Source organism: Pseudomonas sp. MT3, from assembly GCF_054720805.1.
Map to the genome: position 1 here is coordinate 1 of NZ_JBTVPY010000033.1, position 55,803 is coordinate 55,803.

The following is a 55,803-nucleotide window of genomic DNA, read 5'->3' on the forward strand; positions in this document are numbered from 1 at the left end:
CTGGTGCCAACCCTCAGAGGTGTAAACCTATTTCAGGACTAGACAAAGCTCGCTCCTACAGGCGATGCATCCGCGTAGGGACTGGTGAGAGCGCTACATTCGCCCGATGAATACGATTCAGGCTGCGCGCCAGGCACGGCATAGTTGAACCTGGCATTCAAGGAAGGTCGCGTCATGCACGAGTTCGAACACCAGTTGCTGGCGGTCAACGGCATCCAGCTCAGCCTGTACAGCTGCGGGCCGGCGGACGGCAAGCCCGTCTGGCTGCTGCACGGCTTCCCCGAGTGCTGGCATTCCTGGCGACACCAGATGCGCGCCCTCGCCGCCTCCGGTTACCGCGTGTTCGTCCCGGAGATGCGCGGCTATGGCCAGACCAGCGCGCCGGAGTCGGTGGACGCCTACGACGTGCTGACGCTCTGTGCGGATATCCAGGGCGCGATGGACGCCCTCGGCCACCAACGCGTGGCAATGGTCGGGCATGACTGGGGCGCGCCGGTGGCCTGGCATCTGGCGCTGCTGGAGCCACGGCGCGTGGAGGTGCTGGCGACCCTGTCGGTGCCCTTCGCCGGCCGCGCCAAGCGCCCCGCCGTGGAGATCATGCGCGAGGTGTTCGCCGGCAAATTCTTCTACATTCTCTACTTCCAGCAGCCCGGCCGCGCCGAAGCCGAGCTGGATGCGGACATCGCCACCAGCCTGCGCCACTTCCTCGGCGACAACGTGCGCCTGGCGCCGGATCAGTCGCCCGAGGGCCGCCTGTTCGACGGTCTGCCTCCCCCGCCGGAGCATCCCGCCTGGTGCAGCGCCGAAGACTTCCAGTGGTATGTGCGGACCTTTGCCGGGCGCGGCTTCCACGGCGCGCTGAACTGGTACCGCAACTTCGAGCGCACCTGGCGGCGCACCGAGCCGCTGGCCGGGCGCAAGGTCGAACAACCCACGCTGTTCCTGATCGGTGACCGCGACCCGGTGGGGCGCTTCGAGGCGTACACCGTGCAGCGCATGCCCGAGCACGTGCCGAAGCTCGAACAGCATGTGCTGGAGAACTGCGGCCACTGGATCCAGAACCAGCAGCCGGAGCGGGTCAACGCGCTATTGGGCGATTTCCTCGCCAGGCATTACCCGGCCTGAGTCAGGCGTTGCGGCGCATGCCGATGTGCGGGATGTCGTCTTCCAGGTAGACGTCGGTCACCGGCGTGAAGCCATAGCGGCCGTAGTAGCCCTGCAGGTGCGCCTGGGCCGAGAGATACACCGGCAGCCCCGGCCAGCGTTGGGCGATGGCCTGCAGTGCCTGTTCCATCAACTGGTGGCCGAGTCCGGTGCCGCGGCCCTGCGGGGCGATCACCACGCGGCCGATCACCACGTCGCCCTCGTGGCGCTGCGGGTCCAGCAGGCGCAGGTAGCCGAGCAACTGACCGTCCTCTTCCACCATCAGGTGGCAGGTGTCGCCGACCAGGTCCTGGCCGTCGACTTCCTGGTAGGGGCATCGTTGCTCCACCACGAAGACTTCGGTGCGCAGGCGCAGGATGGCGTACAGCTCGTCCTTGCTCAGGTCGCGGTGGTGCTTGCAGGTCCAGTTCAGGGCCATGTCGGAGTCGCTCCAGTCATCGAGGCGGTCATGGTAGCGCGCCTCACACCGGCGCGTGGAAGCGCAGCGGGGCCGAGCCCCCCAGGTGACGGCGCAGCGCCTCGATGGCCACCTTCACCTTGGCCGGTTGCGCATCGCGGCGCGGGGTGACGGCGTAGATGCCGAAGGGCGGCAGCCTCCACGCCGGCAGCAGCCGTACCAGCCTGCCCTCCTCCAGCGCCTCGCGGACTTCCGGCTCGGGCTGCGCGGAAACGCCGAGGCCGTCAAGGGTGAACTGGCGCAGGGCGATCATGCTGTTGGCGGCGACGCGCGGCTCCAGGCGGAGCTTGCAGACTTCCCCACCCGACCCACCCGGGCCGCTGAAGGTCAGGTAGCCCTGGTGCGCCACGGTATTGAGCGCCAGCCAGTCCACGTCCTGCAGTTGCTGCGGATGTTCGATGGCCGGCAGGCGCCGCAGGTAGGCAGGCGCTGCGCAGATGATGTTGTTCCATTCGGCCAGGTGGCGCGCGACCAGGCTGGAATCGGACAGGCTGCCGACGCGGATGGCCAGATCGATGCGCTGCTCGATCAGGTCGATCTGCTCGTCGTGGAAGAACAGTTGCAGGCGCAGTTGCCGGTGGTTCTCCAGCAGCGGGCGCAGGGCCTCGCTGATCAACTGGCCGGAGAAGCCCACCGGCGCGGCCAGGCGCAACTCGCCCACCGGCGCCTCGCGCCATTCGCCCAGGCGCTGCTCGGCCTCCTCGGCGATCGCCAGCATCTGCGCGCAACTGCGGTAGAAGGCTTCACCCGCTTCGGTCAGGGTGAGCTTGCGGGTGGTGCGGTGCAGCAGGGTCACCTGGGCGTGGGCTTCGAGCTTGCGGATCTGCTGGCTGACCGCCGAGGGTGTCATGCCCAGGCTCTCGGCGGCGGCGGCCATCGAGCCGCGGGCCACCACGGTGGCGAAGACCGCCATGCCCTTGAGGTTGTCCATTGTGAAGCTCCGCTTAAGAGTGAAAGGCAAAATAGTGGGTTTTTCCCTGGATTTCCCCCCTCTAGCATGGCAACTCCCGAAAAAGGAGAAGAGAACGATGCCGCTGAGCCGTGCCACTGTCGCCACCCCTGACGCCGCGCGTTACCTCAAGCGCCTGTGCAATCACTTCGCCCACAAGCTTCCGGTGGAGCTGACCGAGGATCGCGGCGTGCTGCGTTTCGATTTCGGCACCTGTCGCATGCAGGCCACGTCCGAAGCCTTACTGATGGACGCCGAAGCCGACGATGCCGAGGCCCTGCAGCGCTTGCAGGGCGTGGTGGTCAGCCATCTCGACCGTTTCGCCTGGAAAGAAGGGCAGTTGCCGGTCGATTGGCAGGCTGCCTGACGCGCTTTTCGAAAAAAGCCCGCAAAAACGAAAAAACCCGGCCTTGGCCGGGTTTTTTATTGCCTGGAGAAAGTCAGCCGTCGCTCAGCTCGAATGACCATAATCGAATTCTTCGTTCGTATTTTGTGCTTTGCAAAATACATAAGACGAAAAATGACCAATTACTTGATTTATATCTATTTGTACGATTTGTGATCAAACAGAAAAGTCAATACTTGGAAATATCTTGTAACCGTGTGGCCACTTTTACCCCGAGTTATCCACACGGTCGATGCGCAAAATCTGTACAGAACGCGCCTTTACCCGATAGGCGGCCTGGTAGGGCCAGCGCTCGACCGGCCATTCCCTGACGCCCGGCACTTCGCTGGGTACGCCGCTGCTGCTCTGGTCGAGGTTCGCCAGCGGACGAACCTGCTCGACGATGTCCTGGATGGCCCGCAGCGCCTTCTCCGGGCCGATCAGCACCACGTAGTGGTCGTAGATGGCGTCCAGGTCGGCCGCGGCCTTGTGCGTCCACACCAGGCTCATGCCAGCCCCCACTTGGATTCGATGACGACGTGCTCCAGCAGGTGGCCGGCATCGGCGTCCGCCACGCCTTCATCGATGGCCGCCACGTGCCAGCTCTGGCGCTCCAGGTACTGCGCCAGGGCCTGGCGCAGGTGGTAGGGCCTGTCCCGGTGGGTGGCGCGGGCCAATTGGTCCAGGGCCTGGGCGAGGGCGTCATCGGCGCGGAAGGAGATAACGGTGGTCACTTTTCGTACAGTTCCGTTTACGCTGTATACAGTGTTTACAACGATAACATACGTATACGAATCAAGCAGTTGGCGAGAGAGAAATCTTTCTGGAAAGCCGTCGGAGGAGGGCGCGGAAGGCCCGCCCGGCGCGGGCTGCGGCGCTACTTTTGCGCTAGCGAAAGTTGGCTTCAGGCTTTGGGGATTTGCCGGGGGAGGCTGGCGGATCAGGCTTGCGGAGCGACGGCCTGAATCCCACACAACAACAACAGGAGCCTCCCGCGATGCTGCTCGATTACCTGATCATGCTGGTCTACGCCCTGGGCATGCTCGCCCTGGGCTGGTACGGAATGCGCAAGGCGCGCAACCAGACCGACTTCCTCGTGGCGGGGCGCCGCCTCGGCCCCGGCCTATACCTGGGCACGATGGCCGCCGTGGTACTGGGTGGCGCGTCCACCATCGGCACGGTGAAGCTCGGCTACCTCTACGGGCTGTCCGGCCTGTGGCTGGTGTTCATGCTGGGCCTGGGGATCATCGTCCTCAGCCTGGTGTTCTCGCGGCAGATCGCCAGGCTGAAGGTCTACACCGTCACGCAGATCCTCGAGCAGCGCTACCAGGCGTCCTCGCGGCTGATCGGCGGCATCGTGATGGTCGCCTACGACCTGATGGTGGCGGTCACCGCGACCATCGCCATCGGCTCGGTGACCGAGGTGGTCTTCGAGATCCCGCGCATCCCGGCGGTCCTCTGCGGTGGCGGCATCGTCATCGTCTACTCGGTGATCGGCGGCATGTGGTCGCTGACCCTCACCGACATCATCCAGTTCGTGATCAAGACCCTTGGCATCTTCGCCGTGCTGCTGCCGTTGTCGATCAGCAAGGCGGGCGGCCTGTCGCACATGCAGGAAGTGCTGCCGGCGGGCTTCTTCGACCTCGGCCACATCGGCCTGGACACCATCCTCACCTACTTTCTGCTGTACTTCTTCGGCGCGCTGATCGGCCAGGACATCTGGCAGCGCGTGTTCACCGCGCGCAGCGAGAAGGTGGTGCGCTACGCCGGCCTCGGCGCGGGCGTGTACTGCATGCTCTACGGCCTGGCCTGCGCGCTGATCGGCGCCGCCGCCCATGTGCTGATCCCCAACCTGGCGGTGCCGGAGAACGCCTACGCCGAGATCACCCGCCAGGTGCTCGAACCCGGCCTGCGCGGGCTGGTGGTCGCGGCGGCGCTGTCGGCCATCATGTCCACTGCCTCGGGCTGCCTGCTGGCTGCCGCCACGGTGCTGCAGGAGGACGTCTATGCGCGCTTCCTGCGCCCCGGCGCGCCCAACGGCCTGCGCGAGAGCCGCCTGTTCACCCTGTTGATGGGCGTGGTGATGCTGGCCCTGGCGTGCCTGGTGAACGACGTCATCGGCGCCCTGAGCATCGCCTACAACCTGCTGGTCGGCGGCCTGCTGGTGCCGATCCTCGGCGCGCTGCTGTGGCGCCGCGCCTCGGCACGCGGAGCCATCGCCAGCATCGTCGTCGGCAGCCTGGTGGTGGTCCTGTTCATGGCCATCGACGGCGTCCTCGCCAATACCCCCATCGCCTACGGCCTGCTCGCCAGCCTGGTCACCTTCGTGGTGGTCAGCCTCGCCGGCGCACCCGCCGCCAGCCTGCAGGCGCAGGCCGACTGAACCTCAATCAGACAGGAGACGCCCCATGCCCCATGACTTCCCGCAACCCCTGGATGCCGCGCAGATCCCGCGTTTCGCCGGCATCCCCAGCTTCATGCGCCTGCCGATCTTCGAGGACCCGGCGCAGGTGGACATCGCCCTGCTCGGCGTGCCCTGGGACGGCGGCACCACCAATCGCGCCGGCGCCCGCCACGGCCCGCGCGAGGTGCGCAACCAGTCGAGCCTGATGCGCAAGGTGCACCACGTCAGCCACATCGCACCCTATGACCTGCTGCGCATCGGCGATATCGGCGACGCCCCGGTGAACCCCATCGACCTGCTCGATTCGCTCGCGCAGATCGAAGGCTTCTACCGGCGCATCCACGCCGCCGGAACCATCCCGCTGTCGGTCGGCGGCGACCACCTGGTGACCCTGCCGATCTTCCGTGCGCTGGCCGCCGAACGGCCCATCGGCATGGTGCATTTCGATGCCCACTCCGACACCAACGACCGCTACTTCGGCGACAACCCCTACACCCACGGCACGCCGTTCCGCCGTGCCATCGAGGAAGGCTTGCTGGACCCGAAGCGCACGGTGCAGATTGGCATTCGCGGCTCGATCTACGACGCCGACGATGAAGCGTTCGCCCGCGAGCAAGGCATTCGGGTGATCCACATGGAAGAGTTCGCCGACCTGGGCGTCGCCGCCACGCTGGCCGAAGTGCGCCGGGTGGTGGGGCAGGGGCCGACCTACGTGACCTTCGATGTCGACGTGCTCGACCCGGCCTTCGCGCCCGGCACCGGCACGCCGGAGATCGGCGGCATGACGACGCTGGAGGCGCAGCACATGATCCGCGGCCTGCAGGGGCTGAACCTGATCGGCGCCGACGTGGTGGAGGTCTCGCCGCCGTTCGACCAGGGCGGGGCGACCGCATTGGTGGGCGCCACCATGATGTTCGAGCTGCTCTGCGTGCTGGCCGATTCGGTCGCTGCACGCCGTTGACCGCCCTGGGGGTTCACGGGGCGGCGCCGTCGGCGCTATAACGAAGGGCCTGCGCCCGCCGCCGCGAGAACTCCCATGCTGGGCAATCTTTCCGATATCGACCTGCGCCTGCTGCGCACTTTCTGCACCATCGTCGAAGCGGGTGGCTTCACCGCCGCCCAGGTGCGCCTGAACACCAGCCTGTCGCGGCTGAGCGTACTGGTGCGCGACCTTGAAGTACGCCTGGGTTACTCGCTGTGCCGGCGGGGCAGCAGCGGCTTCCAGCTCACCGAGGAAGGGCAGCAGCTGTATGAGGCGGCGCAGGGATTGTTCGTCGACATCGAGCGCTTCCGCGAGCAGGTGACGGGCCTGGGTGGCCGCGACCGCGAGGTGCTGCACCTGGGCTGCGTCGACGGGGTGCTCGGCCAGCAGTGCTGGCCGCTGCCGCTGGCGATCCGGTTGTTCCGCGAGAGCCATCCGCGCGTGCGCCTGAACCTGCATACGCAGCGCCCGGACGAGCTGGAAAACGCCGTGCTCGAAGAGCGTCTGCAACTGGCCATCGGCGCCTTCCACCATCGCCTGTCCGGGCTCTGCTACCAACCGCTGTTCCGCGAGGAGCAGAACCTCTATTGCGCCCGCGAGCATCCGTTCTTCGACCGCGTGGACGACGAGCCGCCGCTGGAGCGGATCTGCGCCGCCGAGTACGTCGGGCGCGGCTACATGGCCGAGAGCCGGCGCCCCCACGGCCTGGTGTTCAGCCGCTCCACCAACGCCTACAGCATGGAAGCCATCGCCAACCTGGTGTTCAGCGGCACCTTCATCGGCTACCTGCCGACCCATTACGCCGGCGAGTGGGTGGCCGAGGGACGCCTGCGGGCGATCCGCCCGGCGCAGCTGGCCTACGTCTCCGAGTTCCATTGCGTGACGCGCCAGGGCGCGGAGCCGGGCGAGGTGCTGGGGGCGTTCCTCGATGCGCTGGCGCGCGCCCAGGTCGCACTGGGGAGCGGAGAACTCGCCCCGTGAGCCGCCTGCAGGCGCTGCACGAGGATGGCTTCGTCCTGCTGCGTGGCCTGCTGGATGCCGCGCAGGTGGCCGACGTGCGCGAGCTGATCGATGGCCTGCGGCCGTTCCATTGGGACTACGAAGGCCTGGTGGATCACTACAAGTGCGTGTTCAACCGCTCGCCGCGCTGGCTGCCGTATCTCGATCCGCCGGAGCTGATCGGGTTGGCCGAAGCGGCGCTGGGCGCGGACTGCCATGCGATCGGCCAGACCGCCTGGCGCTGCCATCCCGGTTTCATCGGTGCCGAGATGCACCAGGACTATCTGCCCGTCGCGCTGCCGGCGGAGCTGTTGGACTCGGGTTTCGAGGTGCCGATGTTCATCTGCACCGCGCAGATCTACCTGGATGACATCGACGAAGCCCTGTGTCCGACCTGGGTGATTCCCGGCAGCCACCGCGCGGGCCGGGCGCCCCGGCCGGACGAGCGCGAATGGCGGGGCAGGGTGGCCGAGCCGGTGCTGTGCCGCGCCGGCGATTGCCTGCTGTTTCGCAGCGACCTGTGGCACGCCGGCAGCCGCAACCTGAGCGACCGCACGCGCTACCTGCTGCAGGTGCATTACGGCCGGCGGATGGTCGCGCAGAAGTTCTCGCCCTACCTGGACTGGACCTTCGACCCCGAGGTACTCGCCGCCTGCACACCGCGACAACGGCGGCTGCTGGGCGACCACGAGGCCGCCGAATACGACTGAACCAGGAGAACCCCCATGAGTGCTACACATGCCGGTGGCTGCCATTGCGGGCAGGTGCGTTATGCGTGTGACGCCGAGCTGCACGACGTTGCCCACTGTCACTGCTCGATCTGCCGGCGCACCACCGGCGGCATCGTCACCACCTGGGCCACGGTGCCGCTGGGAAGCTTCCGCTGGACCGCCGGCACGCCCGCCGAGTACCACTCTTCGCCGTCCTGCGTCCGTTACTTCTGCGGCAACTGCGGGGCGCAACTGGCGCTGTTCACCGACCTCGCGCCGGAGACCCTGGACCTCACCACGGCGACGCTGGACGACGTGGCCAATGTGGCGCCGAATCGGCATATCTGGGTGAAGAGTCGGCTGCCGTGGATTCACCTGGATGAGCAGCTGCCGGAGGAGTGGGAGGAGAAGCTCTAGTTTTCTACGAGGGGTTTTGTTCGCGAGCAAGCTCGCTCCCACAGGTATTACGCCGTCAGGCTCTTCGTAGGAGCGAGCTTGCTCGCGAACGGCGCGTCGGATGGGCGAGCGGACTACGCACGAATGTAGGGCGTATAACGTTCGACGTTATGCGCCGTTTGACCTTGGCTTCGGGGCAATCCGAGGCCGGCTATGGAGTCGCGATGGGGACGGGTGAATCGGCGTACAACCGCGAACGGTTGTACGCCCTACGCTGGCGATGCCTCGCTCCTACGAGCCCTGAACCCTGTCAGGGCAGTTCGAACCCGCCCGCCGCCTTGTGCAACGCACGCAGGTGCGCGCCGATCTGCTTGGTGTTGGCCTCCAGCGCCGCCAGTTCGGCGCGGCGCTCGGGCGTCAGCAGGGCGCGCACTTCGCGGTCGAGGTCGTCGCTGAGCTGGCGCAGGTGCTTCTGCCGTTGCTGCGTCTGCTGCTCGAGGGTGGTGGTTTCCTTCGCTTGGGGCAGCCCGTAGCCGCCGTCGAGCAGTTCCGCCGGGCGGCTGAGGAAGCCGCTGTCGTCGAGGATCTGTTGCAGCGTCTTGCCGGCGGTGGCCAGCCGGGTGTCGGCGCTCAGGTCGTCGCGGTTGCTCAGGTAGAGCTGCTTGAGCTCGTCCTGGGCCAGCAGCAACTGACGGCGCAGCGAGGCCTGTTCGAGCAGGAGCAGGGCGGCGCTGGCGCGCAGGTCGGCCTTGTCGAACCACGGACGGCGCTCGGTGGCGGGCAGCGCGAGCCAGTCCTCGACCTTGTCCTGGCGGATGTCCAGGCGCTGCTTCAGCACGTCGAACATGGCCTGGTAGCGGTCGCGGAAGGAGTCGAAGCGATAGCCCAGGCGCAGGGCTTCCTTGGGGTTGTCCAGCACGCTCGGGTCGGCGATGCCCTGGTTTTCCAGCAGGCCGAGCACGCCGTAGGGGGTGATGCTGTCCATGCTCTGCAGGCTTTGCCGCGGGACGCCGCTGCGCAGGAGCTTCAGGGTTTCCACGGCGCAGTTGTTGGACAGGAAGTAGTAGTTGCCGTCATAGCTCCAGTGGCTCTGCGCGGAGCGCTCCACCAGGCTGTTGATCTCCTCGCGGCTCAGGCGCAGCGGGATCGAGGCCAGGCTGCGCAGCTCGACCTTGGTGTACTCCTCGATCACCTGCGACAGCGGCAGCACGAACAGCCGCGACGGGTAGGCGCCGGTCAGGCCGTCCCAGCTGGAGAGCTGCAGGTCGCCGACGAAGGCGCGGAAGGACAGCACCAGGTGCTGGTCGAGGTCCAGACGGCAGTCCGGCCCGCGCGGGCGGCCCGGCGCGCAGACCACCAGGCGCAGCATGGTGTGCCCCCAGCGGCTGGCGATGTCGTTGTTGGCCTCGGCGATGAAGTAGTCCACCTCGTAGACCCGCTCCGGGTCGAGGTAGCCCAGCGGCTGGCGACCGAAGTCGCGGCCGGCATTGAGGTAGGCGTAGCTGCTGGCGCAGGTGTCATGCGGGCGCTCGCCGAAGCGCGCGGCGTAGTAGCGGTACAGCGCGGGGCGGCGGCAGGCGTAGCTGGGGTCGAGGAGGAAGTACTCCATGTTCACCGCGACGTACTCGCGCGGGTTGCTCAGCTCGTAGCTGTCCGGGGTGCGCAGGACGAAGCGGTTGTGCTGTTCGCGCTCGCCGTGCTTGCCGGCGTACTGCGGCCAGCCGGCCAGGTCGAGCAGGCGCGGGTCGTCCGACAGGGTGAAGCGGCGGCCGGTCTGGCCACGGCACTCCGAGGGGGCACCGACGCGCCCCAGGCTCTTGTCGCGCATCGTGCAGCGGCGGATGACGCGGGCTTCGTCGGCGTCCCACAGGCGGGCACGGTCGTACAGGTGGGTGAGCTCGTGGAGCAGGGCGGCCAGCAGCTCGCGGCGCAGGGTGCCGTGGGTGCGGCCGGTCTGCTGGGTGGCGGCGCTGCCGTCGGTGAGCGCGGCGAGGTAGCGGTTGCTCAGGGCGATAGCGTCGGGGCGCAGGGCGCGGCCCATGCCGTTGCTGGGCAGGTCGTCGCGCCACTGCACCTCGACGGTGCGGTCGAGGCGCTCGACGAAGCCGGCCGGCAGCGTCTGCAGGGCCTCGTCCAGCAGTCGCTGGCTGGCCTGGCGCTGGGCGCCGGTCAATCCGTCGGTGTCGAGCTCCAGGCGGAGCGAGGCTTGGCTGCTGGCGGCGACGATCAGTGCAAGGGCCGCCAGCCAGCGGCCAACCCGGAGTCTCACAGAGCGAGGATGGCTTCGGCCAGGGCCTGGTCGGAGGCGTCACGCGCCTGCGGCACGTCTTCGCGCAGCACCTTGAACGCGGCTTCCAGCTGGGCGCCACGGATCGCACCGGCGCTGCCAACGAAGCTGGCGGCGTCGTCGCGGGCTTCCTGGACGATCTTCATGTCGCGCACGGAGGTGGTGGTGTCCGAGGTGAAGTCGATGCTGCGGGCAAAGGCGTTGGTGGTGATGTTGAACACGCGAATCACCGACTGCGCCTGGGCGCCGGAAGCGCAGGCGGCGAGCAGCAGACCGAGGATCAGGGGGCTCTTGGGGATCGAGCAAAGGCGCATGGATGTCTCCGAAAGGGCAGCGGGAGCTGCTCACGACTTATTGGGCAAGAATCGCTTCGGCCAGTTCCCGATCGTTCGCCGCGAGCTCCGGATGACGCTGGCGCAGCCAGTGCAGCGCCGCTTCGAGGCGGACGCCGCGCAGCTCGCCACCAGTGGCGATGAACCCTGCGGCGTCGTCACGGGCGTTGCGCAGCAGCTTGTTCTCGAACGGCGTACTGGTCAGTTTGCTGGTGACGTAGCTGGTCTTCACCGGGAACTGGGTGGTCTGGTCGAACGCCTGGGCGGGCAGGGCGCAGAACGATATCGGCAACAGGAGCAGTAGAGGGCGCATGGGCGGAGATGATCGGAAAAGCACGACCGCCAAGGCTAACGGAATGTGCCGGCGAGGGCCAGCGCGGCGCGCCGGGCGGAGTGCCCGGCGCGGGGAGGCGTCAGATGGTCAGGATGGCCTGTGCCAGCTGTTGGTCGTTGGCGGCCAGGGCCGGCATCCTGGTGCGGATGTGGCGCAGGGCGGCTTCCAGGTGGGCGCCACGGATCTCGCCTTGGCTGGCGACGAAGGTGGCGGCGTCGTCCTTGGCTTCGAGGACGATCTTGTCGTCCTTGAAGGAGTTGCTGATGTTGGAGGTGGCGTCGGAAGTGGCGCCGGTGGCGCGCACCGACAGGTCGGTGGTGTAGACGAAACTGGTGGCGAAGGCGCCGGTGGCGCTGCCGATCAGGGCGGCGGCGGCGATCAGTTGAAGGCTCTTCTTCATGGAGTGGCTCCGGATAGGATCAAACAAGGTGGCCGGGGGGGAGGCCACTCTACCTGAGCTCAGACTAGCCAAGACTGAGGGGCGTCACCAGAGATCAGCGCCAGAACGGTTTCGAAATTTCTCTCATGCGTTCGCTGGGGCTGATGCCGATGTCGGCCAGTTGTCGGCTGTCCAGCGCTGCCAGCTGGCGGCGGGTGCGGGCGTTCTGCAGCCATTGCCGGAACGCCCGCAGGCGTGCGGTTCTCACCGGTTGACGAGGATAGGAGACGGCGAGTAGAGGCGTGCTGTCCATGATGCGATCCTCCTCACAGGTTTGGATCAAGGTGGGAGGGCAAGGATGTCGGTTACCGAACTCGACTCGCCAGTCACAGCTGGGTGTGTTTGTGTAGGCACACTGTGCGGGGTCGGAATGACTGTTCTGCAGCAGGCGGAGGGCATCTGTATCGATTTCCTTGCAATGTCCCCCCTGAAATGGCTTTCTAGACGCCACACGGGGGATCACTCGCCGCTGCACTTCTGCGTTCACACAGGACCTTTGGGGTTCCGGCACGGAGATGTCCGATCGAAGCCTTGGGCACCCAGCATCAATAACAACAATGGCCCTCTGATATCGGGGCGCTGAATACAAAGATGAAGATGATCATTCTTGTCCGGAGTCAGTTCGAAGGGCTGGCACCCTCCGAAATCCTGGGTCTCCCTGGACAGGGTTTGCATTTCCTCGCGCATGCCCTCTGGCCTGTGCTGATGAGGCTGGGCGAGCCTGTCGAGGTGGTTGCCGATACCGATGTAGCCGCGCTCTGCCGTCACGCACGTGATCAGGGGCATCGCGTGGCGATCTGCAGCTTCGGATTTCCACCGCCCTCGGGGCTGGAGGATGGCTGCCCCTGTTTCCATGTCCTGCCCTGGGCATTCGACTCGCTGGAGACGGCTCCCGAAGACTGGCGCGTTCATCTGGAGCGCAGCGCGGGCGCCATTACCTTTAGCGAGCAGGCCGCACGGGCGATACGTCGCCTGATGGGGGCCGACTTCCCAGTCCTGGTCAGCGCCGCGCAGCCGTGGGAGCGCTTTGCCGGCCTGGGCAGCGAGGAGGGTTGCGCGCCGTCGCTGCGGCCGCGCACGTTGAGCTTTCGGGGCCAGCTTCTGGACAGCCCGTCGATCGGGCTGTCGGTGGACGGGCTCGCGCGTCCGGAGCCAGAGCCTGAACCGGAGCCTGAACCGGTGCTCGATGCCGAGCCCGTATCCGACGAGCCTGCGCCGTCGCGCTGGCAGCAACGTCTGAGCGTCAGCCGGGCGTTGCTGCGGGACTGGTTCAAGGAAGCCTTTATCGCGCCACTGCAGGTTCGCCAGGCGCCGTTGGAGGCGCCGGCACCGCCTCCCGTGACGGTGGAGGTGGTTTCAAATGAGTTGCCGGTGGTTGAGCAGCGTGTGCGTCTGCATGGTGTCGTTTTCACCTGTGTGCTGCGGGCCGAGGATGAAACCCGCAACTGGACGGAAATGCTGACCGCATTCTGTTGGACCTTCAGGGATCAGCCCGATGCCACCCTGGTCTTCAAGCTGACTCATAGCGATCTTTCCTCGGGACGGATCGCAATGTTGACCAATCTGTCGCGCCTTTCGCCGTTCCAGTGCCGCGTGGTGGTGATCAATGCCTATCTCGAGGATGCCGAGTACGAGCGCCTGGTCGCGGCAAGCCACTACCTGGTGCACCCCGCGCAGAGCGAGGCTTCGGCGATTACCGTGCAGGAGTTCATGAGCGCCGGGCGCCCGGTGCTGGCGCCTTGCCATAGCGCGCTGTCCGGCTGGGTCGATGACGACAGCGAGCTGCGCCTTCGGTCATCGGTGCAGCCCGCGTACTGGGGGCGGGATCCGGATAAGCGCCTGTACCTGCGGGACCATCGGCTGGACTGGGTGTCGTTCTGCGAGGTCTTCGCCCGTGGCTTCGCCATCGCCGTCGACGAGCCTGAACGCTATCGAGCGTTGTCGCAACGTGCGCGCGCTGTCGTGCGCGAGCGGGCGTCCCTGGACGACATGGCCGAGGCCTGGCGTACGTTCTTCGCCCGGACCCAGGCGCAGGCCTCGACCGGCCCGCTTGCCGAGCGGCAGCAGGCGAGGGCCGGCTCATGAGGATCCTGGTCTATTCGCAAACCAATGCCGCGACCATCCGCACCAGCCTGGGAGCGCCGGAATACAGCTACTACTTCGTCCTGAAGGAGTTCCTTCCCGCGCTGCGCGAGCTCGGCGAGGTTGTAGTCATCAGTGATCCCGCAACCGAGGTCGATGCGCTTTATCGCGAATGCCGGGAGCGTGGCGAGCCTTGCGTTTTCCTCAGCTTCTCGCCACCCAACAAGACTCTGGCGACCCTGGAGTGCCCGACGATCCCCGTGTTCGCCTGGGAGTTCGACAGCATTCCGCATGAGACCTGGCTGCATGACAACGCCCAGGACTGGGCCTTCATGCTGCGCCAGTTCGGCCAGGCGATAACCCATTCTCTGTCGACGGTGGACGCCGTTCGCAAGCAGGTGCCGGATGCCTACCCGATTCTGTCGGTCCCGTCGCCGGTCTGGGATGCCTTCGAGGCCATCAGGCAGGCCGACGGGGGTGGGGAGCGGCAGACGATCCGGGGCGACGGGGTTGTCTTCGACAGCCGAAACCTGGACCTGTCGCTGTTCCTGCACGCGGACCCTGACCATTGGCATTTGTTGTTCAAGGGCGAGGCGCCGCCGGTCGAGCAGGAGGGGCTGTCCGATGCGATTCCCCCTGTGGTAGCCGAGCCCGTCGTGATTCGGGAGGCGTTCTCCTGGCGCCAGTGGGCGAAGATCCATCGCCGCTATCTGGCGACCTGGTACCTGCTGGTGCTGCAGGATCTTGTGCCGGCGTTCGCCAAGCGCGTGGCGCGCAAGCTGCTGGGACGAGAGTGGGTGGCATCGGAGCCGGTTTCCGATCTGGCTGCCGAGCAGGATGTCGTCGAGGAGGATCCGTTCCCTCATCGGGCGTTGTTCACGCCGGCGCCGTTCGCCATCGAACTGCAAGGGGTGGTGTTCAGCACCGTGTTCAACCCCTATGACGGCCGGAAGAACTGGCAGGACCTGATCACCGCCTTCTGCACGGCATTCGCCGAGACACCCGATGCCGTGCTGGTCTTCAAGCTGACCCACCGCGACTACTGCTCGGCCCTGACCGCGATGGCGCGTTGCATGGCCCGCCTGCCGCCGTTCCAGTGCCGGATCGTATTGATGCACGGTTATCTGGAGGATGCCGATTACCAGGCGTTGATGTCATCCACATCCTATGTCGTGAATGCTTCCTTCGGGGAAGGGCAGTGTCTGCCGCTGATGGAGTTCCTTTCTTGCGGCAAGCCCGCGATCGCGCCCGCCCATTCGGGGATGAGCGACTACATCGATGAGCAGGTGGCCTTCGTGGTGAAGAGCTGGGCGGAGGCAACCTCCTGGCCGCACGACCCGCGATCGGCGATTCGTACGTGCAGGCAGCAGATCGATTGGATGTCGTTGATCGAGGCTTATCGCAAGGCTTATCAACTGATTCGGCAGGAGCCTGATGTATATCGCGAGATGGCAGCCCAGGCCATCCTACGGATGGAGGGTTATTGCTCGCGCAAGGCGGTCAACTCACGACTGCATCCTTTCCTGGAGTCGATACTCCGACTCGATGGAGAGCTGGTCGGATGAGTCAGCGTATTACTCAAGGAGCAGTGCTGTTTTCATGGCACGGTGCCGCGCCAACATCGAGCTCATAAGGAGTGCGGATGCTTTATCGCTTGAAGAAACTGCTACAGAAGAAAGACCTGGATGAGGGCGCTGTAGAACAGCCTCCGGTACCTGACAGTGAATCGTTGTCGCCATTGGTTTTGCCCGTTGGGCTGGTGGACATGTCGCTCAGTGGCTGGTTCAAGAATGACAAGGGCGAATTGATCGAAGGATTCCCGATTACCTCCGAAGACTCCGTGCTGGATATCGGCTGCGGCGATGGGGGGTTCACGCTGTTCGCCGGACGTCAGGGGGCGGAAATTTTCGTCGCTGACATTGATGAATCGAATGTCGAGACCGCGGTTGCAAGGGTTCGCGACACACAGGCCCGTGCGGTTTATCCGTTGGTCACGGATGCCAACCCGATTCCGCTTGAGAATGAGCGTGTCAGCCGGGTTATCGCTATGGAGGTGCTGGAGCACGTCGACGATCCCGCGCGCTTTCTGAACGAACTGGTGCGAGTGGCCAAACCTGGCTCGCTGTTTTTGCTGACGGTACCGGACCCGCACGGGGAGAAGGCGCAGCAGGGCATTGCTCCCGACAGCTATTTCCAGAAGCCGAACCATATCCACATCTTCGAACGCGACGAGTTCGAAGCCCTGGTGCGTGAAGCTGGCCTGGAGGTCGAGCGGCGCCTGGGGTATGGCTTCTATCGCACGCTGTGGTGGTTCTTCTACTGGGCATCTGGCCAGCCGAGTCTTTCGGAGCCCTGGCATCCGCTGCTCGATCAATGGGACAGGACCTGGAGTGAATTGCTCTCCCTGCCTCAGGGCGCGAAGGTTAAGGAGGCGCTGGACCAGGTCATGCCCAAGAGCCAGGTGATCATCGCCCGTAAGCCATAGAGTCGACAGAGATGAGTAACAAGAAGATCGCCGACATTGAATTACTACGGGGCGTTGCGGTGCTGATGGTGGTGGTTTTTCACACCAGCCTGAATCTCTTTACCTGGATGACTCCTAACCTGAGCCGTTTCTTCAGCTATTTCGGCGGAGCGTCAGGGGTTGATCTGTTTTTTGCGATCTCTGGCTTTGTGATCGCGCGCGATCTGGTGCCTCGACTTGAGGCGGCATCGAGTCGTGAACATGCGCTGAAGCTATCGATTGCGTTCTGGATTCGCCGTGCATGGCGTTTGCTGCCATCGGCCTGGTTATGGCTGGCCCTGGCATTGCTGGCGGCGGCGTTCTTTAACCAGTCAGGGGCATTTGGCAGTGTGCGGGCAAACATAGAAGCCACGGTCGCTGCGGTGCTCCAGATCGCCAATTTCCGGCTTGCCGCCTCGTTTGCTCATTTCGAGTACGGAGTAACCGCGCATTACTGGAGCTTGTCGTTGGAAGAGCAGTTTTATCTAATCTTTCCCCTGCTGTGTGTCCTGCTTAGAAAGCGACTGATTGTCCTGGTGGCGGCGGTAGCAATCCTGCAATTGCTGCTACCGCGCGATGGCTACCATATGTTGTTGGTCTGCACTCGTTTGGATGCACTTTGTTTAGGTGTACTCGTTGCCATCTGGTCGCGTCGGGACTCCTATCAGCTCTTCATGCCCTCGTTCCTATACAACCCATTCATGAGCGGCATTTTCGTTTCCGTGCTTCTGATTGGGTTGCTGGCGATGGGGTCGAACTCACTCAATATCGTCAGCATGCGTTCCAGCGTGATCGCCTTGTTGTCGGCGGCGCTGGTATGGGCGGCTTCCTATAACCGTAACTATCTCTGTGCGGTATTCGGGCCGCTATCGAGTGTGCTGGTTTGGTTGGGAGCCCGGTCATACGCGATTTATCTGATCCATATGCCGGCCTATTACTTCACCCGTGAACTCTGGTTCCGCCTGAGCCCTGAGAGCCCTGGCTTCGGAGACGCATTCTTCTACCCGTTCCTCATCACTGCGATCGTACTGACGCTGGTGTTGGCCGAGTTGAACTACCGCCTGCTGGAAATTCCGTTGCGCGAGCGAGGCAAGAAAATCGCCAATGCCTGGCTCGTTGGACAGGGTACTCGGACAAGTGAAAGCCAGTCCCACCGATCAGGAATTATTGCTGTCAGGGAAGAGCCGTGACCGGAGTCGTTGCGTGAATAATAAAAAGAATCTGGATATCGAGTATCTGCGGGCATTGGCCATCGCCATGACCATCGCGACGCACTTGCCGATACTGCTGCCGTTCTACAGTGAGACGTTTCTTCCACTGCTCAGCGTATATATGCCCTGGACCGGTGTGGACCTCTTTTTCTGTATTTCCGGTTATGTCGTCAGCAAGAGCTATCTGGAGCACTTGGACCGTTATCATGACAAAGGGCTGTTTGCCGTCGCTGCCCAGGCTTTCTGGTTGCGGCGTTTCTACCGGTTGTTGCCAACCGCGTGGCTATGGATTCTGGTTCCGCTGGCGTTGTCGCTTGCATTCAATCAGTCGGGCAGCTTTGGCTCCTGGTTCGAGAACCTGCGCAGCCTGACTGCAGTCATGACCTTTACTGCCAACCTTGCCAATCAGTATGGCAAGCTGCTCGGCCCGAACTCAGTGTACTGGAGTCTGGCGCTCGAGGAGCAGTTCTACTTGCTGTTTCCACTGTTCCTCTTGCTGGTCAGGTCCTGGCGTTGGCGGGTAGGACTCCTGCTTGGGCTCATCGCGCTGCAATTCGGTCTTAGCCGTGATCCGTTCGCGGGACCTGTCAGTGCCATGCTGTTTTCGTTCCGCCTCGACGCGATGGTGTGGGGCGTCATCCTGTACCTGGTGAGCCGTACCGAACTCTATCGGCAGTTCGAACCGACTTTCCTGGCGGACAAGGGCTGGTTGCGTGTGGCGTTCGTAGGACTGCTGGTCTATCTCCTAGGTGCCATTCCCGGACAGATGATCGCGGTGCCGGTCGCCGTTGGGCTGGTCGCCATCGTTTCGTTGCTGTTGGTAGGTATCGCCAGTTACGACAAAGGCTACTTGCCTGTGCCCGCGGCGCTTTCGAAGGGGCTGGGCTGGCTGGGCTCGCGTTCGTACGCGATTTATGTAATTCACATCTGCGCCTTCCATGCGAGCACTGAACTGTGGCACCGCTATGCTCAGGCGCGCGGTGTTGAACTGGGGACGAGCTTCACGCTCGAACTGGTACTGACGGCGCTGGTCATGATGGTCGTGGCGGCGGAGTTGAACTATCGGCTGGTGGAGCAGCCGCTTCGCCGCAAAGGTGCGGAGCTCGCTCGCCAGCGGCTGGCGCGCTTCGTGGGCGCCGAGGAGGACAGCCGGGATGTTGCGGTGCGCTCCACTGCGGCGCGCGAGCTGGCGTGAATCGATCACAGCAGATCCAACGTTCATCAACAGGGGACCGCTTTGTCTAGAAAACTGTTCGTGACCGGTCTGAGGGGGTTCGTGGGGCGTCATCTGCGCGCGCGTCTCACGGGGCAGAAGGACTCCGCCTGGCGGTTGGTCGCAGACAAGCCCTTCGATCTGCTCAGCCCGCCATCGCTGGATGCGGCCCTGGCGCAGGAGCTGCCGGATGCGGTCATCCACCTGGCTGGACAGACCTTCGTCCCGGAGGCTTTCCGCGATCCGGAGGCGACCTTCCAGGTCAATCTGCTGGGTACCTTGAATCTGCTTCAGGCGCTACAACGGGCGGGCTTTCAGGGCAGCTTCCTGTATGTCAGTTCCGGGGACGTCTACGGGCAGGTGGCCGAGGCGTGTCTGCCCATCCATGAGCAGATGATTCCGGCGCCGCGCAATCCCTACGCGGTGAGCAAGCTCTCCGCCGAGCTGCTGTGCCGGCAATGGAGTTACACCGAGGGCTGGCGCATCATGCTGGCGCGCCCGTTCAATCATGTGGGGGCGGGGCAGAAGGAGAGCTTCGTGCTGTCCAGCGCCGCGCGCCAGATTGCCCGTATCGGCCGGGGGCTCCAGCCGCCGCGACTCGAAGTCGGAGACATCGATGTCACGCGGGACTTTCTGGATGTGGCGGATGTCATCGACGCTTATTGTGCAATCCTGGATCGAGGCATGGCAGGCGAGGTGTATAACGTCTGCTCGGGGCAGGAACGAAAGATTCGCGATCTCATCGTCCAGTTGAGCGAGCTGGCCGGTATCGAGATCGAGCTTGTGCAGGACGCTGCCCGCATGAGGCGGGCGGAGCAACGCCGAGTATGTGGCAGCTTTCTGAAGCTGCATGAGGCGACCGGCTGGAAGCCGGAAATAACGATAAGACAAACCCTGCGGGCGATTCTGTCCGACTGGGAATCACGGGTGTTACAAGAATGACAAGAACTGCACTGATCACGGGTGTTACCGGCCAGGATGGCGCTTACCTTGCCAGACTGCTTCTCAACAAGGGCTACCAGGTATACGGGCTGGTAGCGCGGCGCAGCTCCGATACCCGCTGGCGATTGCGCGAGCTGGAGATCGAGTCCCGGATCCACTACCTGGAAGGCGACCTGGCCGATGCCTGCTCGATCCAGCGCGCCATCATCAAGGCTAGGCCGGACGAGGTCTACAACCTGGGGGCGCAGAGTTTCGTCGGCAGCTCCTGGGACCAGCCCGTCACCACGGGCATCGTCGATGGGCTGGGGGTGACCCACCTGCTCGAGGCGATCCGGCAGTTCAGCCCGGAGACTCGTTTCTACCAGGCATCCACCAGCGAAATGTTCGGACTGATCCAGGCCGAGCGGCAGGATGAAAGTACGCCGTTCTACCCGCGCAGCCCCTACGGCGTGGCCAAGCTGTACGGTCACTGGATCACGGTGAACTACCGGGAGAGCTTTGGCCTGCATGCTTCCAGCGGCATTCTGTTCAACCATGAGTCGCCGTTGCGGGGTATCGAGTTTGTCACCCGCAAGGTCACGGATGCGGTGGCGCGGATCAAGCTCGGGAAACAGGGCGAACTGCGTTTGGGCAACATCGATGCCAAGCGGGATTGGGGGTTTGCGGGGGACTACGTCGAGGCCATGTGGCTGATGCTCCAGCAGGAGCGCCCCGATGATTATGTGGTGGCGACAGGCGTCACCACGACGGTGCGGGAGATGTGCCGCATCGCGTTCGATTATGTCGGTCTGAAGTACCAGGATCATGTTGTGGTAGACCCGGCGTTCTTCCGTCCGGCCGAGGTGGACGTCCTGCTCGGGAATCCCGCCAAGGCGGAACGCGTGCTGGGCTGGAGTCCCAAGACCAGCCTGGAGTCTCTTATCCACATGATGGTTGATGCGGATCTGCGTCGCGTCGACAAGGAGTAGTCCATGTTGATCCCCGTGATTCTTTCCGGCGGCGCGGGAACGCGCCTTTGGCCGGTATCTCGCGAGGGGCAGCCCAAACCGTTCATGGCGATGCCGGACGGCCAGTCGCTGCTGCAGAAGACCTACCGGAGAGCCGCCGAACTGATCGGCACGGACGGCGACATCGTCACGGTGACCAACCGTGATTACTTCTTCCAGAGCAAGGACCATTACCTCGCTGCCAAATTGCGCCAACGCGGCCACTTCATCCTCGAGCCCGAGGGGCGTAATACGGCGCCGGCGATAGCGGTCGCGGCCCTCGCCCTGCGCGCCCGTCATGGTGACGATGTGACAATGGTGGTGATGCCGGCCGATCACCTGATCTGTGATTCCGAAGCCTTCGTCCGTGCGGTTGAGCATGCCGCCGCGCTGGCGGAGGAAGGGCATCTGGTGACCTTCGGCGTGGTGCCCACGGCGCCGGAAACCGGCTTCGGATACATCGAGATGGGCGATGGGCTCGACGATCGGGGCGGCAGCAAGGTCAAGCGCTTTGTCGAAAAGCCCGATCTGGCGACGGCGCAGGGATTCCTGCAGAGCGGTACCTTCCTGTGGAACTCGGGGATGTTCTGCTTCACGGTCGGCGCTTTCGTCGCCGAGCTGGAAAAGCATGCGCCGGAGCTGCTGGAGCGGGCCATCGATTGCCAGATGGCCAGCCAGCCGGATGACCTGGGCAATTTCGTGCAGCAGGAGCTGTCGGCCGAGCAGTTCTGCGCGCTGGAGGACATCTCCATCGATTACGCGCTGATGGAACGCTCCGAACGCGTTGCCGTGGTGCCGGCGACCTTCGACTGGAGCGATATCGGCTCCTGGACCGCCCTCAGCGCGCTGGTCGAGGCTGACGCGCAGAACAACCGAGCCGCGGGCAGCGCCATCTTCGTCGACAGTCGTGACAATTTCGTCCAGAGCGAGGGTCGCCTGATCGCGGCCGTGGGCGTCGAGGGGCTGATCATCGTCGAGACCGCCGATGCCATCCTGGTCGCCCGCTCCGACCGTGCCCAGGATGTCCGCAAGGTCGTGAAGCAGCTCAAGGACAGCGAGAACGAAGCCTATCGCCTGCACCGCACCGTCAGCCGTCCCTGGGGCACCTACACGGTTCTCGAAGAGGGCTCGCGGTTCAAGATCAAGCGCATCGTGGTCAAGCCCGGCGCGTCGCTGTCTCTGCAGATGCACCATCACCGCAGCGAGCATTGGGTGGTGGTACAGGGCATGGCCAAGGTGACCAACGGCGAGTCGGTGCGCCTGGTCAACAGCAATGAATCGACCTATATCCCGGCGGGACATCGCCATCGTCTGGAGAACCCAGGGGTGATCGACCTGGTGATGATCGAGGTGCAGAGCGGGGAGTACCTGGGTGAGGACGATATCGTCCGCTTCGAGGATGTGTACGGCAGGGTTGTCTGATGTCGCTGAGCATGTTGAAAGGCGCGTGGCAGTACCGGGGATTCATCCTGGGTAGCGTCAAGCGCGAGTTTGAGTCGAAGTATCGGGGATCGTTGCTGGGCGTCGTGTGGACCGTCCTCAACCCACTGGCGATGATCCTGGTCTACACGGTGATTTTCTCGGAGGTCATGCGAACGCGCTTGCCGGGGGTGGATGACAAGCTTGCCTACAGCGTTTTCCTGTGTTCGGGGCTTCTGACCTGGGGCCTGTTCTCCGAGGTGGTGTCCCGCAGCCTGACGATGTTCCTGGACAACGCCAACCTGCTGAAGAAGCTCAACTTCCCGAGGATCTGCCTGCCGCTGGTGGGCATGCTCAATTCGCTGCTCAACTTCGCCATCATCTTCGGCCTGTTCCTGGGCTTCCTGCTGATCAGCGGGCGGCTGCCGGGCATGGCGCTGCTGGCGTTCCCGCTGCTGCTCGTTCTCCAACTGATGTTCGCGGGCGGCCTGGGCATGTTGCTGGGGCTGCTCAACGTGTTCTTCCGCGACGTGGGGCAGATGTTCGGGATACTCCTGCAGTTCTGGTTCTGGTTCACCCCGATCGTTTATCCGCTCGCCATCCTGCCGGAGCCCATTCGCCGGGCGATCGAGCTCAACCCGATGACGGCGCTGATCCAGTCGTACCAGAACCTCTTTCTGTATGACCGTTGGCCGGACTGGTCGCAACTGGTGCCGCTGGCCGTTACGGGGGGGATTCTGTGTGTCATGGCGCTGCTGCTGTTCCGTGGGCGCTCGGGTGAAATGGTGGATGAGCTCTGATGGGACATATTCGTATACATCAGTTGGGCAAGGCCTACCGTCAGTATCCTTCGCGCTGGTCCCGCCTGCGGGAATGGCTGACTCCGGGGGCGGCACCCCGGCACCAGCAACGCTGGGTGCTACAAGGGGTGGACCTGGAGATCGCGCCGGGCGAGGCTGTGGGAATCGTTGGCTCCAATGGCGCCGGCAAGAGCACGCTGCTGAAGATCATCACCGGGACGACCGCGCCCACCACCGGGCATTGCTCCGTCAGCGGGCTGGTTTCGGCGTTGCTGGAACTGGGCATGGGGTTCCACCCGGACTTCACCGGTCGGCAGAACGTGTTCATGGCGTCCCAGCTATTGGGCCTGCAGCGTGAAGAGATCGAGGCGCTGATGCCGTCGATCGAGGCGTTCGCGGAGATCGGCGATGCCATCGATCAACCGGTCCGCACGTACTCCAGCGGGATGCAGATGCGCCTGGCCTTCAGCGTGGCCACCGCGCGCCGTCCCGATGTGCTGATCGTCGACGAAGCGTTGTCGGTGGGCGATGCCTACTTCCAGCACAAGAGCTTCGAGCGTATTCGAAGTTTCCGCCGCGAAGGTACCACGCTGCTCATCGTTTCCCATGACCGCTTCGCGATTCAGTCGATCTGTGATCGAGCCGTCTACCTGGAGTTTGGCCGAGTCGCCATGCAGGGCGATCCGGAAACGGTCATGGATTACTACCACGCCCGCATGGGCAATGGCCTGAACCAGATGGTCCGCCAGGAAATGATGGATAACGGCAAGGCCCGCACCATTTCGGGGACTGGGGAGGCGGAGGTCGAGTCTGTCCGCCTGCTGGATACCGGCGGGAAGGCGCTGGAGGTGATCGAGGTCGGCACGGAGGTGGTGCTGGAGGTCACGATCGGGATCAAGCGGGACGTGGAGCGGCTGGTGCTCGGCTTCATGCTCAAGGACCGCCTGGGCCAGGCCATGTATGGCATCAATTCCCATCGCTTGAAGCAGGAGCTGGAGCATCTCAAGGCCGGTGAGCGCGTTGTCTATCGCTATACGTTCCCCATGCGTCTCGGGACGGGCAATTACTCGGTTTCCCTCAGTGTGTCTCGCCTGGATTCCCACCTGGACGGGAATTACGAATGGAGGGACTGCGCCATGATCTTCCATGTCGTGAACAGCACCCGGGAAAACTTCATTGGCTATTCCTGGCTGGGCGCCACGCTGGATGTGGAACGCACCCAGGAACCTGAAATCATGCGGAGCTTGCCGTGACCCGACTGCTCATCGAATGCACTTACGTATACGAGCATCCCGACCTCAACTCGGGTATCCAGCGGGTCGTGCGCAGCGTCGTGCAGCATCTGGAGGGGCGCCAGGGCAAGGTCGAATGCATCCCCGTGATCATGCAGGGCGGCCAGCTCAAGCGAGTCCTCGAACTGATCCCGCCCAGCACGCCCGGCAAGACGACCTGGATGCGCCACCTGATCCACGGCTTCGATCATGCCCGACTGCGCTTCTGGGGGCTGCACTCCCGGCTGAGCGGCAAGCTCGGCCTGAGAGACGATGGACTGTCCCGGCGGCTGCTCTTCTGGACCTGGAAGCTGGCCAGCCTGTCGATGACATTGCCGTTGCGGACGCTGCTCTGGCTGGAGCGGCGCCTGGGCATGGTGGCTCAGCGCTCGGTGCCCCTGGAGATCCAGCCCGGTGATGTGTTCCTGATGCTGGACTCCTCCTGGCACGTCGACTTCTACGGGCTGGCAGAAAGAATGAAGGCCCAGGGCATCCGGATCGTCTCGGTCATCTACGACCTGATTCCGCTCACCCATTCGCAGTTCTGCGACGCCGGACTGACCAAGGTATTCGACCGCTGGTTCGACTGGGTCGTGCGCACTGCGGACGGATTCATCGCCATCTCCGAAACCATTCGCGATGAGGTGCGCGCGGAAGCGCTGAAGCGCCTTGGCCGCGAAGAGGCGGAAAAACGGCTGTTCGACTTTTTCCACCTGGGTTCCGAGCTGGACCTGGTTGAAAAGGAGCGTCAGCCGGACCCCGAGCTGGTTCGCGTGTTCGCATCGAAAGCGCCGGTCTACCTGATGGTGAGCACCATCGAGCCGCGCAAGAACCACGCCTACCTGCTCCAGGCCTTCGAACAATTGTGGGCTGCCGGCTCCCAGGCTCGCCTGTGCATCATCGGCAAGATTGGCTGGAAGAGCGAGGACCTCATCGGGACCATCCATCGCCATCCCCAATTGAACAAGCGCTTGTTCATGTTCAACCGCCTCGACGATACCGGGCTTGAGTACGCCTACGCGAACGCTCGCTCATTGGTGTTCCCGTCCCATGCCGAGGGCTTTGGCTTGCCGCTGGTAGAGGCCATGCAGCGAGGGCTGCCGGTGATGGCCAGCGATATCCCGGTATTCCGGGAAATCGGCCAGGAGTTCATGGCCTACTTCGACCTGGACAATCCCGCAAGCCTGGCGGAAATGATCGACGCCTATGACACCACGGGCCGTTTCCCGGCCGTGTCCGAACTGTCTCAATGGCGCTGGATTGGCTGGCGTGAGGCCAGCTTCCAGCTCCTCGAGCGGGCGACCCGGACGGACCCGATCACGGCGTCTATCCCCCAGACCGAGCGTGCGAATGCGGATTGCGCTTAACGCTCGAATCCTTCAGGCGCCCCGCACGGGCATTGGTCAGTATGTCGCCGCCCTGGCGATGGCGCTTGGTGAGACGCCGGGGCTGCAACTCGAACTGTTCCTCGGCTGGACGTGGAGTGCCCGCTTGCCCGAGGCCGCGCTGCCCGGCTATTCGCGTTGGGCCGACGCGGCCAAGCGTGTGCCGGGTGCCTACCGTATTCGCCGTTGGCTGGAGCAGAGCGCTTTCGACAAGGGACTGACGCCGCGCGGGGTCGAGCTCTACCATGAGCCGACGCTGTGGCCGCTGGAGTTCGAAGGACCGATGGTGATGACGCTGCATGATCTGACGCATGTGCACTATCCGCAGACGCAGCCCCGCGATCGGTTGGCGGAGATCGAGCGCAGGGTTGGAAAGGGGGTCGAGCGCTCCCGGTGCGTGCTGACCGACTCGCAGCATGTAGCGGAAGAAATACGCCGGCATTTCGCGCTTCCGGCGGACCGGGTAACGGTGGCGCCACTGGGCTGCGCCCCGCGCTTTCACCCCCGCTCAGCGGAGGCGATCGCCGCCCCCTTGCAGCCCCTGGAACTGGTCCCCGGGCAGTATCTGATTTGTGTCGGAACGCTGGAGCCGCGAAAGAACCTGACACTGGCGCTCAAGGCATACGCCCTGCTGCCGGAACGCGTCCGTGCCCATCTCCCATTGGTCATAGTTGGAATGCCGGGGTGGCGCGACGAGACGCTCAATGAGACGCTGAGGAAGACTGTCGCATCCGGGCAGGTGCGATTGTTGGGCTACCAGAGCGACGAGTCCGTCGCCCGGTTGCTGGCCGGCGCGCGGGCGCTGCTGTTCCCCTCGCTGTACGAGGGCTTCGGTTTGCCGGTGCTGGAAGCGATGGCCAGCGGCGTGCCGGTGGTGCTGACACGCACCTCCTCGCTGCCGGAGGTGGCCGGGGAGGCGGGGGTGTACGTCAATGCCGAGGATCCGCAGGAGATGAGCATAGCCATACAGCGGCTGGTGGACGACGAATCGTTCTGGCAGCGCTGCCGGGCGCTCGGCCTCGAGCGGGCCGGGGCGTTCAGTTGGCAACGTTGTGCCCGAATTACCAGCGATGTCTACCGCAAGGTTCTGGAGGGCTGAATGCGCGTATTGCACTTTTTCAAGACCTACCTGCCCGACTCCGTGGGTGGCATCGAGCAGGTGATCAACCAGCTCTGCCGCACGGGGCACAATCATGGCATCGACAACCAGGTGCTGACCCTGAGCGCCAATCCCGAGCCGGCCGAACTGAGGGTCGACGGTCATCGGGTGTTCCGGGCGCGCCTGGATCTGCAGCTGGCGTCCACCGGCTTCTCCTACAGCGTCGTGCCTCAGTTCCGCCGGCTCGCCGCCGAGGCGGACATCATCAACTTCCACTTCCCGTGGCCGTTCATGGACGTGGTGCACCTGCTGGCCGGCGTGCGCAAGCCGACCGTAGTCACCTACCACTCCGACATCGTTCGCCAGAAGCACCTGTTCAAGCTGTACCAGCCGCTCATGCATCGCTTCCTGTCCAGCGCGGACCGGATCGTCGCGGCATCGCCCAACTACCTGGGCTCGAGCGATGTGCTGCGCCGCTACCAGCACAAGGCGCACGTCATTCCCTACGGGCTGGACAAGCAGGCCTACCCCGAGCCCTCCGCGGAGTGCGTCGAGCGCTGGCGGAGGGCAGTAGGGGAGCAGTTTTTCCTGTTCGTCGGTGTGATGCGCTACTACAAGGGACTGCACATCCTCCTGGAAGCGGTGAAGGGCACCGGCTTCCCCGTGGTGATCGTCGGGGCCGGCCCGCTGGAGCAGCAGCTCAAGGCGCAGGCCGCGGCGCTGGACGTCGAGTCGCACGTGCGTTTCGTCGGCCGCGTCAGCGAGGAAGACAAGGTCGCCCTGCTGCAGCTGTCACGCGCGATCGTATTCCCCTCGCACCTGCGTTCGGAGGCGTTCGGCATCTCCCTGCTCGAAGGGGCGATGTATGGCAAACCGATGATTTCCAGCGAAATCGGCACTGGCACGAGCTTCATCAATGCGCACGGTCTGACGGGGCTGGTGGTGCCACCGAGCGATCCGCAGGCGTTTCGACAGGCGATGCGATGGTGCTGGGAGAATCCGGAAGCGGCGGCCGAGATGGGACGGCAGGCGGAAGTCCGCTATCGCGAACTGTTCACCGCGGATGCGATGGGGCGGGTCTGGGCAGATCTGTATCGCAATCTGCTGGACGAAAAAGCGGAGAAGGAAATTTTGCTGCCCGACGGCCGCTCGGGCTGAGCGGCCAGGGCATGTAACCAGTACAGTTCAGGCGATCCTGGAGAGTGTGGCCCGGTTGTACTGTGAATCAGCGCCAGAACGGCTTGTTCAGCTCGGCATAACGCTGGGCTTCGCTGATGCCGGCGTCGGCCAGCAGGCGGGAGTCCAGGCGGGCCAGCTGGCGGCGGCTTTCCATGCGGCGCTGCCACAGGCGAACGGTGCCGACGAGGCCACGATGGGCGCTGGAGGTGCTACGGGTGGTGCTCAGAGCTGCGGAACCGAGGGTACGTTCCATGATGTTCATCCTTCTCGCTTGTGGCGAGTAGTCAGTTGCTGAATTGATTGAGCATATGATCTGACTATTTGGTCAGGACGAATAGGTACAGTTGAACAGTATTGCGACTGGTCAGGCGATTGTTATTTTGAACTGTAATGGTTCTTTCAGGGGTAAACTGTACCGTTACGCTCCATTCTGGTGCGTAATTGACAGGTATCTGAGGCTTTTCGAGGGTGGCGGCGAGGGAAGCTGAACAGTTGGAGCGGGATAAAAATCTGTTCAAGAGTGTTTTTACGTGGTTTTTTTCCGGCTGTAAACCCTTGCGGGCCATTCATTGCTGAATGGCCCGCAAAGTCTCTGGAGTCAGCTAGCCGCCAGCATGTGGCCGCGTTCTTCCAGATTGATATGCCACTCCAGCGCCTCGCGCAGGATGTGCGGGGTATGCCCGCCGCGCTCGCAGGCGGCATCGAAGTAACGGTTCAGGGCGTCGCGGTAGGACGGGTGCACACAGTTGTCGATGATCGCCCGGGCGCGTTCGCGCGGTGCCAGGCCGCGCAGATCGGCCAGGCCGACTTCGGTGACCAGGATGTCGACGTCGTGCTCGGTGTGGTCGACGTGGCTGACCATCGGCACCACGCTGGAGATGTTGCCGCCCTTGGCGATGGACTTGGTGACGAAGATGGCCAGGTGCGCGTTGCGGGCGAAGTCGCCCGAGCCGCCGATGCCGTTCATCATCCGGGTGCCGCCCACGTGGGTGGAGTTGACGTTGCCGTAGATGTCGAATTCCAGCGCGGTGTTGATGCCGATGATCCCCAGGCGACGCACCACTTCGGGGTGGTTGGAGATTTCCTGCGGGCGCAGTACCAGCTTGTCCTTGTAGCGCTCCAGGTTGCCGAACACGTCGGCATTGCGGCGGCTCGACAGGGTGATGGAGCTGCCCGAGGCGAAGCGCAGCTTGCCGGCGTCGATCAGGTCGAAGGTCGAGTCCTGCAGTACTTCGGAGTACATGGTCAGGTTCTCGAAGGGCGACTCGATCAGGCCGCACATCACCGCGTTGGCGATGCTGCCGATGCCGGCCTGCAGCGGGCCGAGGCTGTTGCTCATGCGGCCGGCGTCCACTTCACGCTTGAAGAAGTCGATCAGGTGGTTGGCGATGCCCTGGGTCTCGTCGTCCGGAGGCAGCACGGTGGACGGGGAGTCCGCCTGGTCGTTGACGACGATGGCGACGATCTTCTCCGCCGGGATCGGGATGGCGGTGCTGCCGATGCGGTCGTCCACGCGAGTGAGCGGGATCGGCGTGCGGGTCGGGCGGTAGGTCGGAATGTAGATGTCGTGCAGGCCTTCCAGGTTGGTGTTGTGCGCGACGTTGATCTCGACGATCACCTGCTTGGCGAAGATCGCGAAGCTGGCCGAGTTGCCCACCGAGGTGGTCGGCACGATGTGGCCTTCCTCGGTGATGGCGACGGCTTCGATGACGGCGATGTCCGGCAGCTTGAGCTGGTGGTTGCGTAGCTGCTCGACGGTTTCCGAGAGGTGCTGGTCGATGAACATCACTTCGCCGGCGTTGATCGCCTTGCGCAGGGTGCTGTCGACCTGGAAGGGCATGCGCCGGGCCAGCACGCCGGCTTCGGTGAGCTGCTTGTCGAGGTCGTTGCCCAGGCTGGCGCCGGTCATCAGGCTGATACGCAGCGGCTCCTGCCTGGCGCGCTCGGCGAGGGCCTTGGGTACGGCCTTGGCTTCGCCGGCGCGGGTGAAACCGCTCATGCCGACGGTCATGCCGTCCTGGATCAGGGCCGCGGCCTGGTCGGCAGTCATCACCTTGTCCAGCAGGGAGGACATACGCACGCGATCACGGTACATGGGAAAACCTCGGGCAGTAGGAAGTGCAAGGCCGCCAGTCTAGGGACTCGGCGATTTTTGGCTCTTATACCAAGGTCGAAAAATCGCCCGGCCGGGGCCTTCTTACTACCAATGTCCAGAGCTTCTTCCATTGCCGGAAAGCAAGACACCGGCGCGAGGCCGGTGTCTTGTGGATCGACGGTCGTCTTATTCGACGGCCTTGACCATGTCTTCGATGACTTTCTTGGCATCGCCGAAGACCATCATGGTCTTGTCCAGGTAGAACAGTTCGTTGTCCAGGCCGGCGTAGCCGCTGGCCATCGAGCGCTTGTTGACGATCACGGTCTTGGCCTTGTAGGCCTCGAGGATCGGCATGCCGGCGATCGGCGACTTCGGATCGTTCTTCGCCGCCGGGTTCACCACGTCGTTGGCGCCCAGTACCAGCACCACGTCGGTCTGGCCGAACTCGGAGTTGATGTCTTCCATCTCGAACACCTGCTCGTAAGGCACTTCGGCCTCGGCCAGCAGGACGTTCATGTGGCCCGGCATACGGCCGGCAACCGGGTGGATGGCGAACTTCACGTTGACGCCGCGATGGGTCAGCTTCTCGGCCAGCTCCATCAGCGCGTGCTGCGCACGGGCCACCGCCAGGCCGTAGCCGGGGACGATGATCACGCTGTCGGCGTTGGTCAGCAGGAAGGAGGCGTCGTCGGCCGAACCGGATTTCACCGGGCGGGCTTCCTTGGCACCGGCCGGGCCGCCAGCGTCCGCTTCGGCGCCGAAGCCACCGAGGATGACGTTGAAGAACGAGCGGTTCATCGCCTTGCACATGATGTAGGAGAGGATCGCGCCCGAAGAGCCCACCAGGGAACCGGCGATGATCAGCATCGAGTTGTTCAGCGAGAAGCCGATACCTGCCGCGGCCCAGCCGGAGTAGGAGTTCAGCATCGACACCACGACCGGCATGTCCGCGCCGCCGATCGGGATGATGATCAGCACGCCGAGGATGAAGGCCAGGGCCAGCATCACGACGAAGGCGGTGAGGTTACCGGTGAACATGAACAGCAGGCCCAGGCCCAGGGTGGTCAGGCCCAGCACCAGGTTGAGCATGTGCTGACCGGTGAACTGCACCGGGGCGCCCTGGAACAGGCGGAACTTGTACTTGCCCGACAGCTTGCCGAAGGCGATCACCGAACCGGAGAAGGTGATGGCGCCGATGGCCGCGCCGAGGAACAGCTCCAGGCGGTTACCGGCCGGGATGGTGTCGCCCAGGTTCTGCACGATGCCCAGGGACTGCGGCTCGACCACGGCGGCGATGGCGATGAACACGGCGGCCAGGCCGATCATGCTGTGCATGAAGGCGACCAGTTCCGGCATCTTGGTCATCTCGACGCGCTTGGCCATGATCGAACCGGCGGTGCCGCCGGCCAGCAGGCCGACGACCACGTAGACGATGCCGGTGGTGGCGATCTCGCTGCTGATCTTGAACACCAGGGCCACGGTGGTGATGACCGCGATGGCCATGCCGATCATGCCGAACAGGTTGCCGCGGCGGGACGTCGTCGGGTGCGACAGGCCTTTGAGGGCCTGGATGAAGCAGACCGAGGCGACGAGGTAGAGGAGGGTGACGAGGTTCATGCTCATGTCAGTGCTTCTCCGCCTTCGGCGCTTTCTTCTTGAACATTTCCAGCATGCGGCGGGTGACCAGGAAGCCACCGAACACATTCACTGCAGCCAGGGCCACGGCCAGGGTGCCCATTGCCTTGCCCAGCGGGGTGACGGTCAGGGCGGCGGCCAGCATGGCGCCGACGATCACGATCGCCGAAATGGCGTTGGTCACCGCCATCAGCGGGGTGTGCAGGGCAGGGGTGACGTTCCAGACCACGTGGTAGCCGACGTAGATCGCCAGCACGAAGATGATCAGGTTGTAGATGCCGTGGGAGATCAGCATGTCTTCCATAGTTTCTCACCGGTCTTCAGGGCCGGACGCGGGGTCCGGCGCGTTCTTATATAAGAAGGGCTTCAGCCGTTCTTGCGCACGATCTGGCCGTCACGGCACATCAGGCACGCGGCGACGATGTCGTCTTCCAGGTTCACCGTGAAGCCTTCGGCGGTCAGGGTGAGCTTGAGGAAGTCGAGCAGGTTGCGTGCGTAGAGTGCGGAGGCGTCCGCCGGCACCAGCGCGGCCAGGTTGCTCAGGCCGACGAGGGTGACGCCGTGCTTGACCACGACCTGGTCGGCCTCGGTCAGTGGGCAGTTGCCGCCCTGGGAGGCCGCGAGGTCGATGACCACCGAGCCCGGCTTCATTTCGGCGACGGTCGCCTCGTGCAGCAGGGTCGGCGCCTTGCGGCCCGGGATCAGTGCGGTGGTGATGACGATGTCCGACTGCTTGGCGCGCTCGTGCACGGCCTTGGCCTGGCGCTCCATCCACGAGGCCGGCATCGGGCGGGCGTAACCGCCAACGCCTTCGGCGCACTCGCGCTCTTCATCGGTCTCGTAGGGCACATCGACGAACTTGGCGCCCAGGGACTCGATCTGCTCCTTCACCGCCGGGCGTACGTCCGACGCTTCGATCACCGCACCCAGGCGCTTGGCCGTGGCGATGGCCTGCAGGCCGGCAACGCCGGCGCCGAGGATCAGCACGCGGGCGGCCTTAACGGTGCCGGCGGCGGTCATCAGCATGGGCATGAAGCGCGGGTAATGGTTGGCGGCGAGCATCACGGCCTTGTAGCCGGCGATGTTGGCTTGGGAGGAGAGCACGTCCAGGCTCTGCGCGCGGGAAGTACGCGGCGCGGCCTCGAGGGCGAAGGCGGTGACGCCGCGTTCGGCCATGCGGGCGATATTCTCGTTGTTGAACGGGTTGAGCATGCCGATCAGCACGGTACCCGGCTTCATCTGCGCCAGCTCGCTTTCGCTGGGCGCGACAACCTTCAGCACAAGCTCTGCGCCGAAAGCATCGGCGGCAGTGCCGATCTTCGCGCCAACGGCCTCAAAGGCGGCATCCGGTTGGCTGGCGCTGACGCCCGCTCCACTCTGGATGACGACCTGATGGCCCTGCCCGATCAGTTTCTTGACCGTCTCCGGCGTTGCTGCGACCCGCGTCTCACCGGCTTGGGTCTCGAGGGGTACACCGATCTGCACTTGCAAATCTCCTGCGTGATCCTGGGATTGTCCGGGCTACTACGTTGGCGACCCGGGTTTTGAACTGGCAACGGTCTATTTTTTGTTTTAACAGCTTGTTGTTGACCGGGCTTTGACCCGGTGGCCGCGGCATTCTGCAATTGAACCTGGGTGGCTTCAAGGAGTTCTGGAGTGGTACGAAGCGATAACTACAAGTCACGTTCAGACCTGCAGTTTTCCAGTCTTCACCACAGCCGCGTGGGCCTTGGTGCTTAGCCTAATTGCCTATTGTGACCGGACGGAAATGTCATCCTCGCCGTGAATGACCACCCATCAGAGGCTCCCCTACCCACCGAAAGGCCCGTTAATCCTGCAACAGGCTCAGGCATAGGTGTTAATTAATGTTTCTAATATGGAGTATGAGTCATTACTGATATCTGGATTCCTGTAGCAGATTTTTTACATTGACTACGGGGTCAGGAAATCTCTTGGGAGGCTTCAAGTCCGCGTATTGCACCGGATCAGGGCCTGAGGATAGATTTAGCAGAAAGTTCGCGGTTGTCTTGCCGGAGTGGGAATGACACGGAAAAAACAACGGCCACCGTTATCGGGTGGCCGTGGGGGGTGAGACACGGTGTCGCGGGTCAGTTGCTGGCGCTGATCACGCTGGGCAGCTGGGCCGCGAGCTTGTCGTTGTGCAGCGGGGCGCGGATGAAGCCGTGCTGGGTGCCGTCCGGACCGATGATCACCAGGTTGCCGCTGTGGTCGACGGTGTAGTTGGGCTTGCTGGTGTCGGCCGGGATGTAGGGGATGCTCATGGCGTTGGCCAGCTTCTGCACGTTCTCTTCCGAGCCGGTGATGCCCTTGAAGCCGGCGTTGAAGAAACCGAGGTATTCCTTGATGCGCGGCGCGGTATCGCGGTGCGGGTCGACGCTGACGAACACTACCTGCAGGTTCTTCAACGCTTCCGGCGGCAGTTTGCTCTGCAGCTCGCGCAGTTGCGCCAGGGTGGTGGGGCAGACGTCCGGGCAGAAGGTGTAGCCGAAGAACAGCAGGGACCACTTGTCCTTCAGGCTGGCAGTCTGGAACGGCTGGCCGTCCTGGTCGGTGAACGCGAGGTCGGGGACGCTGCGGGTCTGCGGCAGGATCACGATGCCGGCGTCGAGCAGCACGGTCGGGTCGAGCTGGTGGCGCTGGTTGAGCACCTTCTGGACGGTGAGGCCGAGGATCAGGGCGACGATGGCGACGAGGATGAAGACGGTCTTGTTGACTCGGGTCATGGGGTTCTCGTGGGTCGGGACGTCTGGGCTTGAGGCTGCTGTTCGTGCCGTGCCGGTGCCTGGCAGGGGAGCGGCGATGTTCGCGAGCAAGCTCGCTCCTACAGGGAGTTCCGTGTAGCAGCGAGCTTGCTCGCGAACCCTCAGTAGTTCAGGTGCAGCGGCAGGTAGTGGTCCACCAGCAGCGCGATGAACAGCAGGAACAGGTAGGCGATAGAGTACTTGAAGGTCTTGATCGCCGCATGTGGCCGGCTGCCGCAATAGAGCGCCCAGGCCCAGTCGAGGAAGCGCGCACCCAGGGCCAGCGCGGCGAACAGGTAGACCAGCCCGGCCATGTGGATGACGAAGGGCATCAGGGTCACGGCGAACAGCACCAGGGTGTAGAGCAGGATGTGCAGCTTGGTGTAGCGCTCGCCGTGGGTCACCGGCAGCATCGGGATGTCGGCCTTGGCGTACTCGTCCTTGCGGTGCAGGCACAGCGCCCAGAAGTGCGGCGGGGTCCAGGCGAAGATGATCAGCACCAGCAGCAGCGGTTCGGCGGAGACCTGCCCGGTCACCGCGACCCAGCCCAGCAGCGGCGGGGCGGCGCCGGCGAGGCCGCCGATGACGATGTTCTGCGGCGTGGCGCGCTTGAGGAAGCCGGTATAGAGCGCCGCGTAACCCAGCAGCGAGGCCAGGGTCAGCCAGGCGGTGAGGGCGTTGGTGAACACCAGCAGCACGGCCATCCCGGCCACCGCCAGCAACATGGCGAAGCCCAGGGCGATGGGTGGCGAGACGCGCCCTTCGGCCAGTGGACGCTTGTGGGTGCGCGCCATGATCGAGTCGATGCGCCGGTCCACCACATGGTTCACTGCCGCCGCCGCGCCGGCGCACAGGCCGATGCCGAGGTTGCCGAACACCAGGATCTGCCAGGGCACGCCGGCCTTGGTGGCGAGCAGCATGCCGATCAGCGAGGTGATCAGCATGAGCAGGACCACCTTGGGCTTGGTCAGTTCGAGCAGGTCGCGCCAGCTGGCTTGGCTGGAAGTGCTGATGACGCTGGCCATGATGATTTCTCCGTCTTCGTGCCGCCTGGATGAATGGAGGCCGGTGCGCCTCGGCGCCGGCCGTCACGCTCAACGTGCAATCTCAACCTTGTGAGGGGTAGGCCACCGGGCGCTCCATCGCGTCCAGGGTGATCGGGCTGCTGGCGGGCAGCTCGACGCGTTGGGTCGCCGGTGCGCGGACCCGGTAGTTCACCAGCACCAGCATCAGCAACAGAAACGCACCGCCGCCGTTGTGCGCCACCGCCACCGGCAGCGGCAGATGCAGCAGCACGTTGCTGATGCCCAGGCCGATCTGCAGGGACAGCCCCAGCAGCATCAGCGCGGTGATGCCGATCAGGCCGTGGCGCTGGAGGTTCCAGGCCAGCAGCAGGAGCACCGCCGTCACGCCCAGCGCGCCCATGCGATGGGTCATGTGGATGGCCGTGCGGGCGTCGCTGTCGAGTTGGCCGCCGAGGTAGTTGGGACCGATATGCTGGGTGAGGTGGAAACCGTTGGCGAAGTCCATGTTCGGCCACCACTCGCCGTGGCACATCGGCAGGTCGACGCAGGCCACCGCTGCGTAGTTGCTGCTGACCCAGCCGCCGAGGGCGATCTGTCCGATCACCAGCAGCAGGGCGACGGCGGCCAGCGCGCGCAGGCGCGCCGGCAGTTGCAGCGGGGCGAAGGCGCCGGACAGGCGCAGGCTGAGCAGGAACAGCAGCGACAGCGTGGTGAAGCCGCCCAGCAAGTGCGCGGTGACCACCTGCGGCCAGAGCTTGAGGGTGACGGTCCACATACCGAACGCCGCCTGGGCGATCACCACGCCGAGCAGCAGCAGCGGCAGGCGCAGCGGCTGGCCGTCGCGGCCACGGCGAACCAGCGCATGGATGGCCAGGCCGAGGATCAGCAGGCCCAGGCTGCCGGCGAAGTAGCGGTGGATCATTTCGTTCCAGCCCTTCTGCGTCTCCACCGGGGTGTCCGGGAAATGCATCTCGGCATGGGCCAACTGCGCTTCGCTGGTCGGTACGTGGACGAAGCCGTAGCAACCGGGCCAGTCCGGGCAGCCGAGGCCGGCGTGGGTCAGGCGGGTGTAGGCGCCCAGCAGGATCACCACGAAGGCCAGCGCCGTCGCCACGATGGCGATGTAGAAGGCGGGTTTGCGTGTTGCCTGGATCATGCGACGCTCCCGGTCTTGTTGTTGTCGTGGGGCTGGCGATGTCTTAGCCGGCAGGCTCTCGTTAACCGATGTTCGAAAGCTTCAGCAGCAACTGCAGGTCCTTGAGGATCGACTTGCCGTCGGTGCCGGCGTCGTAGCGCAGCACCAGGTTGCCGTGGGGGTCGACGATCCACAGTTGCGGCTGGGCGCCGGTGTGCGGGTTGGGCGTCAGGCCCAGGCGCTGCAGGCGCGGGTAGTCCTTGTCGAGCAGGCTGGTGAACTCCGCCGGCAGCGGCTTGGCGAAGGCCAGGACGTGTTCGGCGCGGCTGGCTTCGCGGCCCAGGCCGATGTTGATCTGGCGGGCCAGGTAGACCAGTTGCTGGCAGTCGCTGGCGCAGCTTTCCGGCGCGGTGACCAGCAGTTGCCACTGGTCGCTGGCCTTGTCGTTCTGCACGCCGAGATCGGCCGGGGTCTGCCCGGTGGCGATCAGGTCGCCGTGGTAGCTGCGGCCTTCCGGCACCCAGAACTGCAGCTTGTACATGGCGGTGGCGAGCAGCATCGGCCCCAGCACCATGCCGAGGATCAGCAGCAATTGCACACGGCCACGGCGGCGGGCCGAAGGGTCATTCAGGGTCATGGCGGTCATGGTCGAAGGTCTCCCGTGCGCGACGGATGCCGAGGTAGAGGTAAAGGGCGGACAGTGCGATGGCCAGGGCGAACCACTGCACGGCGTAGCCGACGTGGCGCTCCGGAGGCATGGCGACGATCGGCCAGTCGGTGTCGAAGGCGGCGTCGCCCGGCTCCAGGCGGATTTCCAGCGGGCTGCCTTCGCGGCCGAGCTGGTCCCACAGGAACGGGGCGTCCACCTGGGTAATCAGGCGTGGCCAGCTGGCGAGCGGGGCGCTTGGGCCGGCGGGCGGTGGAACGTAGGTCCAGGCGTCCAGCAGCAGGTCATGGCTGGGCGTGTCGATCTGCGGCGGTGTGCGACGGTCCGGCCAGGCGACCCAGCCCCGGTTGACCAGCAGCCACTGCTGCCCGACGCGGTCGAAGAAGGGTTGCAATACCTCGACGCCGGCGCGACCGCCGCGGGTGCGGTTGTCCAGCAGCATGCTGTGTTCGGCGTCGAGCTGGCCCTGCAGGCGCACCCGCACATAGCTGCGCGGCGGTTGGCGTTCGAGCTTGGCGACGCTGATCGGGTCCTGCTGGCGCTGGGTTTCGGCGGCGGCGAGCAGGGTGCGCTTTTCGGCGGCGCGGGAGAGTTGCCAGAAGCCCAGGCCGATCAGCACCGGCAGCAGCGCGAGCACCACCAGCGTCGGCGCGATGCCGGGCCGGAAGGCGCGCGTGGCGCGGCCTTGCCGTTCTGGATCAGAGCCGTGCTCAGATGCGTGCTGGCTATACTGCAAGACATCCCCCTCAACCCCAGTCCCCTGCGGACAGGAGGCCGGTAGTGCTCAAAGCTGCGATCGTTCTGTTGTTGCTGGCGACCGTCGTCAGTCTGTTCAGTGGCCTGTTCTTTCTGGTCAAGGACGAAGGCCACGGTTCACGGGTGGTCAATGCGCTGACCGTGCGTGTCACCCTCACCGCCCTGACCGTCGCTCTCATCGCCTGGGGTTTCTTCAGCGGCCAACTCGGCAGCTCAGCCCCCTGGCATTTCTAGTTCCGTACTGCTCTTCGTAGGAGCGAGGGGGACGCCTAGTTCTTGCTCGCGAACGCTTTTCCCTGATGCCTCAGTGTTGTGCGGTTCGCGAGCAAGCTCGCTCCTACAGGTCCCGCAATCCCTCCGGTTTCACAGCACGTAAACGAAGATGAACAGTCCGATCCACACCACGTCGACGAAGTGCCAGTACCAGCTGGCCGCCTCGAAGCCGAAGTGTTTGTCGGCGTCGAAGTGCCCGCGCAGGATGCGGATCAGCATGATGCTCAGCATGATCGCGCCGATGGTCACGTGGGCGCCGTGGAAGCCGGTGAGCATGAAGAAGGTCGCGCCGTAGATGCCCGAGCCCAGGGTCAGGCCCAGCTCGCTGTAGGCCTCGTGGTACTCGTAGGCCTGCAGCACCAGGAAGCAGGCGCCCAGCGCCACGGTCAGCGCCAGCCACAGCTTCAGCGGGCCGCGATGGTTCTTCTTCAGCGCATGGTGGGCGAAGGTCACGGTGAAGCTGGAGGAGACCAGCAGCAGGGTGTTGATCAGCGGCAGCTTCCACGGATCGATCACTTCCCTGGGCGGCGGGAACAGCTTGTTGTCCGGGTTGCTGAGCTGCGGCCAGCCGGTTTCGAACTGCGGCCAGAGCATGTGCGAAATGCCGTGGTGACCTTCGCCGCCCAGCCACGGGTTGACGAAGTGGCGCACGTAGAACAGCGCGCCGAAGAAGGCGGCGAAGAACATCACCTCGGAGAAGATGAACCAGCTCATACCCCAGCGGAACGAGCGGTCCATCTGCGGGCTGTAGAGCCCGCCGCGGCTTTCCTTGATGACGTTGCCGAACCAGCCGAACAGCATGTACGCCAGGATCAACCCGCCGGCGAAGAAGATCCACGGGCCGTGGGAGTGCTCCTTGCCGGCGCTCATGTCGTTCATCCAGGTGCCGACGCCGAACAGCGTCACCAGCATGCCGATGGTGGCGATGATCGGCCACTTGCTCTGCGCGGGGACGTAATAGGGATCGTGGGTTGCCATTGTTCTTGTTCTCCTTTGCCCTTCAGCGCTCGTTACTGGCCACGGGCGGCTTGCGGGCAGTGATGTCGAACAGCGTGTAAGCCAGCGTCAGGTGACGCACATCCTTGGGCAGGTCGCGGTCGACGATGAAGCGCACCGGCATTTCGATGCGCTCGCCCGGCTGCAGCACCTGCTGGGTGAAGCAGAAGCATTCGGTCTTGTGGAAGTAGGTGGCCGCCACCGACGGCGCGATGCTCGGGATCGCCTGGGCGGTCATCGGCTTGTCGGTGGGGTTGCGGGCGACGAACAGCATCTGGTTCACCGCGCCCGGATGCACCACCAACTGGTCCGACTCGGGGTGGAACTCCCAGACCATGTCGATGTTGTTGTTGGCGACGAACTGGATCTTCACCTCGCGCGACTGATCGATCACCTGGCCGTCGCCCTGGTAGGCGCTGCCGGAGGTCTTGCCGTTGATGCCCAGTGCCTTGCACATCACGTCGTACAGCGGCACCAGGGCGAAGCCGAAGGCGAACATGGCGATCACGGCTATGACCAGCCGGGTCACCAGCTTGCGCGTTTCGATGTTGCCGTCGCTCATGGGGCGATTCCTCAACCTGTAGGAGCGTGGGGGGCGCCTAGCTCTTGCTCGCGAACCGCTTGATGCCTTGGCCTCCTGGGAGACCCGTTCGCGAGCAAGCTCGCTCCTACACGCTCGTGCTTACTTCACTTCAGGAGGCGTGGTGAAGGTGTGGTACGGCGCTGGCGAGGGAATGGTCCACTCGAGGCCTTCGGCGCCATCCCACGGCTTGGCCGGTGCCGGCTTGCCGCCCTTGATGCACTTGATGACGATGAACAGGAACAGCAGCTGCGTGGTACCGAACATGAAGGCGCCGATCGACGAGACCATGTTGAAGTCGGCGAACTGCAGGTTGTAGTCCGGAATCCGTCGCGGCATGCCGGCCAGCCCGACGAAGTGCATCGGGAAGAACGCCAGGTTCATGCCGATGAAGCTCATCCAGAAGTGCAGCTTGCCCAGGGTCTCGTCGTACATGTGGCCGGTCCACTTCGGCAGCCAGTAGTAGGCCGAGGCGAAGATGCCGAAGATCGCGCCGGGCACCAGCACGTAGTGGAAGTGCGCCACTACGAAGTAGGTGTCCTGGTACTGGAAGTCCGCCGGGGCGATGGCCAGCATCAGCCCGGAGAAGCCGCCGATGGTGAACAGGATGACGAAGGCCACGGCGAACAGCATCGGCGTCTCGAAGGTCAGCGAGCCCTGCCACATGGTCGACGCCCAGTTGAACACCTTCACCCCGGTGGGCACGGCGATCAGCATGGTCGCGTACATGAAGAACAGCTCGCCCACCAGCGGGATGCCTACCACGAACATGTGGTGCGCCCACACGACGAAGGACAGGAAGGCGATCGAGGCGGTGGCGTAGACCATCGAGGTGTAGCCGAACAGCGGCTTGCGGCTGAAGGCCGGGATGATCGAGCTGACGGCGCCGAACGCCGGCAGGATCATGATGTACACCTCGGGGTGGCCGAAGAACCAGAACACGTGCTGGAACAGCACCGGGTCGCCGCCGCCGGCCGCGCTGAAGAAGCTGGTGCCGAAGTGGATGTCCATCAGCATCATGGTCACGCAGCCCGCCAGCACCGGCATCACCGCGATCAGCAGGAAGGCGGTGATCAGCCAGGTCCAGACGAACAGCGGCATCTTCATCAGCGTCATGCCCGGGGCGCGCAGGTTGAGAATGGTGGCGATCACGTTGATCGCGCCCATGATCGAACTCATGCCCATCAGGTGGATGGCGAAGATGAAGAAGGTCACGCTGTGCGGCGCGAAGGTGGTGGACAGCGGCGCGTAGAAGGTCCAGCCGAAGTTCGGACCGCCGCCGGGCATGAACAGGGTGCTCACCAGCAGGCCGAAGGCCGCCGGCAGCAGCCAGAAGCTGAAGTTGTTCATGCGTGGCAGGGCCATGTCCGGCGCGCCGATCATCAGCGGCACCATCCAGTTGGCCAGGCCGACGAAGGCCGGCATCACCGCGCCGAAGACCATCACCAGGCCGTGCATGGTGGTCATCTGGTTGAAGAACGCCGGCTCGACGATCTGCAGGCCCGGCTGGAACAGCTCGGCGCGGATCACCATGGCGAACGAGCCGCCGAGCAGGAAGGCGCAGAAGCTGAACCACAGGTACAGCGTGCCGATGTCCTTGTGGTTGGTGGTGAGAACCCAGCGCATCAGGCCCTTGGCGGGGCCGTGGTGGTGGTCGCCGGCGTGAGAATGGTCGGGGTGATCGATCACGGCACTCATCGCGGCCTCCTTATTGTTGTTTCTGCTTGTAGGCGACCACTTCCTGCGGGGTCACCATGTCGCCGTCGTCGTTGCCCCAGGCGTTGCGCTCGTAGGTGATCACCGCAGCGATATCCACCTCCGAGAGCTGCTTGCCGAAGGCCGCCATTGCCGTGCCCTGGACGCCGTTGAACACGGTCTCCAGGTGGTGCTCCTTGGGCCCGGTGACGATCTTCGAGCCCTTGAGCGCCGGGAACATCGGCGGCATGCCCTGGCCCTCGGCCTGGTGACAGGCGGCGCAGATGGTGTGGTAGACCTTGTCGCCGCGGGCGACCAGCTCTTCCTTCGTCCATTCCTTGCTGGTCAGCTCCTTGAGCTTGACCGCCTCTTCCTTGCGCTCGGCCAGCCACTTGTCGAAGTCGGGCTTGGACTTCACGTCCACCACGATGGGCATGAAACCGTGGTCCTTGCCGCACAGCTCGGCGCACTGGCCACGGTAGATGCCGGGCTGGTCGACCTTGGTCCAGGCCTCGTTGACGAAGCCGGGGATGGCGTCGCGCTTGACCGCGAAGGCCGGCACCCACCAGGAGTGGATCACGTCGCTGGAGGTGACCAGGAAGCGCACCTTGACCCCGGCCGGCAGCACCAGCGGGTTGTCCACCTCCAGCAGGTAGTGCTCGTCCTTGTCGGCCTTGTTGTGGATCTGGTCCTGGGGCGTGGCGAGGTTGGAGAAGAACTCCACGTCCTGGCCCAGGTACTTGTACTGCCACTTCCACTGGTAGCCGGTGACCTGCACGTCCAGCTCGGGCTCCGAGGTGTCGTACATGTGGATCAGCGTCTTGGTGGCCGGGACGGCCATCACCACCAGGATCAGGAAGGGAATCACCGTCCAGAGGATTTCCACCGTGGTGCTCTCGTGGAAATGCGCGGGCTGCTGCCCGGTGGACCGGCGATGGACGAGCATCGACCAGAACATCGCGCCGAAGACGATGATGCCGATGACCACACAGATCCAGAAGATGGTCATGTGCAGGTCGAAGACGTTACGGCTGACTTCCGTCGCACCGGGGGCCATGTTGACCGTCCAGGCGGCGTTTGCCTGACTGAAAGCCAAGAGCAAAAGGAAGCCCATCCAGACTCGTGGATGTCGCAGCATTCGGGTTCCCCTTATCGTTGTTTTTATCCCGCCGGCATAGCGCCCTGGCTGCGATCCCCATTCCAGAGGGATCGAGCCTGAACAAGCCAACGGCCAAGGGAGTGACCGCCAAGACAACTTACTTTGACGTCGTACCTCGGCAGCACGCAGAGCAGGCCGGGTCCATCAGGTTTTCGGTGTGTCGAAGCGGAGTATAGCCACGGGTTGCGACATAACAACGCAGATTAAAAAACCCTGTCTAAAGACCGAAGAGTGATCTCAAAGCCACGGCCGACGCGGCTTTGGAGTACCATGATGGCGGGGTGATATGCCGGGACGGCATAAACACTTCATGAATATGACAATCGCGTCTTAGCTGCAGCCGGACGCCGGCTAAGGTCTTTCTTCACTTTCCAAAACCCGTTGTCTTGGAGTTGTCATGAATACCGCTGCGTTGCGTGAGTTGATCCAGAACGCCCATCTGCTCGAGTCCCGTCATGGCCATCTTTCCCGACTGATCCAATCCCAGCTCGAAGGGCTGCACCCGAGCATCAGTCTGGCCGGAGAAGATGCCAGTGGCACCCTGACACGCTTCGTGCATGCCTATATCGAGCAGGTGCCGGACTTTCTCGATGCCGCCGCCAGCGTGGCGCGCGAGGCCGGTATCGAGGAGTGGATCAAGCCGGTGCTGAAGCTGGCCGAGCAGTTCTTCCTCACCCCGCCGACGCTGCTCGATGGCCACGATGGCCTGGACGCCCTGCTGGACGAGGCCTACCTCGCCCATCGCCTGGTGGAAGAGGTGAACGACCGCTACATCGCCCACTTCAACCAGCCGCTGATCCCGCTGGACACTACGGTGGCCAACCTGGTGGCGCACCAACTGATCGGCGAGCCGTTCGCCAACCAGCTGGACGAGGCCGTGCACCACGCGGTGGACGGTATGCTCGACGACGGCGCCTTCGCCTCGGACGCGGCGCAGAGTTACCGCGCGCGCCTGAACGATCCGCAGGTGGTGATGGCGTGGCAGCAGTGGCCGTGCCTGTCCCGCCAGTTCGGTGTGGAACTGCGCCTGCGCTAGAACGGCGCGTGGGGACGAGGGGAAGAGCGATGCCGGATGGGGGCCGACGACGCCCGCAAGGCCGCCAGCCCCGGAGGGTGCGTCACTGCGGCGAGTAGCGCGGCCGCGGCGTGGCCATCGGAATCGGGCCTTCGCCGTCCAGCGGACGGAAACGGCCCTGCTCGGCGTCGTAGCCCTTGATGGCGCTGGACTCGATGTCATAGACCCAACCGTGGATGAACAGCTGGCCGCTGGCGATGCGCGCGGCTACCGACGGGTGGGTTTTCAGGTGGTCGAGCTGGGCGACCACGTTCTCCTCGGTGAGAACCTCCAGGTGCTCGTGGGTCGCGCAGCCACAGGTTTGTGCGACCACGGTGCGGGCGACTTCCGCGTGACGCAGCCAGGCCTTCACCGTCGGCATGCTTTCCAGGGTCTGCGGGTCCAGCACCGCCTTCATCGCGCCGCAGTCGGAATGGCCGCAGACGATGATGTGCTGCACGCCCAGTGCCATCACCGCGAACTCGATGGCGGTGGACACGCCGCCGTTCATCTGGCCATAGGGCGGCACCACGTTGCCGACGTTGCGGGTGACGAACAGGTCGCCCGGCAGGCTCTGGGTGATCAGCTCCGGGACGATGCGCGAGTCGGCACAGGTAATGAACATCGCGCGCGGGTTCTGCGCGTGGGCCAGCTTCTTGAACAGCTCCTTCTGCTGCGGAAAGACCTCCTGGCGGAAGTGCTGGAAGCCCTCCACGATTCGCCGCAGCGCCTCGTCCGCGCTCTCGTGGGCCTGATCCTCACCGTGCGTTTTATCGTTCATGTGTCAGCCTCGAAGAATGACGACGAATTTTCTTATGCTTGCCGACGCCCTTCTGTAGGAGAAAAGGCACACCTTTCATGGAAAAAATGTCGAAGTCGTTAGCCCTGATCCGAGCGAAATCCGCTGGCGTGAAGCGTAAAGCAAAACCCTGCCAGGGCCTCGTGATGGTTGTTTGCACGATGCTTCACCCGCGCTCCGGCGCGGGGTGTATGGGTCAGAACAGGCTCATCTGACTGCGCGGCGGGGCGAAGGCCGTGCAGTCCAGGCCGAATCCGCCGCGCCGGTTCAATCCCAGGCGGCGCAGGGCGACCTCGAAACGCTTGGCCAGCAGCTCGGCGAACGGTCCTTCGCCACGGAAGCGGTGCCCGAAGCGGCTGTCGTGGATTTCCCCGCCGCGTACCTGGCGGATCAGGCTCATCACATGGTTGGCGCGCTGCGGGTAGTGCGCCGCCAGCCATTCCTCGAACAGCGCTCCGACTTCCCGCGGCAGGCGCAGCAGCATGTAGCTGGCACTCTGCGCCCCGGCGTGGTGCGCCGCTTCCAGCAGGGCCTCCAGCTCGCGGTCGTTGATCATCGGGATCATCGGCGAGCACAGCACCCCTACCGGAATGCCCTGGCCGCGCAATACGCGGATCGCCCGCAAGCGCGCGGACGGCGCGGCGGCGCGGGGTTCGAGGATGCGTTTGAGCTCGTCGTCCAGGGTGGTCAGGCTGATCATCACCCCGACCAGGTTCAGCTTCGCCATTTCGCTCAGTAGATCGAGGTCGCGCAGGATCAGCGAGCCCTTGGTGACGATGGTCAGCGGGTGCCTGAAACGCAGCAGTACCTCGAGGATCTGCCGGGTCAGCCGCTGCTGGCGCTCGATGGGCTGGTACGGGTCGGTGTTGGCGCCCAGGTTGATCGGCGCACAGACGTAGCCCGGCTTGCTCAGCTCCTGTTCCAGCACGGCGGCGGCGTTGGTCTTGGCGATCAGCCGGGTCTCGAAGTCCAGCCCCGGCGAGAGGTCCCAGTAGGCGTGGCTGGGCCGCGCGTAGCAGTAGATGCAGCCGTGCTCGCAACCGCGGTAGGGGTTGATCGAGCGGTCGAACGGCAGATCCGGCGACTGGTTGCGGGAGATCACCGTTTTCGCCAGCTCGTTGCGGATTTCGGTCACCTGGGGCTTGGGGACTTCATCGAGCCAGTCGTTATCCACAGGCACCGAGGTGGTCGGTGCGAAGCGATTGTGCGGATTGCTGGCGGTGCCACGGCCGCGGGGTGGGAGCGTGGAGGTCATGTGCGGGGCGCTCGAAAGAATACTGTATATAGATACAGTAATCCACGGAGTTTTCCACAGCCAGTGTGAACCGCCGGATGGTTGTGGTTCGCTGCGCCGTGGCTGGCGGGCGCCGGCTTTTCGTAGGAGCGAGCTTGCTCGCGAACCGCCCAACACAAGAGCTCCCGGTAGCCTCGTTCGCGAGCAAGGACTGGGCGTCCCCCTCGGTCCTACAGGTGTACATCCTTGTTGGTCCGCAAGTGAATCAAAGCACCCGTGCAAACACCCAGTACAACCCCGCCGCCAGTCCGATGGCCGCCGGCAGGGTGAGCACCCAGGCCAGCAGCATGTTGCGGATGGTCGGCCACTGCAGGCCGCTGCCGCTGGCGGCCATCGTGCCCGCCACCCCGGAAGACAGCACATGGGTGGTGGACACCGGCAGGCCGAAGCCGTCGGCGGCGCCGATGGTGAGCATCGCCACCAACTGTGCGGCGGCGCCCTGGGCGTAGGTCAGCGGCGCCTTGCCGATGCCTTCGCCCACGGTGGTGACGATGCGCCGCCAGCCCACCAGGGTGCCCAGGCCCAGCGCCAGGGCGACGGCGACCTTCACCCACACGGGAATGAAGCGGATCGTCTGCTCGCCCTCGGCGCGCAGTGCCTGCAGGGTGCTCCAGGTTTCCAGGTCGACGTGCTGCTGGCTGTGATCCAGCAGGCGGATGGTTTCCAGGCTCAGGTACAGGTCGTTACGCAGGGCCTGGACTTCGTCGCCGGGAACCCTGGCGATCTCGCCGTGCTGTTGCAGGCGCGCGGCGACGTCGCCGACGACGATGGCCAGCGACGGCAGCAGGTCCGGCCCGACGTGCTGGTCCTCCTGATAGGACAGCAGGACCTGGCGGGGATCGTCGCTGACGGTACCGCCGGCGTGCTGCAACTGGGCCTGGCTGGCTTGTGCCAGGTTCAACAGCTGGTGGGTCTGTTCCGGGGAGTAGCTGCGATCCACGGCGAACGCCAGGGGAACGGTGGCGATCAGGATGAGCATGATCAGGCCGATGCCTTTCTGCCCGTCGTTCGAACCGTGGGCGAAGGAGACGCCGGTGCAGGTGACGATCAGCAGCCCGCGAATCCACCAGGGTGGTGGTGTGCGCCCTTCGGGCGAGCGGAACAGCGTGCGATTGCGGATGCCCGCGCTCATCGCCCGCAGCAGCACGAAGGCGCTGAAGAAGCCGACCACTGGCGAGAGCAGCAGCGCATAGCCCACCGTCAGCAACTGCGACCAGGCGCCGCCGGAGAGGCCCAGGTGCCCGGCCATCGCGCCGTGGGCCAGGCCGACGCCGACGATGGAGCCGATCAGCGTGTGCGACGAGGAGACGGGCAGCCCCAGCCACCAGGTACCGAGGTTCCACAGGATCGAGGCGATCAACAGGGCGAAGATCATTGCCAGGCCCGCGCTGCTGTTCACTTCCAGCAACAGGTCCAGCGGCAGCAGCGAGACGATGGCGAAGGCCACCGCGCCGCTGGAGAACAGCACGCCGAGGAAATTCCACAGCCCCGACCAGGCCACCGCGAAACGCGGCGGCAGGGCGTTGGTGTAGATCACCGTGGCCACGGCGTTGGCGGTGTCGTGGAAGCCGTTGATGAACTCGAAGCCCAGCGCCACCAGCAGCGCGACGGCCAGGATCAGCATCGGCCAGCCCGGTTGCAGCAAGGTGCCGCTGGCGCGGATGTCCTGGCCGAGGCTGACGAAGGTGAACACCAGGGCGCCGGCCAACAACAGGAAAAAGGTCAGGCGACCCTTGAAGTCGTGGGTTTCGCGCAGTACGGGGCTGATCGGGAACTGGGTCAGGCGCGAGGCGCGCATCACTTCCAGCAGGCCATAGCGGTCAAGCACGGTAGTGGCGCTCCCTCCGGGGCATGAGTGGGGTGCGGGTCACGGCGGATTCCTTGCAGGGATGCGCTACAGACTAGCCGCCCTGTGGACGGTTGGAGTCTACGCAGGTCAATCGGCGATGCATTCCCGGCGGCGGCCGGGTGCCGGGCAGGCCGGCGTTATCGCGTTTTCGCCCGCCCGGCGGGGCCGGCGCCATTCGCGGGCAACCGCCGGACGGCCCGCTGGCGCCCAGTCGCGGCCTTATACTGAAGCCTGGATGACCGGACGCCAGCGTGTGCCCGGCCGGGGTCAGGAGCGGGCGGCAGGTCCTTCGGATGCCGTCGAGCCGGCGAGCGGCCATGAACAGTCTGTGTTTCTCCAGCGCCATCTGGCCGCCCTGGCGGCGGCGCGGTGTCCTCGCGTTGCTGCTGCTGGCGCTGGCCGGTTGTTCCCATCGCGCGCCCGAGCCTGTCGCCCCCATCAGCGAAAGCACCTGGCGGCAGGTGGACGCCGACATCGGCGCCGCCTCGCTCTCCGCCACCACCCAGGCCCGCGCCTACGCCGAAGGCGCTATGGAGCACTGGATGGACCTGGTCTACCAGCGCACCGACAGCCAGTTCATCCCCTGGTTTTCCAGCTACTGGACGCAGCAATGGCTGGGCATGAAGGTCGCCTGGTACAAGATGCAGGCCAAGGGCGATCTCGACCCCACGGTGGATCGCCTGGCGGTCTACCTGCAGGACGAGTACCACCAGCAGGTGCTGGTGCCGGTGGCGAAGGAACTCGATCCCGACTCCATCATGGAGACCGCCGCGCGCCGTTATATCGGCGCGCTGGTGGAAGCCCTCGATGCGATTCCCCAGCGCCGTGGCGTTCCGCAGAAGGTCTTCGACGAACACCTGAAGGGGATTCCGGCGATCACCCTCGGCCCGCCCTCGGGGCGCGACGCCTCGCTGTATGACGTGGTGCGCGCCAAGGATGTCGGCCAGTTGCCGGCCTTCGCCGCGCTGATGCAGGAGATCCGCAAGGCGGCGGGCAAGGCGGGCGCCGGCACCAGAGTCACCGGGGTGTCCCCGGTGGCCCAGCGCACCAGCGCCAAGCTGGTCAACGAACTCAGGAACCGCAGCATCGCCGGGGTGGTCGCCAGTGCCGCCGGCAAGGTCGCCGGCTCGATCATCTCGGTGGCCTTCACCCTGTTCAGCCTGAGCAGCAACGACCATGACCGGCCCGAGGTGGAAAGCCAGCTGCGCAAGGAGATCAACGCCGCCTTCGACGAGCAGTGGCTGGCGCTGATGCATGACCGGCAGGGCGGGGTGATGGCGGGGGTCGACTACCTCGGCGGACGTGTCCAGCAAAGCCTGACGGGCCAGCTGTCGCAACCGGAGGAGGACGAGGAGGCGACCGACGTGCAGTCCTTCGGCGCCGCGCCAGCCCCGCCCATCGATGCCGGCGGCGGTATTCGCGTGCTGCGCCAGGGCCAGGGCTACGCACCCTGAGCATGACGTTCGGCGCGTGACGCTTCGCGCGCAAGGCCAGGCGCAGTATCCTTGCCGCCCGACTTTCGTGGCCGGACGCTGATCCCATGCATTACCAGAACATCCTTTTCGACCTCGACGGCACCCTCACCGACCCGCGTGAGGGCATTACCCGTTCGATCCAGTACGCCCTCGCCCAGCTCGGCATCGACGAGCCCGACCTGCGCCAGCTCGAACACTTCATCGGCCCGCCGCTGCTGCAGTGCTTCATGAGCACCTATGACTTCGACGAGGCGCGCGCCTGGGAGGCGGTGAACCACTACCGCGTGCGCTTCCAGGACACCGGACTTTACGAGAACAAGGTGTTCGACGGCGTCGGCGAGCTGCTGCAACTGCTCGGCGGCCAGGGCCGCACCCTGTACATCTGCACCAGCAAGCCGACGGTGTTCGCCGCCGAGATCGCCCGGCACTTCGACTTCGCCCGGCATTTCAAGGTGATCTACGGCAGCGAGCTGGATGGCACGCGCACCAACAAGGTCGAGCTGATCGAGCACCTGCTGGATATCGAGCAGCTGGACCTTGGGCAGACGCTGATGATCGGCGACCGCAAGCACGACCTGATCGGCGCGCATCGCAATGGTTTGTCCGCCGCCGGTGTCGGCTACGGCTTCGGCAGCCGTGAAGAGCTGCTGGCGGAAGGTCCGGCGCATTATTTCGCGAGCATGGACGAGCTGCGGGCGGCGTTTGCCTGATACTCCCCGGCCGGGGTTGGTTCGCGAGCAAGCTCGCTCCTACAGGTCCACTGCAGGCTGCTCTTTGTAGGAGCGAGCTTGCTCGCGAACCGTGTCTGAAACCCCGCGTCGGGGCATGCCCTCACCCTTTCCCGCTGGCGGGAGAGGGTGAGGGGGCTCTTGTTCCCGTAGGAGCGGATTCATCCGCGATCCGGCCGGTAGGCCGGTGCCGCTGGATAGCAATCGCGGGCGGAGTCCGCTCCTACGGGTTGGCCGACCTCAGCCGCGCAGCCACTCCGCCAGCCGCCCCATCATTGCATCGCACTTGGCCAACTGCTCCAGGCTGACGAACTCGTCCGGCTTGTGCCCCTGGTCCATGCTGCCCGGGCCGCAGACCACGGTGGGAATGCCGACCTGGTCGAACAGCCCGCCCTCGGTGCCATAGGCCACGGTGGAGAACTCGCGGGAGCCGCTGAGCAGGGCGATCAGCTCGGCCGCTTCGGTCTGCGGGTCGGTCGCCAGCGCCGGGTAGGCGGACAGCGGGGTGAAGCGGATGTCCGCCTCGGCCTTCACCGCGCGCATCTTCGGCAGCAGCTCGGCTTCGGCATACTCGCGCAGGTCATCGGCGACCTGTTGCGGGTCGTCGCTGGGCAGCGCGCGCACTTCGAAATCGAACTGGCATTCGGCGGGGACGATGTTCAGCGCGCGGCCGCCGCTGATCACTCCGGTCTGCACGGTGGAGTAGGGCGGGTCGAAGCGCGGGTCGTGGCGCGCAGGCTCCGCCAGGCGGGTGCCGATCTCGCCGAGGCGGCCGATCAGCTGCGCCGCGTACTCGATGGCGTTCACGCCCTGCGGCGCATAGGCCGAGTGGCAGGCGGCGCCGTGTACGTTGCAGCGCATCGCCAGCTTGCCCTTGTGGCCGAGCACCGGCTTGAGTTCGGTGGGTTCGCCGATGATGCAGACCATCGGCTTGTGCTCGCGCTGCTCCAGCGCGGCGATCAGCGAGCGTACGCCGAGGCAGCCGACTTCCTCGTCGTAGGAGAAGGCCAGGTGCACCGGCAGGCGCAGCGGCCGGGCGAGGAACGCCGGCACCGCCGCCAGCACGCAGGCGATGTAGCCTTTCATGTCCGCCGTGCCACGGCCGTAGAGGCGGCCGTCGCGCTCGGTCAGCTCGAACGGCGGGACGGTCCACGGCTGGCCATCGGTCGGCACCACGTCGGTGTGGCCGGACAGGCACACCCCGCCGCGATCCTGCGGACCCAGCGTGGCGTAGAGATTGGCCTTGCCGCCTTCGGCATCGTGGAACAGCTCGCAGGCGATGCCAAAGCCTGCGAGGTAGTCGCGGATGTAGTGGATCAGCGCCAGGTTGGAGTTGCGGTTGACGGTGTCGAAGGCGATCAGGTCGGCGAGGATTTCGCGGCTGGTGGGCATGGTCGGGTCCTGCATGAAAGAGCGCTTTTCTGTAGGAGCGAGCTTGCTCGCGAACCTGGCCCCCGCAGCGGAGGCTGTTCGCGAGCAAGCTCGCTCCTACAAGTACGTGGTCTTACTCGTCGCCCGGCACGCCGTAGCTCGGCGCCTTGGTTGGGTCGAGGGCGCGGGTCAGGTAGTCCTCCAGTTGCGGCTTGTAGGCCACCCAGAGCTTTTCCAGCTCATCGATCGGCGCCTCGTCGGCCCAGTCTACGCGCAGGTCGACGATCGGCCAGACCAGGTCGCCCACCACCTTCATCGCCGCCGAATGCACCGGGCCGGCTTCGCCGCCGGCGGCCATCGCCGCCTGCATGGCGGCCAGCAGGCGCTCGGCCAGACAGCCGTCGGCCTGCTCGAAGGCGCGGGTCATGGCGTCCATGATCGAGGTGGAGGACAGCAGGTTGCCCGCCGCCACGCAGTTCTCGCCGGCCACCGCGTGGTTCACGCCCAGCGCCTGGCTGCCGGTGAACAGCGCGACCTTGCCGTGCTGGTCGATCACGGTCACCTGGCGGTACTGGCTGTAGCCGTTGCTCGACAGCGCCTTGTCCAGCGCCGCGCCCGGCTCCAGGCCGGTTTCCAGCAGGTCGAGGATCTGCGGGCCGAGGGCCGGCAGGGTGACGTTCTGCGTGGCCACCGCGCCGACGCCGGCGCGAACCCAGGGGCAACGGGCGCCCACGGCAATGCTCGAGGAGCTGATGGCGATACCCAGCTGGCCGGTCTCGGCGCAGCGTCCAACGATGGAAAAGGTCATGGGAGCTCCTTAATCAACCTTGTGTCGTGAACGACGAAACGGCGAGGCAGGGAAATCCCCGCGTCGCCGCTTCATCGCGGTACTGCGAAAGTGTTGCGAGCGACGGCCAGGCAAGAGACGGGGATGGACGGGAAAGGCGGAGTTTGCTGTGGCAAATGAGCATTTTCCCGGCCACTCCCAACGCAGCCTGGCCTGGCGCAGTCGCTTTCAGTCCGGGATCACCGCGATGACGTCGATTTCCATCAGCCATTGCGGCTGGCCCAGGGCCGACACCACCAGGCCGGTGGAGATCGGGAACACGCCCTTCAGCCACTTGCCGACTTCCTGGTACACCGGCTCGCGGTAGCGCGGGTCGATCAGGTAGGTGGTGGTCTTGACGATGTGCGACAGGTCGCTGCCGGCTTCTTCCAGCAGTTGCTTGACGTTCTTCATCGCCTGCTCGGCCTGGGCACGCGGGTCGCCCAGCCCTACCAGGTTGCCCTCGAAGTCGGTCCCGACCTGGCCGCGTACGTACACGGTGTTGCCGGCGCGCACGGCCTGGCAGAGGTCGTTGTCCAGGGTCTGGTTCGGGTAGGTGTCCTTGGTGTTGAACATTCGGATGCGAGTGTGGGTAGGCATCTCTTACTCCCAGGAAGCGGCTTTGGGTACGGAGGCTTCGCGTTGCGAAGCGTCCTGGTATTCGACGTATTTGCGCTGGGTGGCGATGTGGCCGGCCACGTGCTTGGCGTCGTGCCAGACACCCCAGATGAAGGTGGAACCCCGGCGCGACAGCCACGGCAGGCCGACGAAGTACACGCCCGGCTCGCGGGACACGCCACGCTGGTGCTTGGGCTTGCCCTTGTCGTCGAAGGCGTCCACCTGCAGCCAGTTGAAGTCCACGGCATAGCCGGTGGCCCAGATGATCGAGGTGATGCCCGCTTCGGCGAGGTCCAGCTCGAGGATCGGATTACGAATGCACTCGGCGTCCGCGAAGACCTTGCGGGCCTCGGGCTCTTCAGGCAGGTCCAGGCCGTTGCGCTCGATGTAGGCATCGGCGGCGTCCAGCAGGCCGAGATAGTTCTCGTCGCCGGCTTGCAGGTTCTTCAGCAGGTCGTCCTGGAAGCTCACCTTGCCGTCAGCGAAGGTCCTGGTCAGGCCGACCAGGGTGATGCCCTCGTTGGCCAGGCGGCGGAAGTCGATGGTTTCGCCGCCACGGGCACCGCTCACGGCGATGGTCACGTGCTCGCGGCCCGGCTGCACTTCCTCGGCGTCCCACAGGCCGAGCACGCCCAGCCACCAGACGAAGTCGCGGTTGCGGTAGGAGCGTGGCGGACGGTCATGGGCGCCCACGGAGAGGAAGACTTTCTTGCCGGCGCGGTTCAGCTCGTCGGCGATCTGCACGCCGGAAGAGCCGGCGCCCACCACCAGCACGGCGCCTTCGGGCAACTGCTGCGGGTTGTAGTACTGGGCCGAGTGGATCTGCTGCAGGCTCTCGGTCTTCGGCGCGATGGCCGGGATCACCGGGCGCTGGAACGGGCCGGTGGCGGAGACGATGCGCAGGGCCTGGAGGGTGCCCTCGGAGGTTTCCACGGTGAAACCGGGGCGGCCTTCGTTGCGGGTGACCTTCTGCACTTCCACACCGGTACGGATCGGCGCGTCGAACTGCTTGGCGTAGGCGACGAAGTAATCGGCCACCTGCTCCTTGTGCGGGAAGTCGTCCGGGCCGACCGGGAATTCCATGTTCGGGAAGCGGTCGTGCCACGCCGGGCCGTTGGCCACCAGCGAATCCCAGCGGCCGGTGCGCCAGGCTTCGGCGATGCGGCTCTTCTCCAGCACGATGTGCGGCACGCCCAGGGCGGTCAGGTGCTCGCTCATGGCCACGCCGGCCTGACCGGCGCCAACGACCAGCGTATCGATTTCCAGGTTTTCGAGCGACTTCTTGGCGAAGGCGTTCGGATTCAGCTCGGTCATGGCTTGCTTCCTCTGACTCTGATCTCGTTGTTCTGCTTGTTGCGGCTGGTAGCGTGGTGCTTGGGCGCATTCTGTTCAGAGGCTGGCAATAGCGAAATTATGTTTTTTGTAGTCGCTGGCTAGGGAAAAGCTGTCGGCCCGCAAGCCACGGGGCATGCGGGGCGGAAAGGGTGGGGGTATAGGATTTTTGGTGGTTGGGGCGACAAATTGGATAGGCAGAAATTACTGGTGATAGTCCGTCACCAGTATTCGGGCTTGCAGGCAGGCTTCTTGCGGGTTGGGACCCGCGGCGGGAATTGATGGGCGTTAAGCTCTTCGATGGTGATCAGGCGGCGGGTCCAGTGGGCGCATTCCAGCAAGGAGCCCGGTGGTTCGCGTTTAATGCCCTCGCGGTGGGGCAATATCACGCCGATCCGCAGTGTCGGGAAATCCTCACGCAGTGCCCTCAGCGCAGGCGCCATGTCGGTATCTGCCGAGACCAGCACGATCTGATCGATGCATTCTCCCGCAGGGGCGTTGGCCTGCTTCGTCGCCAGCCGATACATGCTAATGGCGAGGTGGACATCGGTTTCCTTCTCCTCCAGCTGCCAGATATCGACCTGATCCGCTCTGGAGGCTGGCGTTTGTTTGTTGACGAAGCGGGGCGCCCGGCCGGGCTCCAGGCGATGTCGACCGAAATGGACGTTTACACCCTGTGCTTTGAGCGCTCTTATGTAGGTGTCCTGAGCCTGCTTGGAAAGCACGCCGCGTGAGGCGAGATCGGGCTTTACGCCCGAGGTGAAGTAATGGATTTGGGATGCAAAAGCTTGTGGCTCTTGAACTCGCAGCACGTGCTGAAGCAAGCCGGGGAGGTCAAGCCACTTAAACTCTGTGCCTGCAAGCAGTCCATAAAAGAGGTTGTAGCCATCGACAAAAAAGGCGGTGCGCACGAATTTCCAATCCCTAGAAACGAAAAAACCGGCCAGTGGCCGGTTTCTTCACCCCAACAGCCAGTGAACTTAATCACTGCGTACGGGGTTGAGTCGTGAGGCCGATGGTAGCTAACACATGAGGAATGTGTCAACTGGAAGTTCTCCATGCAACAGGTAAACTGGGCCGCTTCGCGGCCCAGTTTACCTGTTGTTTCTTAAAAGTGAAGACCTATCGTACTTTTTTAGCTCTTAATCTATCGGCTCTCCGCCACCGCCTCGAGGAATCGCTCCAGCACCAGGTTCGGCCGGCGGCCCTTGCGGGTTACCACGGTCAGTGGGATGTCGTAGTGGAAGCGCTCCGGGCGCAGCGGGCGCATGCGCCCCTGGGCGACCCAGTCGGCGGCGTAGTGGTCGGGCAGGTAGCCGATGTAGCTGCCGGTGAGGATCAGGAAGGCCATGCCCTCGCGGTCCGACGCACTGGCGCCGCCGCGCAGCTCCTGGTGCCGTTCCTGCGCCTCGGCGGGGATCCGGTAGCTCGGCGCCACGGCGTCGCAGGCATGGACCTCCTCCACCGCGATGCTCGCGTCGTCGCGCTCGAACAGCGGGTGCTCGCGGCTGCAGTACAGCAGCGAACGCTCCTCGTACAGCGCCGAATACTCCAGCCCCGACAGCGGACTGATCAGCGGCACCACGCCCACGTGCAGGCGGCCGTCGAGCACACCCAGCTCGATCTCGTTGGGCGTGGTCATGCCGATGTTGATCCGCACCCCCGGCCCGCTGGCCTTCAGCGCGCGCAGGGCGTGGGTGATGCGCATCTGCGGCAGGGTCACCAGGTTGTTGATGATGCCGATGTTCAGC

General features: G+C 64.7%; 56 protein-coding genes (1 of these 56 only partly in view). 24 read left to right on the plus strand and 32 right to left on the minus strand.

From position 1 onward, the window contains the following. Window positions 1-174: 174 nt before the first annotated feature. Complete coding sequence (locus ACYCAX_RS24740) at window positions 175-1,125, plus strand: alpha/beta fold hydrolase (protein ID WP_460249077.1); 951 nt, start codon at window positions 175-177, stop codon at window positions 1,123-1,125. A 1-nt stretch (window position 1,126) separates the two neighbouring features. On the opposite strand, the gene ACYCAX_RS24745 is transcribed toward ACYCAX_RS24740, so the two are convergent. Then, the gene (locus tag ACYCAX_RS24745) at window positions 1,127-1,582 is read right to left on the minus strand and encodes a GNAT family N-acetyltransferase (RefSeq protein WP_015474866.1); all 456 of its coding nucleotides are present in this window, start codon (window positions 1,580-1,582) and stop codon (window positions 1,127-1,129) included. 43 nt (window positions 1,583-1,625) lie between these two features. Beyond that, on the minus strand, window positions 1,626-2,552 hold the full coding sequence (locus ACYCAX_RS24750) for a LysR family transcriptional regulator (RefSeq protein ID WP_015474867.1): 927 nt from the start codon (window positions 2,550-2,552) through the stop codon (window positions 1,626-1,628). A gap of 97 nt (window positions 2,553-2,649) precedes the next feature. Between ACYCAX_RS24750 and ACYCAX_RS24755 the strand changes: the two genes are divergently transcribed. Beyond that, window positions 2,650-2,937, plus strand: a complete 288-nt coding sequence (locus tag ACYCAX_RS24755; protein WP_015474868.1) for a DUF2218 domain-containing protein — start codon at window positions 2,650-2,652, stop codon at window positions 2,935-2,937. Between the two features lie 246 nt (window positions 2,938-3,183). On the opposite strand, the gene ACYCAX_RS24760 is transcribed toward ACYCAX_RS24755, so the two are convergent. Next, window positions 3,184-3,465, minus strand: coding sequence for a type II toxin-antitoxin system RelE/ParE family toxin (locus tag ACYCAX_RS24760; RefSeq protein WP_015474869.1), 282 nt, complete (start codon window positions 3,463-3,465; stop codon window positions 3,184-3,186). Further along, a complete protein-coding gene (locus ACYCAX_RS24765; RefSeq protein ID WP_294976325.1) occupies window positions 3,462-3,689 on the minus strand; it encodes a CopG family ribbon-helix-helix protein in 228 nt (75 codons plus the stop codon). The genes ACYCAX_RS24760 and ACYCAX_RS24765 overlap by 4 nt, the downstream gene beginning before the upstream one ends. A 263-nt stretch (window positions 3,690-3,952) precedes the next feature. On the opposite strand from ACYCAX_RS24765, the gene ACYCAX_RS24770 reads away from it, so the two are divergent. From ACYCAX_RS24770 to ACYCAX_RS24790, 5 genes are all read left to right on the plus strand, one after another. Further along, window positions 3,953-5,338 carry a sodium:solute symporter family protein gene (locus ACYCAX_RS24770; RefSeq protein WP_015474871.1) on the plus strand — a complete coding sequence of 462 codons (1,386 nt, stop codon included), beginning with the start codon at window positions 3,953-3,955 and terminating at the stop codon, window positions 5,336-5,338. Window positions 5,339-5,363: 25 nt separating this feature from the next. Next, the gene (speB, locus tag ACYCAX_RS24775) at window positions 5,364-6,320 is read left to right on the plus strand and encodes an agmatinase (RefSeq protein WP_460249078.1); all 957 of its coding nucleotides are present in this window, start codon (window positions 5,364-5,366) and stop codon (window positions 6,318-6,320) included. 75 nt (window positions 6,321-6,395) lie between these two features. Beyond that, window positions 6,396-7,322, plus strand: coding sequence for a LysR family transcriptional regulator (locus ACYCAX_RS24780; RefSeq protein ID WP_015474873.1), 927 nt, complete (start codon window positions 6,396-6,398; stop codon window positions 7,320-7,322). Further along, on the plus strand, window positions 7,319-8,050 hold the full coding sequence (locus tag ACYCAX_RS24785; protein ID WP_294976332.1) for a phytanoyl-CoA dioxygenase family protein: 732 nt from the start codon (window positions 7,319-7,321) through the stop codon (window positions 8,048-8,050). The genes ACYCAX_RS24780 and ACYCAX_RS24785 overlap by 4 nt, the downstream gene beginning before the upstream one ends. Window positions 8,051-8,065: 15 nt before the next feature. Then, window positions 8,066-8,467 carry a GFA family protein gene (locus ACYCAX_RS24790; protein WP_294976335.1) on the plus strand — a complete coding sequence of 134 codons (402 nt, stop codon included), beginning with the start codon at window positions 8,066-8,068 and terminating at the stop codon, window positions 8,465-8,467. Window positions 8,468-8,756: 289 nt separating this feature from the next. Here the strand turns inward: ACYCAX_RS24790 and ACYCAX_RS24795 are convergent, their stop codons facing one another. The 5 genes from ACYCAX_RS24795 to ACYCAX_RS24815 all read right to left on the minus strand — a co-directional run bounded on the left by ACYCAX_RS24795 (window position 8,757) and on the right by ACYCAX_RS24815 (window position 12,091). Beyond that, the gene (locus ACYCAX_RS24795; RefSeq protein WP_460249079.1) at window positions 8,757-10,715 is read right to left on the minus strand and encodes a DUF7844 domain-containing protein; all 1,959 of its coding nucleotides are present in this window, start codon (window positions 10,713-10,715) and stop codon (window positions 8,757-8,759) included. Beyond that, window positions 10,712-11,047: a DUF2388 domain-containing protein gene (locus ACYCAX_RS24800; protein ID WP_460249080.1), complete on the minus strand. Its 336-nt coding sequence runs from the start codon at window positions 11,045-11,047 to the stop codon at window positions 10,712-10,714. Before ACYCAX_RS24800 ends, ACYCAX_RS24795 begins: the two co-directional genes overlap by 4 nt. A gap of 37 nt (window positions 11,048-11,084) precedes the next feature. Then, entirely contained in the window at window positions 11,085-11,378 is a 294-nt protein-coding gene (locus ACYCAX_RS24805; protein ID WP_015474878.1) for a DUF2388 domain-containing protein, read from the minus strand. Window positions 11,379-11,478: 100 nt separating this feature from the next. After that, a complete protein-coding gene (locus tag ACYCAX_RS24810) occupies window positions 11,479-11,799 on the minus strand; it encodes a DUF2388 domain-containing protein (protein WP_015474879.1) in 321 nt (106 codons plus the stop codon). Between the two features lie 94 nt (window positions 11,800-11,893). Then, a complete protein-coding gene (locus ACYCAX_RS24815) occupies window positions 11,894-12,091 on the minus strand; it encodes a DUF1127 domain-containing protein (protein WP_460249081.1) in 198 nt (65 codons plus the stop codon). Between the two features lie 338 nt (window positions 12,092-12,429). On the opposite strand from ACYCAX_RS24815, the gene ACYCAX_RS24820 reads away from it, so the two are divergent. The 13 genes from ACYCAX_RS24820 (at window position 12,430) to ACYCAX_RS24880 (ending at window position 27,907) form a co-directional block, all read left to right on the plus strand. Then, window positions 12,430-13,923: a glycosyltransferase gene (locus tag ACYCAX_RS24820; RefSeq protein ID WP_294977699.1), complete on the plus strand. Its 1,494-nt coding sequence runs from the start codon at window positions 12,430-12,432 to the stop codon at window positions 13,921-13,923. Beyond that, window positions 13,920-15,485, plus strand: a complete 1,566-nt coding sequence (locus ACYCAX_RS24825) for a glycosyltransferase (RefSeq protein WP_460249082.1) — start codon at window positions 13,920-13,922, stop codon at window positions 15,483-15,485. Before ACYCAX_RS24820 ends, ACYCAX_RS24825 begins: the two co-directional genes overlap by 4 nt. 77 nt (window positions 15,486-15,562) lie before the next feature. Next, entirely contained in the window at window positions 15,563-16,405 is an 843-nt protein-coding gene (locus ACYCAX_RS24830) for a class I SAM-dependent methyltransferase (protein ID WP_460249083.1), read from the plus strand. A gap of 11 nt (window positions 16,406-16,416) precedes the next feature. Beyond that, window positions 16,417-17,613, plus strand: a complete 1,197-nt coding sequence (locus ACYCAX_RS24835; protein ID WP_460249084.1) for an acyltransferase family protein — start codon at window positions 16,417-16,419, stop codon at window positions 17,611-17,613. A 13-nt stretch (window positions 17,614-17,626) separates the two neighbouring features. After that, the gene (locus ACYCAX_RS24840) at window positions 17,627-18,829 is read left to right on the plus strand and encodes an acyltransferase family protein (protein ID WP_460249085.1); all 1,203 of its coding nucleotides are present in this window, start codon (window positions 17,627-17,629) and stop codon (window positions 18,827-18,829) included. A gap of 42 nt (window positions 18,830-18,871) precedes the next feature. Beyond that, window positions 18,872-19,789, plus strand: coding sequence for a GDP-mannose 4,6-dehydratase (locus ACYCAX_RS24845; RefSeq protein ID WP_015474885.1), 918 nt, complete (start codon window positions 18,872-18,874; stop codon window positions 19,787-19,789). Further along, a complete protein-coding gene (gene gmd / locus ACYCAX_RS24850) occupies window positions 19,786-20,757 on the plus strand; it encodes a GDP-mannose 4,6-dehydratase (protein WP_294977707.1) in 972 nt (323 codons plus the stop codon). Before ACYCAX_RS24845 ends, gmd begins: the two co-directional genes overlap by 4 nt. 3 nt (window positions 20,758-20,760) lie before the next feature. Beyond that, window positions 20,761-22,197 carry a mannose-1-phosphate guanylyltransferase/mannose-6-phosphate isomerase gene (locus ACYCAX_RS24855; RefSeq protein WP_015474887.1) on the plus strand — a complete coding sequence of 479 codons (1,437 nt, stop codon included), beginning with the start codon at window positions 20,761-20,763 and terminating at the stop codon, window positions 22,195-22,197. After that, window positions 22,197-22,994 carry an ABC transporter permease gene (locus ACYCAX_RS24860; protein WP_015474888.1) on the plus strand — a complete coding sequence of 266 codons (798 nt, stop codon included), beginning with the start codon at window positions 22,197-22,199 and terminating at the stop codon, window positions 22,992-22,994. The genes ACYCAX_RS24855 and ACYCAX_RS24860 overlap by 1 nt, the downstream gene beginning before the upstream one ends. After that, a complete protein-coding gene (locus ACYCAX_RS24865; RefSeq protein ID WP_041711641.1) occupies window positions 22,994-24,247 on the plus strand; it encodes an ABC transporter ATP-binding protein in 1,254 nt (417 codons plus the stop codon). The genes ACYCAX_RS24860 and ACYCAX_RS24865 overlap by 1 nt, the downstream gene beginning before the upstream one ends. After that, window positions 24,244-25,632 carry a glycosyltransferase family 4 protein gene (locus tag ACYCAX_RS24870; RefSeq protein WP_294977710.1) on the plus strand — a complete coding sequence of 463 codons (1,389 nt, stop codon included), beginning with the start codon at window positions 24,244-24,246 and terminating at the stop codon, window positions 25,630-25,632. Before ACYCAX_RS24865 ends, ACYCAX_RS24870 begins: the two co-directional genes overlap by 4 nt. Continuing rightward, on the plus strand, window positions 25,616-26,749 hold the full coding sequence (locus ACYCAX_RS24875; RefSeq protein WP_294977712.1) for a glycosyltransferase family 4 protein: 1,134 nt from the start codon (window positions 25,616-25,618) through the stop codon (window positions 26,747-26,749). The genes ACYCAX_RS24870 and ACYCAX_RS24875 overlap by 17 nt, the downstream gene beginning before the upstream one ends. Further along, the gene (locus tag ACYCAX_RS24880) at window positions 26,750-27,907 is read left to right on the plus strand and encodes a glycosyltransferase family 4 protein (protein WP_294977714.1); all 1,158 of its coding nucleotides are present in this window, start codon (window positions 26,750-26,752) and stop codon (window positions 27,905-27,907) included. It abuts the gene before it with no gap. 67 nt (window positions 27,908-27,974) lie between these two features. Here ACYCAX_RS24880 and ACYCAX_RS24885 read toward each other — a convergent pair whose 3' ends face one another. From ACYCAX_RS24885 to ACYCAX_RS24930, 10 genes are all read right to left on the minus strand, one after another. Further along, window positions 27,975-28,181 (minus strand): DUF1127 domain-containing protein, encoded by a 207-nt coding sequence (locus ACYCAX_RS24885; RefSeq protein WP_015474893.1) that lies wholly within the window; start codon window positions 28,179-28,181, stop codon window positions 27,975-27,977. 345 nt (window positions 28,182-28,526) lie between these two features. Then, the gene (locus ACYCAX_RS24890) at window positions 28,527-30,023 is read right to left on the minus strand and encodes an acetyl-CoA hydrolase/transferase family protein (RefSeq protein ID WP_460249086.1); all 1,497 of its coding nucleotides are present in this window, start codon (window positions 30,021-30,023) and stop codon (window positions 28,527-28,529) included. A 186-nt stretch (window positions 30,024-30,209) separates the two neighbouring features. Next, a complete protein-coding gene (locus ACYCAX_RS24895; RefSeq protein ID WP_015474895.1) occupies window positions 30,210-31,646 on the minus strand; it encodes an NAD(P)(+) transhydrogenase (Re/Si-specific) subunit beta in 1,437 nt (478 codons plus the stop codon). Between the two features lies 1 nt (window position 31,647). Beyond that, window positions 31,648-31,962, minus strand: coding sequence for an NAD(P) transhydrogenase subunit alpha part 2 (locus tag ACYCAX_RS24900; protein ID WP_015474896.1), 315 nt, complete (start codon window positions 31,960-31,962; stop codon window positions 31,648-31,650). A gap of 62 nt (window positions 31,963-32,024) precedes the next feature. Further along, window positions 32,025-33,143, minus strand: coding sequence for a Re/Si-specific NAD(P)(+) transhydrogenase subunit alpha (locus tag ACYCAX_RS24905; RefSeq protein ID WP_460249087.1), 1,119 nt, complete (start codon window positions 33,141-33,143; stop codon window positions 32,025-32,027). Window positions 33,144-33,766: 623 nt separating this feature from the next. Continuing rightward, a complete protein-coding gene (locus ACYCAX_RS24910) occupies window positions 33,767-34,402 on the minus strand; it encodes an SCO family protein (protein WP_460249088.1) in 636 nt (211 codons plus the stop codon). A gap of 140 nt (window positions 34,403-34,542) precedes the next feature. Then, window positions 34,543-35,445, minus strand: coding sequence for a heme o synthase (gene cyoE, locus ACYCAX_RS24915; protein WP_460249089.1), 903 nt, complete (start codon window positions 35,443-35,445; stop codon window positions 34,543-34,545). A gap of 82 nt (window positions 35,446-35,527) precedes the next feature. Further along, the gene (locus tag ACYCAX_RS24920; RefSeq protein WP_460249090.1) at window positions 35,528-36,601 is read right to left on the minus strand and encodes a COX15/CtaA family protein; all 1,074 of its coding nucleotides are present in this window, start codon (window positions 36,599-36,601) and stop codon (window positions 35,528-35,530) included. Between the two features lie 61 nt (window positions 36,602-36,662). Beyond that, entirely contained in the window at window positions 36,663-37,226 is a 564-nt protein-coding gene (locus ACYCAX_RS24925; protein ID WP_015474901.1) for a hypothetical protein, read from the minus strand. After that, the gene (locus ACYCAX_RS24930) at window positions 37,204-37,983 is read right to left on the minus strand and encodes an SURF1 family protein (protein ID WP_460249091.1); all 780 of its coding nucleotides are present in this window, start codon (window positions 37,981-37,983) and stop codon (window positions 37,204-37,206) included. Before ACYCAX_RS24930 ends, ACYCAX_RS24925 begins: the two co-directional genes overlap by 23 nt. 44 nt (window positions 37,984-38,027) lie before the next feature. Here ACYCAX_RS24930 and ACYCAX_RS24935 point away from each other — a divergent pair, with 44 nt between their 5' ends. After that, on the plus strand, window positions 38,028-38,237 hold the full coding sequence (locus ACYCAX_RS24935; protein ID WP_015474903.1) for a twin transmembrane helix small protein: 210 nt from the start codon (window positions 38,028-38,030) through the stop codon (window positions 38,235-38,237). A gap of 129 nt (window positions 38,238-38,366) precedes the next feature. On the opposite strand, the gene ACYCAX_RS24940 is transcribed toward ACYCAX_RS24935, so the two are convergent. The 4 genes from ACYCAX_RS24940 to coxB all read right to left on the minus strand — a co-directional run bounded on the left by ACYCAX_RS24940 (window position 38,367) and on the right by coxB (window position 42,685). Continuing rightward, complete coding sequence (locus ACYCAX_RS24940; protein WP_015474904.1) at window positions 38,367-39,254, minus strand: cytochrome c oxidase subunit 3; 888 nt, start codon at window positions 39,252-39,254, stop codon at window positions 38,367-38,369. A 22-nt stretch (window positions 39,255-39,276) separates the two neighbouring features. Then, on the minus strand, window positions 39,277-39,834 hold the full coding sequence (locus ACYCAX_RS24945) for a cytochrome c oxidase assembly protein (RefSeq protein WP_460249092.1): 558 nt from the start codon (window positions 39,832-39,834) through the stop codon (window positions 39,277-39,279). A gap of 120 nt (window positions 39,835-39,954) precedes the next feature. Then, window positions 39,955-41,550 carry a cytochrome c oxidase subunit I gene (gene ctaD / locus ACYCAX_RS24950; RefSeq protein ID WP_015474906.1) on the minus strand — a complete coding sequence of 532 codons (1,596 nt, stop codon included), beginning with the start codon at window positions 41,548-41,550 and terminating at the stop codon, window positions 39,955-39,957. A gap of 10 nt (window positions 41,551-41,560) precedes the next feature. Beyond that, window positions 41,561-42,685: a cytochrome c oxidase subunit II gene (gene coxB / locus ACYCAX_RS24955; RefSeq protein ID WP_015474907.1), complete on the minus strand. Its 1,125-nt coding sequence runs from the start codon at window positions 42,683-42,685 to the stop codon at window positions 41,561-41,563. A 418-nt stretch (window positions 42,686-43,103) separates the two neighbouring features. Here coxB and ACYCAX_RS24960 point away from each other — a divergent pair, with 418 nt between their 5' ends. Next, window positions 43,104-43,742, plus strand: a complete 639-nt coding sequence (locus tag ACYCAX_RS24960; RefSeq protein WP_294978325.1) for a hypothetical protein — start codon at window positions 43,104-43,106, stop codon at window positions 43,740-43,742. Between the two features lie 82 nt (window positions 43,743-43,824). Here ACYCAX_RS24960 and ACYCAX_RS24965 read toward each other — a convergent pair whose 3' ends face one another. The 3 genes from ACYCAX_RS24965 to ACYCAX_RS24975 all read right to left on the minus strand — a co-directional run bounded on the left by ACYCAX_RS24965 (window position 43,825) and on the right by ACYCAX_RS24975 (window position 47,681). Beyond that, the gene (locus ACYCAX_RS24965; RefSeq protein WP_015474909.1) at window positions 43,825-44,541 is read right to left on the minus strand and encodes a carbonic anhydrase; all 717 of its coding nucleotides are present in this window, start codon (window positions 44,539-44,541) and stop codon (window positions 43,825-43,827) included. Between the two features lie 214 nt (window positions 44,542-44,755). Then, the gene (locus tag ACYCAX_RS24970) at window positions 44,756-45,814 is read right to left on the minus strand and encodes a PA0069 family radical SAM protein (protein WP_460249093.1); all 1,059 of its coding nucleotides are present in this window, start codon (window positions 45,812-45,814) and stop codon (window positions 44,756-44,758) included. Between the two features lie 244 nt (window positions 45,815-46,058). Next, complete coding sequence (locus ACYCAX_RS24975; protein ID WP_460249094.1) at window positions 46,059-47,681, minus strand: inorganic phosphate transporter; 1,623 nt, start codon at window positions 47,679-47,681, stop codon at window positions 46,059-46,061. A gap of 338 nt (window positions 47,682-48,019) precedes the next feature. Here ACYCAX_RS24975 and ACYCAX_RS24980 point away from each other — a divergent pair, with 338 nt between their 5' ends. Further along, entirely contained in the window at window positions 48,020-49,156 is a 1,137-nt protein-coding gene (locus tag ACYCAX_RS24980) for a hypothetical protein (RefSeq protein ID WP_460249095.1), read from the plus strand. Between the two features lie 86 nt (window positions 49,157-49,242). Then, on the plus strand, window positions 49,243-49,887 hold the full coding sequence (locus ACYCAX_RS24985) for an HAD family hydrolase (RefSeq protein ID WP_015474913.1): 645 nt from the start codon (window positions 49,243-49,245) through the stop codon (window positions 49,885-49,887). A gap of 258 nt (window positions 49,888-50,145) precedes the next feature. On the opposite strand, the gene argE is transcribed toward ACYCAX_RS24985, so the two are convergent. The 6 genes from argE to ACYCAX_RS25015 form a co-directional block, all read right to left on the minus strand. Next, window positions 50,146-51,297: an acetylornithine deacetylase gene (gene argE / locus ACYCAX_RS24990; protein ID WP_460249096.1), complete on the minus strand. Its 1,152-nt coding sequence runs from the start codon at window positions 51,295-51,297 to the stop codon at window positions 50,146-50,148. A gap of 112 nt (window positions 51,298-51,409) precedes the next feature. Next, window positions 51,410-52,084, minus strand: coding sequence for a DUF1028 domain-containing protein (locus ACYCAX_RS24995; protein ID WP_294978310.1), 675 nt, complete (start codon window positions 52,082-52,084; stop codon window positions 51,410-51,412). Between the two features lie 207 nt (window positions 52,085-52,291). Continuing rightward, a complete protein-coding gene (locus ACYCAX_RS25000) occupies window positions 52,292-52,702 on the minus strand; it encodes a RidA family protein (protein ID WP_015474916.1) in 411 nt (136 codons plus the stop codon). Between the two features lie 3 nt (window positions 52,703-52,705). Further along, on the minus strand, window positions 52,706-54,034 hold the full coding sequence (locus tag ACYCAX_RS25005; RefSeq protein WP_294978306.1) for a flavin-containing monooxygenase: 1,329 nt from the start codon (window positions 54,032-54,034) through the stop codon (window positions 52,706-52,708). A gap of 239 nt (window positions 54,035-54,273) precedes the next feature. Then, window positions 54,274-54,963, minus strand: coding sequence for an NYN domain-containing protein (locus ACYCAX_RS25010; RefSeq protein WP_294978303.1), 690 nt, complete (start codon window positions 54,961-54,963; stop codon window positions 54,274-54,276). Window positions 54,964-55,199: 236 nt separating this feature from the next. Further along, a protein-coding gene (locus ACYCAX_RS25015; protein ID WP_460249097.1) for a LysR family transcriptional regulator crosses the window boundary here: on the minus strand, window positions 55,200-55,803 show its 3' portion. The gene runs 317 nt beyond the window's last position; the window shows 604 of its 921 coding nt (coding positions 318-921); its start codon lies off the right edge, out of view — the gene reads right to left on this strand; the stop codon is at window positions 55,200-55,202.

Coding starts and splice junctions, on each gene's coding strand:
- ACYCAX_RS24855 (WP_015474887.1), top strand. CDS start 20,761: ATGTTGATCCCCGTGATTCTTTCCGGCGGCGCGGGAACGCGCCTTTGG.
- ACYCAX_RS24790 (WP_294976335.1), top strand. CDS start 8,066: ATGAGTGCTACACATGCCGGTGGCTGCCATTGCGGGCAGGTGCGTTAT.
- ACYCAX_RS24880 (WP_294977714.1), top strand. CDS start 26,750: ATGCGCGTATTGCACTTTTTCAAGACCTACCTGCCCGACTCCGTGGGT.
- ACYCAX_RS24760 (WP_015474869.1), bottom strand. CDS start 3,465: ATGAGCCTGGTGTGGACGCACAAGGCCGCGGCCGACCTGGACGCCATC.
- ACYCAX_RS24920 (WP_460249090.1), bottom strand. CDS start 36,601: ATGATCCAGGCAACACGCAAACCCGCCTTCTACATCGCCATCGTGGCG.
- ACYCAX_RS24820 (WP_294977699.1), top strand. CDS start 12,430: ATGAAGATGATCATTCTTGTCCGGAGTCAGTTCGAAGGGCTGGCACCC.
- ACYCAX_RS24985 (WP_015474913.1), top strand. CDS start 49,243: ATGCATTACCAGAACATCCTTTTCGACCTCGACGGCACCCTCACCGAC.
- ACYCAX_RS25000 (WP_015474916.1), bottom strand. CDS start 52,702: ATGCCTACCCACACTCGCATCCGAATGTTCAACACCAAGGACACCTAC.
- ACYCAX_RS24900 (WP_015474896.1), bottom strand. CDS start 31,962: ATGGAAGACATGCTGATCTCCCACGGCATCTACAACCTGATCATCTTC.
- ACYCAX_RS24805 (WP_015474878.1), bottom strand. CDS start 11,378: ATGCGCCCTCTACTGCTCCTGTTGCCGATATCGTTCTGCGCCCTGCCC.
- ACYCAX_RS24745 (WP_015474866.1), bottom strand. CDS start 1,582: ATGGCCCTGAACTGGACCTGCAAGCACCACCGCGACCTGAGCAAGGAC.
- ACYCAX_RS24825 (WP_460249082.1), top strand. CDS start 13,920: ATGAGGATCCTGGTCTATTCGCAAACCAATGCCGCGACCATCCGCACC.
- ACYCAX_RS24740 (WP_460249077.1), top strand. CDS start 175: ATGCACGAGTTCGAACACCAGTTGCTGGCGGTCAACGGCATCCAGCTC.
- ACYCAX_RS24875 (WP_294977712.1), top strand. CDS start 25,616: ATGCGGATTGCGCTTAACGCTCGAATCCTTCAGGCGCCCCGCACGGGC.
- coxB (WP_015474907.1), bottom strand. CDS start 42,685: ATGCTGCGACATCCACGAGTCTGGATGGGCTTCCTTTTGCTCTTGGCT.
- ACYCAX_RS24970 (WP_460249093.1), bottom strand. CDS start 45,814: ATGACCTCCACGCTCCCACCCCGCGGCCGTGGCACCGCCAGCAATCCG.
- ACYCAX_RS24980 (WP_460249095.1), top strand. CDS start 48,020: ATGAACAGTCTGTGTTTCTCCAGCGCCATCTGGCCGCCCTGGCGGCGG.
- ACYCAX_RS24830 (WP_460249083.1), top strand. CDS start 15,563: ATGCTTTATCGCTTGAAGAAACTGCTACAGAAGAAAGACCTGGATGAG.
- ACYCAX_RS24750 (WP_015474867.1), bottom strand. CDS start 2,552: ATGGACAACCTCAAGGGCATGGCGGTCTTCGCCACCGTGGTGGCCCGC.
- ACYCAX_RS24800 (WP_460249080.1), bottom strand. CDS start 11,047: ATGCGCCTTTGCTCGATCCCCAAGAGCCCCCTGATCCTCGGTCTGCTG.
- ACYCAX_RS24940 (WP_015474904.1), bottom strand. CDS start 39,254: ATGGCAACCCACGATCCCTATTACGTCCCCGCGCAGAGCAAGTGGCCG.
- ACYCAX_RS24770 (WP_015474871.1), top strand. CDS start 3,953: ATGCTGCTCGATTACCTGATCATGCTGGTCTACGCCCTGGGCATGCTC.
- argE (WP_460249096.1), bottom strand. CDS start 51,297: ATGCCCACCAGCCGCGAAATCCTCGCCGACCTGATCGCCTTCGACACC.
- gmd (WP_294977707.1), top strand. CDS start 19,786: ATGACAAGAACTGCACTGATCACGGGTGTTACCGGCCAGGATGGCGCT.
- ACYCAX_RS24995 (WP_294978310.1), bottom strand. CDS start 52,084: ATGACCTTTTCCATCGTTGGACGCTGCGCCGAGACCGGCCAGCTGGGT.
- ACYCAX_RS24860 (WP_015474888.1), top strand. CDS start 22,197: ATGTCGCTGAGCATGTTGAAAGGCGCGTGGCAGTACCGGGGATTCATC.
- ACYCAX_RS24910 (WP_460249088.1), bottom strand. CDS start 34,402: ATGACCCGAGTCAACAAGACCGTCTTCATCCTCGTCGCCATCGTCGCC.
- ACYCAX_RS24895 (WP_015474895.1), bottom strand. CDS start 31,646: ATGAGCATGAACCTCGTCACCCTCCTCTACCTCGTCGCCTCGGTCTGC.
- ACYCAX_RS24815 (WP_460249081.1), bottom strand. CDS start 12,091: ATGGACAGCACGCCTCTACTCGCCGTCTCCTATCCTCGTCAACCGGTG.
- ACYCAX_RS24835 (WP_460249084.1), top strand. CDS start 16,417: ATGAGTAACAAGAAGATCGCCGACATTGAATTACTACGGGGCGTTGCG.
- ACYCAX_RS24810 (WP_015474879.1), bottom strand. CDS start 11,799: ATGAAGAAGAGCCTTCAACTGATCGCCGCCGCCGCCCTGATCGGCAGC.
- ACYCAX_RS24865 (WP_041711641.1), top strand. CDS start 22,994: ATGGGACATATTCGTATACATCAGTTGGGCAAGGCCTACCGTCAGTAT.
- ctaD (WP_015474906.1), bottom strand. CDS start 41,550: ATGAGTGCCGTGATCGATCACCCCGACCATTCTCACGCCGGCGACCAC.
- ACYCAX_RS24780 (WP_015474873.1), top strand. CDS start 6,396: ATGCTGGGCAATCTTTCCGATATCGACCTGCGCCTGCTGCGCACTTTC.
- ACYCAX_RS24885 (WP_015474893.1), bottom strand. CDS start 28,181: ATGGAACGTACCCTCGGTTCCGCAGCTCTGAGCACCACCCGTAGCACC.
- ACYCAX_RS24925 (WP_015474901.1), bottom strand. CDS start 37,226: ATGACCGCCATGACCCTGAATGACCCTTCGGCCCGCCGCCGTGGCCGT.
- ACYCAX_RS24960 (WP_294978325.1), top strand. CDS start 43,104: ATGAATACCGCTGCGTTGCGTGAGTTGATCCAGAACGCCCATCTGCTC.
- ACYCAX_RS24965 (WP_015474909.1), bottom strand. CDS start 44,541: ATGAACGATAAAACGCACGGTGAGGATCAGGCCCACGAGAGCGCGGAC.
- ACYCAX_RS24755 (WP_015474868.1), top strand. CDS start 2,650: ATGCCGCTGAGCCGTGCCACTGTCGCCACCCCTGACGCCGCGCGTTAC.
- cyoE (WP_460249089.1), bottom strand. CDS start 35,445: ATGGCCAGCGTCATCAGCACTTCCAGCCAAGCCAGCTGGCGCGACCTG.
- ACYCAX_RS24890 (WP_460249086.1), bottom strand. CDS start 30,023: ATGTACCGTGATCGCGTGCGTATGTCCTCCCTGCTGGACAAGGTGATG.
- ACYCAX_RS25005 (WP_294978306.1), bottom strand. CDS start 54,034: ATGACCGAGCTGAATCCGAACGCCTTCGCCAAGAAGTCGCTCGAAAAC.
- speB (WP_460249078.1), top strand. CDS start 5,364: ATGCCCCATGACTTCCCGCAACCCCTGGATGCCGCGCAGATCCCGCGT.
- ACYCAX_RS24945 (WP_460249092.1), bottom strand. CDS start 39,834: ATGAGCGACGGCAACATCGAAACGCGCAAGCTGGTGACCCGGCTGGTC.